The 57,671-nt window shown below is 37.5% G+C and carries 54 protein-coding genes (1 of these 54 running past the window's edge); 38 read left to right on the forward strand and 16 right to left on the reverse strand.

Annotated elements, in window-relative coordinates:
* Positions 1-147 precede the first annotated feature (147 nt).
* The 7 genes from K5G00_RS15505 to K5G00_RS15535 all read left to right on the forward strand — a co-directional run bounded on the left by K5G00_RS15505 (position 148) and on the right by K5G00_RS15535 (position 6,370).
* Positions 148-1,743, forward strand: a complete 1,596-nt coding sequence (locus tag K5G00_RS15505) for an O-antigen ligase family protein (RefSeq protein WP_238767094.1) — start codon at positions 148-150, stop codon at positions 1,741-1,743.
* Complete coding sequence (locus K5G00_RS15510) at positions 1,725-2,504, forward strand: glycosyltransferase family 2 protein (protein ID WP_238767095.1); 780 nt, start codon at positions 1,725-1,727, stop codon at positions 2,502-2,504. The genes K5G00_RS15505 and K5G00_RS15510 overlap by 19 nt, the downstream gene beginning before the upstream one ends.
* Positions 2,505-2,587: 83 nt before the next feature.
* Entirely contained in the window at positions 2,588-3,295 is a 708-nt protein-coding gene (locus tag K5G00_RS15515) for a superoxide dismutase (protein ID WP_238767096.1), read from the forward strand.
* A 55-nt stretch (positions 3,296-3,350) separates the two neighbouring features.
* Positions 3,351-4,130, forward strand: a complete 780-nt coding sequence (locus tag K5G00_RS15520; RefSeq protein ID WP_238767097.1) for a Rossmann-like and DUF2520 domain-containing protein — start codon at positions 3,351-3,353, stop codon at positions 4,128-4,130.
* A complete protein-coding gene (locus K5G00_RS15525; RefSeq protein ID WP_238767098.1) occupies positions 4,130-4,660 on the forward strand; it encodes a KdsC family phosphatase in 531 nt (176 codons plus the stop codon). The genes K5G00_RS15520 and K5G00_RS15525 overlap by 1 nt, the downstream gene beginning before the upstream one ends.
* 1 nt (position 4,661) lies before the next feature.
* Positions 4,662-5,237 carry a Maf family nucleotide pyrophosphatase gene (locus K5G00_RS15530; protein ID WP_238767099.1) on the forward strand — a complete coding sequence of 192 codons (576 nt, stop codon included), beginning with the start codon at positions 4,662-4,664 and terminating at the stop codon, positions 5,235-5,237.
* A 125-nt stretch (positions 5,238-5,362) separates the two neighbouring features.
* On the forward strand, positions 5,363-6,370 hold the full coding sequence (locus tag K5G00_RS15535) for a sugar ABC transporter substrate-binding protein (RefSeq protein WP_238767100.1): 1,008 nt from the start codon (positions 5,363-5,365) through the stop codon (positions 6,368-6,370).
* Between the two features lie 41 nt (positions 6,371-6,411).
* Here the strand turns inward: K5G00_RS15535 and K5G00_RS15540 are convergent, their stop codons facing one another.
* Positions 6,412-8,472 (reverse strand): alpha/beta hydrolase family protein, encoded by a 2,061-nt coding sequence (locus K5G00_RS15540; RefSeq protein WP_238767101.1) that lies wholly within the window; start codon positions 8,470-8,472, stop codon positions 6,412-6,414.
* A 141-nt stretch (positions 8,473-8,613) separates the two neighbouring features.
* Between K5G00_RS15540 and K5G00_RS15545 the strand changes: the two genes are divergently transcribed.
* On the forward strand, positions 8,614-9,258 hold the full coding sequence (locus K5G00_RS15545; protein ID WP_238767102.1) for an FAD-binding oxidoreductase: 645 nt from the start codon (positions 8,614-8,616) through the stop codon (positions 9,256-9,258).
* A 242-nt stretch (positions 9,259-9,500) separates the two neighbouring features.
* Positions 9,501-10,847, forward strand: a complete 1,347-nt coding sequence (gene miaB, locus K5G00_RS15550) for a tRNA (N6-isopentenyl adenosine(37)-C2)-methylthiotransferase MiaB (RefSeq protein ID WP_238767103.1) — start codon at positions 9,501-9,503, stop codon at positions 10,845-10,847.
* Positions 10,848-10,859: 12 nt separating this feature from the next.
* On the opposite strand, the gene K5G00_RS15555 is transcribed toward miaB, so the two are convergent.
* The gene (locus K5G00_RS15555; protein ID WP_238767104.1) at positions 10,860-13,352 is read right to left on the reverse strand and encodes a T9SS type A sorting domain-containing protein; all 2,493 of its coding nucleotides are present in this window, start codon (positions 13,350-13,352) and stop codon (positions 10,860-10,862) included.
* Positions 13,353-13,771: 419 nt separating this feature from the next.
* On the opposite strand from K5G00_RS15555, the gene K5G00_RS15560 reads away from it, so the two are divergent.
* The 4 genes from K5G00_RS15560 to K5G00_RS15575 all read left to right on the forward strand — a co-directional run bounded on the left by K5G00_RS15560 (position 13,772) and on the right by K5G00_RS15575 (position 19,407).
* The gene (locus tag K5G00_RS15560; protein ID WP_238767105.1) at positions 13,772-14,560 is read left to right on the forward strand and encodes a 2-oxo acid dehydrogenase subunit E2; all 789 of its coding nucleotides are present in this window, start codon (positions 13,772-13,774) and stop codon (positions 14,558-14,560) included.
* 469 nt (positions 14,561-15,029) lie between these two features.
* The gene (locus K5G00_RS15565; protein WP_238767106.1) at positions 15,030-16,403 is read left to right on the forward strand and encodes an outer membrane protein assembly factor BamB family protein; all 1,374 of its coding nucleotides are present in this window, start codon (positions 15,030-15,032) and stop codon (positions 16,401-16,403) included.
* 275 nt (positions 16,404-16,678) lie between these two features.
* Positions 16,679-17,134 (forward strand): (2Fe-2S)-binding protein, encoded by a 456-nt coding sequence (locus tag K5G00_RS15570; RefSeq protein WP_262921376.1) that lies wholly within the window; start codon positions 16,679-16,681, stop codon positions 17,132-17,134.
* 53 nt (positions 17,135-17,187) lie between these two features.
* Complete coding sequence (locus K5G00_RS15575; protein ID WP_238767108.1) at positions 17,188-19,407, forward strand: xanthine dehydrogenase family protein molybdopterin-binding subunit; 2,220 nt, start codon at positions 17,188-17,190, stop codon at positions 19,405-19,407.
* Positions 19,408-19,465: 58 nt separating this feature from the next.
* Here the strand turns inward: K5G00_RS15575 and K5G00_RS15580 are convergent, their stop codons facing one another.
* From K5G00_RS15580 to K5G00_RS15595, 4 genes are read right to left on the reverse strand one after another with little or no spacing between them, the layout of a single operon-like run.
* Positions 19,466-20,182 (reverse strand): HesA/MoeB/ThiF family protein, encoded by a 717-nt coding sequence (locus K5G00_RS15580; protein ID WP_238767109.1) that lies wholly within the window; start codon positions 20,180-20,182, stop codon positions 19,466-19,468.
* Positions 20,166-20,636 (reverse strand): molybdenum cofactor biosynthesis protein MoaE, encoded by a 471-nt coding sequence (locus tag K5G00_RS15585; RefSeq protein ID WP_238767110.1) that lies wholly within the window; start codon positions 20,634-20,636, stop codon positions 20,166-20,168. The genes K5G00_RS15580 and K5G00_RS15585 overlap by 17 nt, the downstream gene beginning before the upstream one ends.
* A gap of 11 nt (positions 20,637-20,647) precedes the next feature.
* Complete coding sequence (locus K5G00_RS15590) at positions 20,648-20,899, reverse strand: MoaD/ThiS family protein (protein ID WP_238767111.1); 252 nt, start codon at positions 20,897-20,899, stop codon at positions 20,648-20,650.
* A gap of 1 nt (position 20,900) precedes the next feature.
* Complete coding sequence (locus K5G00_RS15595) at positions 20,901-21,878, reverse strand: GTP 3',8-cyclase MoaA (protein WP_238767112.1); 978 nt, start codon at positions 21,876-21,878, stop codon at positions 20,901-20,903.
* A gap of 154 nt (positions 21,879-22,032) precedes the next feature.
* Between K5G00_RS15595 and K5G00_RS15600 the strand changes: the two genes are divergently transcribed.
* Positions 22,033-23,049, forward strand: a complete 1,017-nt coding sequence (locus K5G00_RS15600) for an XdhC family protein (protein ID WP_238767113.1) — start codon at positions 22,033-22,035, stop codon at positions 23,047-23,049.
* A complete protein-coding gene (locus tag K5G00_RS15605) occupies positions 23,021-23,644 on the forward strand; it encodes a nucleotidyltransferase family protein (protein WP_238767114.1) in 624 nt (207 codons plus the stop codon). The genes K5G00_RS15600 and K5G00_RS15605 overlap by 29 nt, the downstream gene beginning before the upstream one ends.
* Here K5G00_RS15605 and K5G00_RS15610 read toward each other — a convergent pair.
* The gene (locus K5G00_RS15610; protein WP_238767115.1) at positions 23,641-24,771 is read right to left on the reverse strand and encodes an FG-GAP repeat domain-containing protein; all 1,131 of its coding nucleotides are present in this window, start codon (positions 24,769-24,771) and stop codon (positions 23,641-23,643) included. The genes K5G00_RS15605 and K5G00_RS15610 overlap by 4 nt on opposite strands.
* A gap of 158 nt (positions 24,772-24,929) precedes the next feature.
* Here K5G00_RS15610 and surE point away from each other — a divergent pair, with 158 nt between their 5' ends.
* The 9 genes from surE (at position 24,930) to K5G00_RS15655 (ending at position 33,467) form a co-directional block, all read left to right on the forward strand.
* Positions 24,930-25,691, forward strand: coding sequence for a 5'/3'-nucleotidase SurE (gene surE, locus K5G00_RS15615; protein ID WP_158869107.1), 762 nt, complete (start codon positions 24,930-24,932; stop codon positions 25,689-25,691).
* A complete protein-coding gene (locus tag K5G00_RS15620; RefSeq protein ID WP_238767116.1) occupies positions 25,691-25,996 on the forward strand; it encodes a hypothetical protein in 306 nt (101 codons plus the stop codon). The genes surE and K5G00_RS15620 overlap by 1 nt, the downstream gene beginning before the upstream one ends.
* A gap of 4 nt (positions 25,997-26,000) precedes the next feature.
* Positions 26,001-27,128, forward strand: a complete 1,128-nt coding sequence (gene lpxB / locus K5G00_RS15625) for a lipid-A-disaccharide synthase (protein WP_238767117.1) — start codon at positions 26,001-26,003, stop codon at positions 27,126-27,128.
* A gap of 34 nt (positions 27,129-27,162) precedes the next feature.
* The gene (gldG, locus tag K5G00_RS15630; RefSeq protein WP_238767118.1) at positions 27,163-29,580 is read left to right on the forward strand and encodes a gliding motility-associated ABC transporter substrate-binding protein GldG; all 2,418 of its coding nucleotides are present in this window, start codon (positions 27,163-27,165) and stop codon (positions 29,578-29,580) included.
* Positions 29,581-29,741: 161 nt separating this feature from the next.
* Entirely contained in the window at positions 29,742-30,872 is a 1,131-nt protein-coding gene (gene dnaN / locus K5G00_RS15635; RefSeq protein ID WP_158869111.1) for a DNA polymerase III subunit beta, read from the forward strand.
* Positions 30,873-30,963: 91 nt separating this feature from the next.
* On the forward strand, positions 30,964-31,770 hold the full coding sequence (locus K5G00_RS15640; protein WP_238767119.1) for a 3'-5' exonuclease: 807 nt from the start codon (positions 30,964-30,966) through the stop codon (positions 31,768-31,770).
* A 72-nt stretch (positions 31,771-31,842) separates the two neighbouring features.
* Positions 31,843-32,457 carry a fumarylacetoacetate hydrolase family protein gene (locus K5G00_RS15645; RefSeq protein WP_238767120.1) on the forward strand — a complete coding sequence of 205 codons (615 nt, stop codon included), beginning with the start codon at positions 31,843-31,845 and terminating at the stop codon, positions 32,455-32,457.
* Positions 32,458-32,474: 17 nt separating this feature from the next.
* Positions 32,475-32,945, forward strand: a complete 471-nt coding sequence (locus K5G00_RS15650) for a CoA-binding protein (protein WP_238767121.1) — start codon at positions 32,475-32,477, stop codon at positions 32,943-32,945.
* A gap of 99 nt (positions 32,946-33,044) precedes the next feature.
* On the forward strand, positions 33,045-33,467 hold the full coding sequence (locus K5G00_RS15655) for an acyl-CoA thioesterase (RefSeq protein WP_238767122.1): 423 nt from the start codon (positions 33,045-33,047) through the stop codon (positions 33,465-33,467).
* Here K5G00_RS15655 and K5G00_RS15660 read toward each other — a convergent pair.
* Both K5G00_RS15660 and K5G00_RS15665 read right to left on the reverse strand, forming a co-directional pair.
* The gene (locus K5G00_RS15660; protein WP_238767123.1) at positions 33,464-34,102 is read right to left on the reverse strand and encodes a YkgJ family cysteine cluster protein; all 639 of its coding nucleotides are present in this window, start codon (positions 34,100-34,102) and stop codon (positions 33,464-33,466) included. The genes K5G00_RS15655 and K5G00_RS15660 overlap by 4 nt on opposite strands.
* Positions 34,103-34,159: 57 nt before the next feature.
* Positions 34,160-35,527 carry an alanine/glycine:cation symporter family protein gene (locus K5G00_RS15665; protein ID WP_238767124.1) on the reverse strand — a complete coding sequence of 456 codons (1,368 nt, stop codon included), beginning with the start codon at positions 35,525-35,527 and terminating at the stop codon, positions 34,160-34,162.
* 115 nt (positions 35,528-35,642) lie between these two features.
* On the opposite strand from K5G00_RS15665, the gene K5G00_RS15670 reads away from it, so the two are divergent.
* The 5 genes from K5G00_RS15670 (at position 35,643) to K5G00_RS15690 (ending at position 39,441) form a co-directional block, all read left to right on the forward strand.
* A complete protein-coding gene (locus K5G00_RS15670) occupies positions 35,643-36,134 on the forward strand; it encodes a hypothetical protein (RefSeq protein ID WP_238767125.1) in 492 nt (163 codons plus the stop codon).
* A 144-nt stretch (positions 36,135-36,278) separates the two neighbouring features.
* Positions 36,279-36,479: a helix-turn-helix transcriptional regulator gene (locus K5G00_RS15675; RefSeq protein WP_238767126.1), complete on the forward strand. Its 201-nt coding sequence runs from the start codon at positions 36,279-36,281 to the stop codon at positions 36,477-36,479.
* A 49-nt stretch (positions 36,480-36,528) separates the two neighbouring features.
* A complete protein-coding gene (locus tag K5G00_RS15680; RefSeq protein ID WP_238767127.1) occupies positions 36,529-37,476 on the forward strand; it encodes a response regulator transcription factor in 948 nt (315 codons plus the stop codon).
* 314 nt (positions 37,477-37,790) lie between these two features.
* Positions 37,791-38,378 carry a bactofilin family protein gene (locus K5G00_RS15685; RefSeq protein WP_238767128.1) on the forward strand — a complete coding sequence of 196 codons (588 nt, stop codon included), beginning with the start codon at positions 37,791-37,793 and terminating at the stop codon, positions 38,376-38,378.
* 10 nt (positions 38,379-38,388) lie between these two features.
* Complete coding sequence (locus K5G00_RS15690) at positions 38,389-39,441, forward strand: ParM/StbA family protein (protein ID WP_238767129.1); 1,053 nt, start codon at positions 38,389-38,391, stop codon at positions 39,439-39,441.
* Here the strand turns inward: K5G00_RS15690 and K5G00_RS15695 are convergent.
* The 4 genes from K5G00_RS15695 to K5G00_RS15710 form a co-directional block, all read right to left on the reverse strand.
* Positions 39,397-41,295, reverse strand: a complete 1,899-nt coding sequence (locus K5G00_RS15695; protein WP_238767130.1) for a TonB-dependent receptor plug domain-containing protein — start codon at positions 41,293-41,295, stop codon at positions 39,397-39,399. The genes K5G00_RS15690 and K5G00_RS15695 overlap by 45 nt on opposite strands.
* A gap of 3 nt (positions 41,296-41,298) precedes the next feature.
* Positions 41,299-42,162 (reverse strand): FecR family protein, encoded by an 864-nt coding sequence (locus K5G00_RS15700; RefSeq protein WP_238767131.1) that lies wholly within the window; start codon positions 42,160-42,162, stop codon positions 41,299-41,301.
* Positions 42,159-42,683, reverse strand: coding sequence for an RNA polymerase sigma factor (locus K5G00_RS15705; protein WP_317235554.1), 525 nt, complete (start codon positions 42,681-42,683; stop codon positions 42,159-42,161). Before K5G00_RS15705 ends, K5G00_RS15700 begins: the two co-directional genes overlap by 4 nt.
* Before the next feature lie 70 nt (positions 42,684-42,753).
* Positions 42,754-43,644 carry a hypothetical protein gene (locus K5G00_RS15710; RefSeq protein WP_238767133.1) on the reverse strand — a complete coding sequence of 297 codons (891 nt, stop codon included), beginning with the start codon at positions 43,642-43,644 and terminating at the stop codon, positions 42,754-42,756.
* Between the two features lie 208 nt (positions 43,645-43,852).
* On the opposite strand from K5G00_RS15710, the gene K5G00_RS15715 reads away from it, so the two are divergent.
* Positions 43,853-45,493: an alkaline phosphatase family protein gene (locus K5G00_RS15715; RefSeq protein ID WP_238767134.1), complete on the forward strand. Its 1,641-nt coding sequence runs from the start codon at positions 43,853-43,855 to the stop codon at positions 45,491-45,493.
* Positions 45,494-45,500: 7 nt separating this feature from the next.
* Here the strand turns inward: K5G00_RS15715 and K5G00_RS15720 are convergent, their stop codons facing one another.
* Positions 45,501-45,905: a carboxypeptidase-like regulatory domain-containing protein gene (locus K5G00_RS15720; protein ID WP_238767135.1), complete on the reverse strand. Its 405-nt coding sequence runs from the start codon at positions 45,903-45,905 to the stop codon at positions 45,501-45,503.
* A gap of 416 nt (positions 45,906-46,321) precedes the next feature.
* Between K5G00_RS15720 and nuoE the strand changes: the two genes are divergently transcribed.
* From nuoE to K5G00_RS15750, 6 genes are all read left to right on the forward strand, one after another.
* A complete protein-coding gene (gene nuoE, locus K5G00_RS15725) occupies positions 46,322-46,798 on the forward strand; it encodes an NADH-quinone oxidoreductase subunit NuoE (protein ID WP_238767136.1) in 477 nt (158 codons plus the stop codon).
* A 10-nt stretch (positions 46,799-46,808) separates the two neighbouring features.
* Positions 46,809-47,993 carry an NADH-ubiquinone oxidoreductase-F iron-sulfur binding region domain-containing protein gene (locus tag K5G00_RS15730; protein ID WP_238767137.1) on the forward strand — a complete coding sequence of 395 codons (1,185 nt, stop codon included), beginning with the start codon at positions 46,809-46,811 and terminating at the stop codon, positions 47,991-47,993.
* A gap of 18 nt (positions 47,994-48,011) precedes the next feature.
* Positions 48,012-49,802 carry an NADH-dependent [FeFe] hydrogenase, group A6 gene (locus K5G00_RS15735; RefSeq protein ID WP_238767138.1) on the forward strand — a complete coding sequence of 597 codons (1,791 nt, stop codon included), beginning with the start codon at positions 48,012-48,014 and terminating at the stop codon, positions 49,800-49,802.
* 52 nt (positions 49,803-49,854) lie between these two features.
* Positions 49,855-50,346, forward strand: coding sequence for a methylated-DNA--[protein]-cysteine S-methyltransferase (locus K5G00_RS15740; RefSeq protein ID WP_238767139.1), 492 nt, complete (start codon positions 49,855-49,857; stop codon positions 50,344-50,346).
* Positions 50,347-50,644: 298 nt separating this feature from the next.
* Positions 50,645-51,601 carry an alpha/beta hydrolase gene (locus K5G00_RS15745; protein ID WP_238767140.1) on the forward strand — a complete coding sequence of 319 codons (957 nt, stop codon included), beginning with the start codon at positions 50,645-50,647 and terminating at the stop codon, positions 51,599-51,601.
* On the forward strand, positions 51,598-52,431 hold the full coding sequence (locus tag K5G00_RS15750; RefSeq protein ID WP_238767141.1) for an endonuclease/exonuclease/phosphatase family protein: 834 nt from the start codon (positions 51,598-51,600) through the stop codon (positions 52,429-52,431). Before K5G00_RS15745 ends, K5G00_RS15750 begins: the two co-directional genes overlap by 4 nt.
* Positions 52,432-52,437: 6 nt before the next feature.
* On the opposite strand, the gene K5G00_RS15755 is transcribed toward K5G00_RS15750, so the two are convergent.
* Positions 52,438-53,082 (reverse strand): DUF5714 domain-containing protein, encoded by a 645-nt coding sequence (locus K5G00_RS15755; RefSeq protein ID WP_238767142.1) that lies wholly within the window; start codon positions 53,080-53,082, stop codon positions 52,438-52,440.
* A 363-nt stretch (positions 53,083-53,445) separates the two neighbouring features.
* Between K5G00_RS15755 and K5G00_RS15760 the strand changes: the two genes are divergently transcribed.
* Complete coding sequence (locus K5G00_RS15760; protein WP_238767143.1) at positions 53,446-55,245, forward strand: PAS domain-containing sensor histidine kinase; 1,800 nt, start codon at positions 53,446-53,448, stop codon at positions 55,243-55,245.
* A 97-nt stretch (positions 55,246-55,342) separates the two neighbouring features.
* Positions 55,343-56,005 (forward strand): TonB-dependent receptor domain-containing protein, encoded by a 663-nt coding sequence (locus K5G00_RS15765; protein WP_238767144.1) that lies wholly within the window; start codon positions 55,343-55,345, stop codon positions 56,003-56,005.
* 57 nt (positions 56,006-56,062) lie between these two features.
* On the opposite strand, the gene treY is transcribed toward K5G00_RS15765, so the two are convergent.
* Positions 56,063-57,671: the 3' portion of a malto-oligosyltrehalose synthase gene (gene treY / locus K5G00_RS15770; RefSeq protein WP_238767145.1), read on the reverse strand. The gene runs 1,085 nt beyond the window's last position; only the last 1,609 of its 2,694 coding nucleotides appear in the window; its start codon lies beyond the right edge, outside the window — the gene reads right to left on this strand; the stop codon is at positions 56,063-56,065.

A 57,671-nucleotide genomic window follows, 5' to 3' on the forward strand; every position in this document is an offset into this window, starting at 1 on the left:
GCCAGCGCCGATGGTACTGCGTAAAAGTGGGAGAGTAGGTCGCTGCCAAATTTATTGAAGCCCGTGTTCTTACTTGAGCACGGGCTTTATTGTGTTGTTACAATAACTTTTTTGTAAATACGTTTCACTCTAAAGAAAAATCATTCTATGAGAAAACATGTGAGCAAATTAATCGATGACAATTGGTTTTTTGTATCACTACTGATATTTATTGTTGTATTACCTCTTTCACAAGCACTAGTTTCTATATGTGCTGGGGGAATACTTGCGACTGCATTAATCGAAGACAATTGGAAAAATAAATTAATACGCATAAAACAGAATAAAGTCCTTTTTAGTTTGCCTGCTATTTATGGAATTTATATACTGAGTTCTGTTGTTTCCAATAAATTTTCAGCCTCCCTGTACGATTTACAAAAAAGTCTTTTTTTTCTTGTAATACCCTTTGCGTTTATAATGGGTAAGAAAATTAATGATCAGCAGAAACGTTTTATTTTCTATTCATTTTTAGTTTCAATTATAGTTTCAACTGTAATAGCAATACTTAAATGGAAAATATTTAATACATCAGAAGTTTTTAGCGTTCACAAAGCAAGTTTAGTGTCGCATATTCGATTTAGTTTTCAGTTAATTCTTGCATTTTGGTTTGTTGTTTTACTTATCCAGAAGAATTTCAGGAAAATTACATTTTCTTTCTTCCTGTTTCTTATCGCAGGTGCATGTTATTTTGTTTTCTTTCTTTTGTTTCAACAGTCATTAACCGGTTTGATAGCGTTTGCAGGGAGTATTATATTTTATTTAATACTTTTGGGGGTAAAGTTACCGGGGAAGAGCAAAATTTTCTTTTTTATTCTTGCAATTGTAGTAGTAGCTGCTCCCTTTGTTTACATTTTAAAAACCATACAAAAATTTTATGATTTTGAGAAAGTAGATATAACTACTATCGACAAAAAAACAATTCAGGGAAATTTGTACAGCCATGATTTTAATAGCCCGATGGTTGAAAATGGCAGATATGTGTATTTATATGTTTGTCAGGAGGAAATGAAGGAGTCTTGGAACAAAGTGGCAGAAATTAAATACGATTCGTTGGGGGCAAACGGATATCCTGTTTATTCTACTTTAATTCGTTATTTGACTTCAAAAGGCCTGAGAAAAGATGCAGCAGGAGTTAAAGCGCTTACAAGGGAAGATATTCTAAATATTGAAAATGGAATAGCAAATGTGGTTTATGTCGGAAATAAGTTTTCGCTTTATCCAAGAATTTATCAGACGATTTGGGAATATTATACCTATACAAAAACCGGAAATGCCAATCAAAAATCATTCTCGCAGCGCATTGAATATGCAAAAGCAGCGATTTCGATTATAAGGAAGCATCTCTGGTTTGGGGTGGGTACCGGAAATTGGAAAGAGGAATTTAAAAAGGCTTATGCCAGAAATAATCCTCATCTAAACAAAGAATACTATGCATCTTCACACAATCAGTATTTAAACTACACGGTTAAGTTCGGAGTTATAGGATTTGGTGTTGTGCTGTTTTTTATACTTTATCCTGTGTTCAAAACGAAACGTTATAAAGATCATTTATTTCTGTTGTTTTTGGTATTTATGTTTTTTGCCAATTTTGCTGACTCAAATCTGGAATCGCATATGGGGAGTTCTTTTTTCGTGTTTTTCTATTGTATATTTATCTGTGGAGAGATAAGTTATTTTGAGTTGCCATGGCAAAAACAGCCCTAATTATTTCAACATATAATTGGCCGCAGGCATTAAATTTGTGTTTGAAAAGTGTATCAGAGCAAAGTATTTCGCCCAATGAAATAATAATTGCTGATGATGGTTCAGGCGATTCAACGAAACAAATAATCGACTGCTTCTCCAAATCTGAAAAAATTCCGGTAAAACATATCTGGCAGGAAGACCAGGGATTCAGACTAGCCCGAATAAGAAATAAAGCAATTCGGAATACAGATTGTGATTATCTGATTTTTGTAGACGGAGACGTAATTCTTCACCGTGATTTTGTAAAAGACCATATTAAAGAACGAAAAGAAGGTCGTTTTATAACAGGCAGTCGCGTTTTGCTTTCTGAAGATGAAACAAAAAGAAGGCTAGTTGCAGAAGATTGGATATTTAGAGGACTGAATTATCCGGCTAAGAATAAATTGAACGGAATTCGGAGCTGTTTTCTTTCCGGGGTTTTTTCAAAAAACAACTCAGGGATTTACAATGTAAGAGGGTGTAATATGTCATTTTGGAAAAGCGATTTGCAGGAAGTAAATGGTTTTGATGAACAATTTACAGGGTGGGGGAGGGAAGATTCAGATATTACAATAAGAATGCTAAACTGTTCCAAAACAAAATTAAGGTTGAAGTTTAAAGCCATACAATATCACCTGTTTCATAATAAAAGAGAAAGAGATGCAGTGAATAAAAACGACAGTATTTTAAATGAAACAATTTCACAAAACAGAAAAAAGGCTGTAATCGGATTAATCTAACTGAGATAAATAGAAGTAATAAAAAAATATCAAACCTTTTTATCTTCCTTTTGTTTATTTTTTTAAAATTAAGAATTAAACAAATGGAAAGAAGAAAGTTTATAACAGTTGTTGGAACAGCGGCAATTGCAGCTCCCGTGATAGGAACGTTGTCATCTTGCGCATCAGAATCAAAAGTTTTTGAAGGACATAAATTTCCGGAACTGGGTTATGATTTTAATGCCCTTGAACCCTATATTGATGCGCAAACCATGGAACTTCACTACACTAAACACCACCAGGGGTATTTTAATAAGTTTATGAGCGCGGCAGAAGGAACAGAAATGCTCAATACTCCGATGGAACAAATATTTGGAGAAATAAGTAAACATCCGGCAGGAGTGAGAAACAATGGAGGTGGCTTCTATAATCATGCACTTTTTTGGGAAAATATGACTCCTTCACAGGGTGAACTTCCAGTCGGGTTGAAAGAAGCAATCGAAAAAGATTTTGGATCGGTTGAGTCGTTTAAGGAACAGTTTGGAACAGCTGCCAAAACTCAGTTTGGTAGTGGCTGGGCATGGTTAATTTATGGTGAAGACGGGAAGTTGAAAGTAACAGCAACGCCTAATCAGGACAATCCTTTAATGGATGTGGCAGAAACAAAAGGTTCGCCACTTTTGGGAATTGATGTTTGGGAACATGCATATTATCTGAATTATCAGAATAAAAGAGCTGACTACGTTGATAATTTTTGGAACGTAGTTAATTGGGATATTGTTAACACCAGACTCACTGAAGCACTTGCTTAATTAAAATTGGAACATTGGGAAAGGCTCGTTATTTTTGAATTTTAATTCAAAAGAAATGAGCCTTAATTTTTGTTTTCTTGGAGCTGGAAATTTAGCTACACACTTGTCGAAAAGCCTGAAAGAAAAAGGATTTAATATTATTCAGGTATACAGCAAAACCAACAAATCGGCAAAAGCACTTGCTGACGTTTTAAATTCTGATTATACAACTTCGCCCGCTAAAATTACGACAAATGCCGATGTCTATTTTGTTGCGTTAAAAGATGCTGTATTTGACGAAGTTTTATCAAAAATAAATTTGGAAAATAAACTTGTTGTTCACTGTTCCGGCAGTCTTCCTATTTCTGTTCTTTCTGCGTATTCTGATAAGACAGGTGTTTTTTATCCGCTGCAAACTTTTTCTAAACAACGAGACGTTGACTTTTATAAAATTCCGGTTTTTGTTGAAGCTAATTCCGAGGAGATTCAAAATAAACTTATTCAAATAGCTGAGAAAATATCAGATTCAGTTACTGCCCTGGAATCAGCAAAAAGAAAGTACTTGCATATTGCTGCTGTTTTTGCATGCAATTTTGTGAATCATTTTTACACTGTTGCTGGCGACATTTTAAATGGGAGGGATATTTCGTTTGAAGTTTTAAAACCGCTCATTTTGGAGACTGCTTTAAAGGTTCAGGAAATAGAACCGGAAAAAGCTCAAACCGGGCCGGCTGTTCGTTTCGATGAAAATATTATTTCTGACCACTTGAATGAAATTAAAGATTTAAAAAACTACGCGGAATTGTACAATTCAATCTCAAAAAGTATTTTTGAGCATCACCAAAATTTGAAATAATGTCGTTTTTTAAAGAAGAACTCAAAAATGTAAAAGCCTTTGTTTTTGACGTGGATGGTGTTTTGTCAAAAGATGTTTTGTCGATCGGAAGAACAGGAATTTTGATGCGGACAGCAAATGTTAAAGATGGTTTTGCTATACGAAATGCAGTAAAAACAGGATTTCCGATTGCAATTATTACAGGCGGATATTCAAACAGGGTACGATTAAGATATAAACAATTGGGAGTAAAATTTTATTACCAAAGTGTTCGCGACAAAGTAAAATGTTTGGAAGATTTTATGGAAAAGAACAAGGTTGAGTCGAAGAATATTCTATATATGGGAGACGATTTGGTCGATTTTAATGTAATGAAAGCGGTTGGTATACCCACCTGTCCGAAAGACGCTGTTGCAGATATCAAAGAAATTTCAAAATACATATCAGATAAAACCGGTGGAGAAGGATGTGTCCGCGACGTTATTGAACAGGTGATGCGTGCTCAGAACAAATGGTTTACGAATGAAATGTTAAAGTCGAGAGCTTTTTAATATGGAGTGGTTTCCAAAATACAATTATATACTTGCTTCTAAATCACCCAGAAGACAGCAGCTTTTAAATTCGTTGGGGATTGATTTCAAAGTACAACTTAAAGAAGTTGAAGAGAAATTTCCTGATGATCTCACGATGGAAGAAATTCCGGTTTATCTGGCAAAATTGAAAGCAACACCTTTTTTAGCCGAACTAAAAGAAAAAGACTTGCTGATCACAGCCGATACTATCGTTTGTTTTAATAAAAAAGTGTTGGGGAAGCCTTCTGATTATGAAGATGCCAAACAAATGTTGGCCGGTTTAAGCGGAAATGAGCATCAGGTAATTTCCGGGGTCTGTCTGACTTCGGAAAAGAAGCAGACAAGTTTCTATTCAACTTCTAATGTTCAGTTTAAAGTACTTTCTGATAAAGAAATTGAATACTACATTTCAAAATTCAAACCATTCGACAAAGCAGGTGCTTATGGTATTCAAGAATGGATTGGAGCCGTTGGAATAACACATATTGAAGGTTCTTTTTATAATGTTATGGGGCTTCCGATTCAAAGATTGTACGAAGAAGTTCAAAAATTCTGAACACCTGTTTAAAAAGGTTTCAATATTTATTGTGTTATAAAACAATAGATTAAAGAAATTTATTGTTAAACTCTTCTTGCGGATATTTCGTAACTTGAATATAAACATTAATTATTCCAAAAGATATGAAACATCCGTTACGACTTATTACAATCATTTTTCTTGTCGTTTTTGTTCTGAATGGATGTGAGAAAAAACAAAATGATGAAGTAAAAGTAGGTTTTTTGATTCATGCATTGGACAAGGAAAGATGGGAAAACGATCGGGACTTTTTTGTTGAAAAGGTTCAGGAACTCGGAGGAACTGTAGAAGTTCGGATTGCCGAAAATGATGCCGGGAAACAACTGGAACAGGCAAAAGAACTGCTCGCCAACGGTGTTGATGTATTGGTCATTGTACCGGTTGACCAATTTGCTGCGGCTGATATTGTTAACGAAGCCCACACAAAAGATGTAAAGGTTATCTCTTACGACCGTTTGATAAAGAACTGTAAACTCGATTTTTATGTTTCAACCGACAACGTTGAGATCGGGGCACTTCAAGCTGATTATTTGACCAAGATCAGGCCAACAGGAAATTATGCTTTAATTGGTGGAGCGAGAAGCGACAATAATAGCCAGTTTTTGTATCTCGGTCAAATGAATGTATTGCAACCGTTGGTAGAGAAGGGGGATATTAAAATTGTTTATAATGAATTCACAAATGCATGGGAAGAGGAAGAAGGTTATGAACAAACAAAAAATTTGTTATCGGAAACTGATAAAGTGGATGCAATAATTGCCGGTAACGATGCGATCGCGCTGGGGTCAATAAAAGCTTTGACGGAAGCCGGAAAAGAAGAACAGGTATTGGTAGCAGGAATGGATGCAGATTTAAAAAATTTGCAGGAGATTGTAGCCGGACATCAAACCTGTACAATTTACAAGCCCTATGAAAAGCTTGCTGCAACGGCAGCAGAATTGGCAACAAAACTGGGCCGTTCTGAGGAATGCGAACGAACATTTCAGACCATTAGTAATGGCGAAATGCTGGTCCCTACTGTATTTCATGAGGCAATGATTGTAAACAAAGAGAATCTGAAACTAACAGTAATATCAGAAGGTTACCAAACGGAAGAAGCGGTTTACAGATAGACATGCATCACAGTAATGTCTCAAACAGTACAAGTTGGTGTTTAAAGCTGGAACAGGGAAATAATTTGCGAATCAGTTTTTTGGTTTGTAATTATTTCTCCTTCAGCATTTAAAATGTTTGTTCGTTTTATCCCCGGTGATAATACCGATACTAATTTATCAATATCATAATATGTTGAACAACCTGGAGCGACAGAAAAAGCCTGCTTCGGATTGTAATATTTTGTTTGAATTAAATCCCGGTATGATTGTATTGATTTGTTTAAAATTATTTTATCAAACGGATTTTTTAAAACTGAATAGTGTAAAACAGCCTCAGATATAGATCCATCAGCAAATACGTCAAAAGTAGTTCCCGGATAATCAGATACCAGGTATTGAGTAATCAGGTCAATAGCTTCTGCCTGAATACCTGTTACACTGATCCCAACGAGATTGGCTACAAAGGTATAGTTAAAAGGAATATTTTGAACAAAACCGTCACCTCTGAATCCCGAATCTTTTAATTCGCCTGTTCCGGGAAGATCCGCAGAAACAATAGTATATCCCAAATCGAGAAACTTTGTTAAAAGAGTAGAGTTCATTATTTTTTCTTTTCCGTCGGAATTTATCCAAACTAATAATTTGTTTGAATCGGTATTATTGCCTTTAATTTTAAAAAATGGTAAGACAAAGTCTTTATGGTCATTTTCAAGAAAATACTTCTGAATTTTATAGTTCTCGGTATCAATCTCCCCTGTAAACACTGCAGATGTATGTTTCCTCGAAAATTCTATTCCTGATATTTCTTTAACTTTTTGTTTTAATTCTGCCTGACTAAGTTCTTTTTCTGAAAAATATTCCTGATTAAGATCGTACACAGTTTTCCCTTTTAACGATGAGCCCAGCTGCCCCGTTGGAGTTACCCAAAGCTCTTCTACTTTAAATGTTTTAACATCATTATCAGTATTGTTTCCCGGATTTTTTAAATGTTCCTGAAAGAAAGCGTAAACAGTTTCTCTATTCTTTTTGGTCGATTCGTGACCACCAAAGTCTTCTGTAAAACGGATATTGTTGGCTTCCCCAACAGCTGTATATGATTTTTGAGTTTCGGCAAAAGTTTCCCGCGCGCCCTGCTGACTAAAAAAATCGTGAGTGGTAGTTACAATTAACGTTGGTTTTGGGGCTCGCATATGAATTAAATCCGGATGATCTAAACCGTTTTTTATAAAATGATATGGATTTTGCTCTGCATCCTGCGGGCCAATCGACTGAAGCAACCTTGTAAAGTTGGTAATGTAACATTCCGGCGCCGCTGCATAAATACGTTTATCAAAAGCCGCAATAAGTGCCGATTGTGTTCCGCCTCCTGAACGCCCTGTTATCCCTATTCTGTTGGCATCCACTTCTGCCCGGGTTTCAAGATAATCGATTGCCCTGACACCGTCCCATATAAAGTAATCCGAGAGTGAGGTGCCTGTAAGCAGTGTTTGTGCTCCTGCATAAGAATGCTCTGTGGTTGAACCTCCAATTTTTGATTTTCCGGTTTCCTGGTTTAAATATTGTAACCGTTCACCCTGGCCAATCGGATCAATAGCAAAAACAATAAATCCTTTTTGGACCAGATTTAGAATTACACGCTGATAGGTTTCACTTCGGAATCCCAATTCGGTATGCCCGGAAACATAAATAACTGCCGGCGCAGGATTTTGGCGGTTTTTGGGCAGAAACATACACCCGGTAACATAAAATTCAGGATGCGATTCGAAAATGACTTTTTCAACCGTAAAATTGTCTTTTTCAATTGTGCCTGTAATTTTCGCATTTAAAGGTGTTTTCCGAAATTTTTTCAAAGAAGCACCAAATACCTGGCGTGTTTTTTTCTGGTAGCTTAACCAGTCATCTTTTGTCTGCAACTGCTGAATTCTTTCTTGTCTTTTTTCCAGCATGCCCAAAGCTTTGTTAGTAATGATTTTATACAATGCTTCATCATTGTTTTTGTATAAGATCCACTGGCTATCTTGTCCTTTGTTGTTATTTAAAACCGATAACGATATTTCCTGTGAAAAGCCTGAAAAATTTAAAAAGAGAATTGAAAGAAATAGAAAAATTAGTCGGTTCATATCTTAAAAATTATTTTGTCAATAAAGTTAACCAAATTCATTTATAAAAATTGGCGATCTCAATCCTTAGGTTGTTTTTTTGCCCGGGAAAATATATTTTATACTTTTGCAGAAATTTTAATTTAGATTAAATTTTAATAATTGAGAGAGTTTAAGGTTGAGATTATCAGGTATTTAACCGATTCAACGTATGTTGTCAGGATAAAACGAAACGGTTTCAAATTTCAAACCGGACAGTTTGTTATGTTGAGCCCGGAAAAGCTTGCTCAGCAGCGTGAGTATTCGGTATACAGCGGTGAGAATGATCCGTACATTGAAGTTTTGATTCGCGAAGTGAAAGATGGAGACACGTCAAAACGGCTAAAGTTGTTACATCCCGGCGATAAATTAAAACTTGATGGACCTTTTGGTTTTTTTAATTTTCATCCTGACAAGTTTACTGGAGATCTGTTTTTATTTGTGGCTACAGGAACCGGAATCAGTCCTTTTCATAGTTTTATTCGAACGTTTCCCAAACTCAACTATCATTTGATTCATGGGGTGCGTTATGGTCACGAGGCTTATGAACACGATGATTTTGCTAAAGACAGAATTACATTGTGTACTTCCGGTGATTCATCAGGTGATTTTGAGGGACGGGTAACAGATTATGTGACTTTACAAAAACTAAATCCGGATACCAATTGTTTTTTATGCGGAAACAGTGAAATGATTACAGAAATGTTTGATATTCTGACGGCAAAAGGAGTGCCGGTATCAAATATTTATTCAGAGGTTTATTTTTAGAAGCCTTTTGGTTTTCCTCTAAGGCAAAAATTAGAAAAATGACAATTAAAATTAAATAAAAGAAAGTGCTAAAAAGAAGTCATCTGTTTTCCAACTTTTAAAAATGAAACGGGCAACCAAAAAAAAATAATCGTGGAATTGAGTGGATGTTTATGCGAGTTACACGAGGCTGGAAATGCCTGAATTTGTTCTGTCTTAGGTAGAATTTGTAGAGTAAAAATGTTTAAAGAAAAAAGAAATAAGTGAAATATCACGTTATTACATTGGGGTGTCAGATGAATTTGTCGGACAGCGAAAGGGTAATTTCGGTTTTGGATGAAGCCGGATATGAGTGGACCGATAATGAAGAAGAGGCAGGGTTGATTGGGATTTTAGCGTGTTCGGTGCGGCAAAAAGCTATAGATAAGGTGTACTCCCGTATTCATAAATGGAACAAGTGGAAAGATCATAAAAACCTGGTTACCTTTATTTCAGGATGTATTCTTCCCAACGACCATGAGAAATTTCTAAAACTTTTTGACATTACTTTTCAAATGAAAGATTTGCCAAAATTGCCTGAAATGATCAGTCGTTATGGTGTAACTACACCGGCACAGTTAAAAATCGGTATTGATCCACACAATGAAAATATTGAACGTTTTTGGAATGTAAAACCTTCCTATCAGTCGAATTACGAGGCTTTTATTCCTATTCAGAACGGATGCGACAAATTTTGTTCGTTTTGTGCGGTGCCATACACCCGTGGCCGGGAAGTTTCGCGGCCGTCGAAAGATATTCTGGCAGAGCTCGCATTACTGGTGGCACAAGGTTTTAAGTCAATTACCCTGCTGGGGCAAAATGTAAATTCTTATGGTCTTGATAAAAAAGGAGAGGAGGTTACTTTTCCTGAGTTGCTTCGTCAGATTGGCGAAATGGGCAAACGGTTGAAAAAAGAATTCTGGGTCTATTTTACATCTCCTCACCCACGTGATATGACGGATGAAGTAATTGAGGTGATTGCGCAGTATCCGGTACTGGCCAAACAGATTCACCTTCCCATGCAAAGTGGAGACGACAAAGTATTGATTCGGATGAACCGCAAACACAATATGGGAAAGTATCGGGATATCGTACATTCCATCAGGCGGCTTATTCCTGAAGCAACACTGTTTACTGATATCATTGTGGGATTCACAGGTGAAACAGAAGAGCAGTTTGAAAATACGCGTCGTGCTATGGAAGAGTTTAAATTTAATATGTCATACACAGCTATGTATTCTCCGCGTCCGGGAGCTACCAGTCACCGGTGGGATGATGATGTGTCGCAGGATGAAAAAAAAAGGCGGTTGCATGTTCTCACCGAAGAGTTACGTAAATACAATGTGCCGTATAACAAGAGTTTAGTTGATAAAACTCTGCGTGTTCTGGTTCGCGGCGCCGACCGAAAAGAAGGATATCTTTCCTCGCTTACTGAAGGGAAACTGATAGTACGCTTTGCATCTAACAATAAAGATTTGATCGGACAGTTTGCTGATGTCAAAGTCGTTTCTGCGTCCGATTTTTCGTTGGAAGGAGAATTGGTAAAAGTGAAAGAAGCCGTAACTCAGTAAAATTTGAAAGAGCTAGCGATTACTTTTATTTAAAATTAAACATTTGGAAGTGAGTAACTCTTTTGGGGTTTGAATTTTAATAAAATACATTCCTGTATTCCATCTTTGAGTAGAAATTGATGCTGTAAACAGGAGACCACCAATATTTTTTGCGTTTTGATAAACCAGAATTCCGTTGGAATTAAAAACTTCGATATTAATTGTGCCACTTCCTTGTGTTTTCAAATCGATTGTAATCTTATCGCTAGCTGGATTGGGATATACTTTTAGTTTTGTCGGGGCTTCCTTTTTATTTATTGTATTATTTGGCGTAGCTGTTTTTTCAAGGTTTTCGTATAGAAGTACTTTTTTATGGCCCCAGCCAATTGACAAAATATCCAGATCACCGTCGTTATCTATATCAACGGTTACGGCGCCGTCGTGGTGTTCGTCTCCTTTACACACAAGATGACGTTTCCAAGCCTTCCCATTGCCCGTCACGTTTTCATAAATATACATTCCTGCGCTGTCAGGTTCTGCGAGATTATGCTCTCCCACAATAATATCAATATCTCCGTCTTCATCCATGTCAGTTGCATCTAAACTCATAGGTCCAACAATATAATCGATAATATTTTCTTTCCATTCCGCTGAAGTTGAACCAGGCTGTTCATACCATGCTAGTTTTCCCAATGTACTTATAGCTTGAAATCCAATAACTGCATCAGGGAAACCGTCGTTATCGATATCGGCCAGTTTATTTCTATCTGGTTCTTCATCAAGGAAATGTATTGTATCCAACTGCCAGCTATTCAAATTATTTTTTAACCAAGTTGTTCCCAGTAATAAATCCGGTTCTCCATCCAAATCGATATCACCGGAAGAGAGACATTCATCCTGAGAGAACTCAGAGATTTTTTCCCATGTCCATATTTCTTCCGAAGGATTAGATGGTACAGTAAGTGTTTGTACTCCTTGTCCGCTGCTATGCCATGACAAAGCGACAAGATATGGCGATTCTTCTCCCTTTTTTACTACCGATGCCCCTTGCAAAAAATCACCCTGAGCAGGCTCAATATTATCGAAAATTGTAAAGTTACCTTTACCATCATTTTGCGCCCAAACAAAATTGGAATTTGAAATTGATACTCCCCCTTCTGTTCCCAAAATATCATAATCCCCATCATCGTCAAAATCGTACACAAGAGCCATATTGTTCAAAGGTGATCCTATATCGTGTCGAACCCATTCTCCCTCTGAAACTCCTGGGTTTGCGTACCAGCGTCCTCCGGTTATTATTTCAGGCAAACTGTCTCCATTTAAATCTTTTCCGTCTATAAATAGCGTAGTCCAGCCTTTGTCGCTGTCAATCTCATACCGTCGCCATTTATCAAGCGAATTTGTATACGTTAAGACCGTGTCATTAGTCTTGTTTTCCCACAACTCAATTTTTGTGTTACTGCTCCAGTTTGCCCCATAAAGGTCATAATCGCCATCCATATCAACATCAACAATTTTCATACTATGAGAGCCAGTAGTAGCCAGCACCTGTTTTTGCCATGTTGAGCCATTGTCCTGATTTATCAAAATAAACACCTCATCAGGGTCTTCACTTTGGTGCATTTCAGCCGCTGCCACATCTATTTTTTTATCGTTGTTAAAGTCCGCTACACCCAAAAAATGACAGACAGTCTCAACTTCGTCTACGATTATATGTTCTGTCCAGCCTTCATTGTAAACATCCTCAGGATGTTCGTACCAGGCTATTTTATATTTTCCACCGCCAGGCTCAGAAGGAGCCAATATGATATCGTTGAGACCATCGTTATTCATATCTCCAACAGCCACATAATTATGGGGATAGTCCCAAGAGGAGGTATAAGTGTGGTTTACCCAGTTGTCTATATTTCCGGTGTTTTCGTACCAAAATCCCCCAATCAGCAAATCAGGGTACCCATCTGTATTCAAATCGAATACTTCTAATCCTTCTCCTAAAGGGCATTTTTTTGAAAAGTAATCCCAATCATCTGCCGTTTCACCTTGTATGAAAAAATAAATAGTATCACCGTTATCGTCCATGCTTTTTTGGTTACGAGCTGCAATATCTGGTTTTGAGTCATTGTTAAAATCGGCAATTACAATATCATGAACGACAAGTTGCGGATGAACCAAATGCTTTTCCCAATCAGGGCCTTTATACCAATATAAACCAGGAGCATTAATTGCAAGAACATCAGGAATACTGTCTCCATCTAAATCTGAAACTTCAATATCCGTTTTAATTTCATCCTCCGATATAATTTCTTTTTTCCATTGGGGGTACTGGTACCAGACTAAATTTCCATATCGGCCTCCAGCTATAAGGTCCGGATAACCATCTTTGTTGAGGTCTCCGACCGCTTTACCCCAAGGATTAGTGGGGCCATTTTCATCAATTATTACATGTTCAAATGGTACTTGTCCGATAACTATACTGTTAATAACTACAAGAAAAGCAGAGAGTATATTTTTTATATTGAGGATCATATTTTCAAATTTTCAGTTAACAGAATAAGTATTAAGAGAAGATATGAATTGTTCGCAGATTAATTTAGTTAATTTTAGTTCGGTTTTGTTCAAGCATCATTCAAATTATTCAAAATAGTAAACGGATATAAAGGCAGGTTTGTTTACCGTATTTAAAAGATTTTAATCTGATTAATTGACTGTATACAACATAACTTTGTTGGTTCATAGCTATAGAAAAGAGTTGCCCGTTTTTATTGGAAAAAGGAATTGTCTGATTATTTCTCCGTTTTAAGCATCAGATAAATAAGGACGAATATTAAGGAATTATTTTACGAACCAGAAATAAGACTTAGAGAACGTAAGTATATTTGTTTATTATATTTTGTGTGGTTGTAAGTGTTTGGTAGCGAGATTAAAAACAGTATTTTTAATTTAAAATGAAGAGCCAGTTTCAAGTCCGCGCTATTCCATCCTCAAGAATAGCAACTTTTGATGTATTTTCTATCGGATTAAAAAAGCATCATGTAAGCGCTTTAATAGAATTTGATGTAACCGACATCCGCAGAAGAATAAAAGAACTTAAAAAACAAGGAGAAAGAATATCACTAAATGCATGGATGTTAAAAGCTATATCAAAAGCATTAGAGCAACATCCGGCTGCAGCTTCATTTTTATCAGGAAGGAAAAAGCTGATGGTATTTAATGACGTTCGTATTTCATTATTGGTTGAAAAAGAAACAGAAGGACAAAAAGTACCGCTACCTGTTGTGATTGAAAAAACGAACCGGAAAACAGCATTTGAGATAACAAAAGAGATTAATGCAGCCAAAAATAAGCCGCTTTCTCCTGACGATATTATATTAAACAAGTCTTTAAAAAAATACGAGTATTTGTATTATCATTTACCTCGGTTTTTACGTCTGGCGATTTGGAAATATATTTTACAAAATCCAAAATTAGCTTATCGTAAAATGGGAAATGTTGCAGTAAGCTCTGTGGGCATGATCGGGAAACTAAATGGCTGGTTTATTCACAAATCCATTCATCCGATTTCGTTTGGATTAGGTGCCATTGTAAAAAAGCCAGTTGTAATAAATGATGAAATCAAAATCAGAGAAATTTTGAATGTTACTGTTTTAATTGATCATGATGTAACAGATGGAGCGCCCATGGTGCGTTTTTTGAAAAAACTGACAGAAATTGTCGAATCAGGGGAAATCGAATAGAATCAATTATTTTCAAATTTATCTTTACACTCCCGAAAAACACTTAATGGGGAGCTACTATGTTTTTTTTTAGCTGTTTGATTTCAATAGGCATTCGTTTGAATTTTGTAAGGATGAAAGTCCTGTAGGTAATAATTTAGTCAGCTAAGGTTGAATAAATGGATAGTTAGTTTTTAATTTTCGTTAGTTTTCTTTCCGAACTAATTGGAAATTAGCAATAGTAGCGACTGTAAGGTGTTGGCCTTACCCTTTTTCTCAAGAGGTCAACCAATATTTTAAATCACTACCTGTTGTTCGCAAGTATGTTTTTTTTGAAAACGGTTTGTTTTATGTAATTTGTTGGTTTATATTTATTTATAAGATGAAAGTTTTTCTTATGCTAAAATTTATATCTGTAAAAAAATATTACATTTCAGGTAGATTTTTGAAAAAAATGATTTTATTGAAGTAACCAAATAAAACAACAACCATGAAAAAACTATTCTTTCTCATTTTAATTCTTTTTTTTAGTTCTAACATATTTGCACAGGACTGGCCTCAGTTTATGGGACCAAACCGGAACAGCATTTCTCCGGAAACCGGCATTTTAAAAACTTGGCCTGAAAGTGGGCCTGAAGTTTTATGGACCGTTGATATAGGTATAGGCTATGGAGGCCCCGTTGTTAAAGACGAGAAAGTATATTTGCTCGACAGGGACGATGAAGTAGGAGATATTATGCGTTGTTTTGATATTACAAACGGAAATGAACTGTGGAGTTATAGTTATGATGCTGAGGGATCTGTGATGTTTCCGGGCTCACGCAGCGTTCCGGCTGTTGATGATAAGAATGTTTATTCCTGCGGACCTTACGGAGATCTCTTTTGTATAGATGTGAACATGCATCAGCCTGTATGGAGAGTAAATGTGTGGACCGACTTTGGAGGAGATCCAGGCAATGTTCCTTCTGATGATACAGGTGGCAGACCAGGTGAGTTCGGACGAAACGGAAATTTTCCAACATGGGCGATTTCACAATGTCCCCTCCTTTATGATGACCTGCTTATTATTGCATCACAGGCTCCTGAGGCCGGTGTGGTTGCATACAATAAAAATACCGGCGAAGTAAAATGGAAAACACCAAATCTTGGTCTGACAGGATACGTGAGCCCGATTTTGGTAAAGATAGATGGCAACGATCATGTTGTTATGGTTACTGCTTCAGGAGGAGGACGTGGGGGACAACCCCTGGACCCTGGCAATGTAGTTGGAATTGACCCGCTTTCAGGAAAAGTTTTATGGGAGTTCAGCAATTGGATTTGCCGCATACCTGTTCCAAGTGCAATTGACGCCGGCGACAATAAGCTGTTAATTACTGGTGGTTATGAGTTGGGAGCTTTGATGATTCAGGTAGAGAAAAAAGCGGATGGAAGTTATGTTACAAATGAATTGTTCAGGACCGAAGAATTTGGAGACCAAACCAAAACACCAATTTTGTACAACGGATATTTTTATGGCGAATACGGAACCAATAACAAACGAGACGGACTAAGTTGTATGAATATGGATGGCGAAATTATGTGGAAAACCAAACGTGACCCTGACTTTAACAAAGGAAGTATAATTATTGCCGATGGTTTGATGCTTGCTACCGATGGTTCAAAAACATTGTATTTAATTGAGCCTAATCCAAATGAATTTAAGCCACTGGCATCAGCTGAATTGCTTGGAGAAGGCCCCGAAGGAGACTCAATGTCTTCAAGGTTTGGCGGTAGAACTCAAAACTGGGCTCCACTGGCACTTGCTAACGGAAAATTACTTATTCGAGATCAGAGCCAAATGAAATGTATTAAAGTAGTTGAGTAAAATATCTGTTTAAAGAAAGATAACTTAATCTGCATTCTGGTTGAAAGTCCGTGTGTTAAAGCATGGACTTTTTGTTTACTATCTCGTAGCAACACCAAAAATGAGAGCAGAAGCATTGTGTAGTTCTTCAAAAACAGAATAGACCTCAATACAAAAACTACCTTATCAATAATCTGAACATCAGAGGTGATCCTAATGAACCTTTACTCATAAACATCTGTTACATACATAAATCTCGAAAATTTTAGAAGTTAAAATCTTTTATTTTTTTACTTATGGCAGTTTTTAATCTTAACATCAACGGAAAACAACAGCAGGTAGATGTAGACCCATCAACGCCGATGCTATGGGTACTCAGAGATCATCTCAATCTGGTTGGAACAAAGTTTGGCTGTGGTGTTGCACAGTGCGGAGCATGTACTATTCTTTTAGATGGTATGGCTGTGCGTTCATGTATCACTTTTGTAGATTCAGTTGGTGACAAAAAAATAACCACTATTGAAGGGCTTTCGGAAAATGGAGATCACCCATTGCAACAGGCATGGCTGGAACATGATGTTCCGCAGTGTGGTTATTGTCAGGCAGGCCAGATAATGAATGCTGCAGGTTTGTTGATTGCAAATCCTCATCCCAGTGATGAAGATATTGAAACAGCAATGCATGGAAATTTATGCCGCTGCGGTACCTATACCCGCATTAAAGCAGCTATCAAAACAGCCTCCAGTTCATAGTAGCGAGAATAATTTTGTTGAACCAAGGTTAATAAAACTAATATCACTGTAATATGACAATAGTAAAAACAAAATTAGATAGGCGTTCCTTTATTAGAAGTTCTGTTTTAGCTGGTGGTGGTATGCTGCTTGGCTTTAGCTGGCTGGCTTCTTCGTGTAGCACAAACACACCTAAAGAACTGTCGATGCCGGATGAATGGTTTGAAATCAACGGATTTCTGAAAATAGGAGAAAACGGTTTGGTCACCATCATGTCTCCCAATCCTGAAATTGGTCAAAATGTTAAAACATCGATGCCAATGATTGTAGCTGAGGAACTGGATGTGGACTGGAAAAATGTAATTGTAGAACAGGCTCCGCTGAATACCGATATTTTTACGCGGCAACTGGCTGGAGGAAGTCAATCCATCAGGCAAAGCTGGCCTGCCCTTCGAATGGCAGGTGCCACCGCCCGCGAAATGTTGCGTCAGGCAGCGGCGCAAAAATGGAATGTTCCCATTGAAGAAGTGAGTACAGGAGCAGGTGTTTTAGTTCATAGAAATAGTAATAAGAAAATTGGATATGGTGAAGTTGCATCAGCGGCAGCCGGCTTACCTGTTCCCGAAGAGGTGGAGTTAAAAGAAATAAATGATTTTTCCATTATCGGAACGTCCCGGAAAAATGTCGACGGTTTTAAAATCGTGACCGGGCAGCCATTATTTGGTCTCGATTACAAAAAAGAGGGAATGCTCATTGCGATGGTTGCACATCCACCTGCTTTTGGCATGAAATTGAAATCCTTTGATGCCACCGATGCGAAAGCAATGCCTGGAATTAAAGATGTTTTTGTAGTTAAAACGTATAACGATGATTACGAACTTCAGTGGTCGGATACAACATCATTTAACGAACTGGTAGCTGTTGTTGGTAACACAACATGGGAAGTAATGACCGCCAAATTAATGCTAAATGTGGAGTGGGAACCCATTTCGGATTCTAACAGAATGAATGTTCCGTCGGGATTAGAAAGTACGGCAGATCACATAAAAAAAATGACAGAAGCCGGAGCCAAAACTGGTAGTGAAGTACGCAGAGACGGAGATCCGGAAGTCGCTTTTAAAAATGCAGCTAAAATAGTTGAACAAATTTACACTGCACCTTTTCAGGCGCACAATACCATGGAGCCAATGAATTTCTTCGCTGATGTAAAAGAAGATGAAGCTGTATTGGCAGGGCCTATTCAAACTCCGGAATTTATGGAAAAGACATTGGCAGCACGCCTAGGTCTGCCTTTGGAGAAAATTGATGTACAAATGACCCGAATGGGCGGAGGCTTTGGAAGACGTCTTTATGGTCATTTTATGGTTGAAGCTGCTGTTATTTCACAAAAAGTAAAAGCTCCGGTAAAGCTGGTTTATTCACGTGAAGATGATATGACCTATGGAGTTTACCGACCCGCATATCACGCCTTGTATCGCGCAGCTTTGGATGCCGATAATAATCTTATCGGTTTTCATGTGCGGATGGGGGGTATTCCCAGTAGTCCTTTACATGCCAACCGTTTTCCGGCGGGCGCAGTGGACAACTATTTGGCGGAAAGCTGGTCAATTGATACTAACATAAGTACAGGTGCATTCAGGGCGCCGGGTTCTAACTTTAATGCTGTGGCAGAACAATCATTTCTTGATGAAGTGGCAGAAGCCGCCGGAAAAGATCCCATTCAGTTTCGTCTCGATCTGCTAAAAAGCGCTCAGGAAAATCCTGTGGGAGAACGAAATGATTACGACGCAGCCCGGTACGCTGGAGTGCTGGAACAAGTACGTGAAAAATCAGGTTGGGAAAGCGGCGCTTCCGATAAGAATCGTGGCGTGGCAGCCTATTTTTGTCATAATTCTTATGTGGCCAATGTAGTTGATATTGAAATGAAAGACGGCAGACCCGTAATTCAAAAGGTATATGCCTCAACAGATTGCGGTATTGTTGTAAATCCCGATGCTGCGGTGAACATGATCGAAGGAAGTATTGTTGATGGAATCGGACATGCGATGTACAGTGGTTTGACTTTTAACGAGGGCCAGCCTGAACAGGAAAATTTTGATTCATATCGGCTTATCAGACATGCAGAATCGCCAAAAGAGATTGAAGTACATTTTGTAAAAAATGAGATTGACCCGACAGGTTTAGGTGAGCCACCTTATCCTCCGGTTATGGGAGCGCTTGCTAATGCTTTATACAAAGCAACCGGCGAACGATACTATCATCAGCCATTTGTAAAAAACACGTTCGAAGCATAGATCGTCGCGATTTAGATTTTGACGATGCTGCGGTAATTAAATTAAAAACAGAGAGTTATTAAAATTTAAAAAGATTAAACCGGTTTTCCTGAATATTGAAGACCAGTAGTTTGCCTGTAATTATTTCTCCGTAACCAGTTATAATTTTGATGATTTCGTTGGCTTGAAGTGTGCCGGCAATTCCGGGTAAAACACCGAGTAATCCAATTTCATTTGGTTTATAGGTTCCGTCTTTGGGGACATTTGGAAATAAATCAGAATAAACCGGGCCGCCGTTGTAGTTAAAAACAGTTATTTGACCTTCGTAATTTAGCACCGACGCAAAAGCCAGCGGTTTGTTCAGTTTTGCAGAAACCTGCCCGATAAGCGCCCGGGTTTTGTAATTGTCGGAACAATCTGCAACTACATCGTAATCTTTAAATAGTTTTTCTGCATTTTTCTCATCCAACCTAACATCAAAAGTTTGAATGTCGATTTCGGGATACAATGCTGTCAATTTTTGCGAAGCCAGTTCCGCCTTCTTTTGTCCCACTTCTGCAGTTGTGTATAAAACTTGTCTTTGAAGATTTGAAGTATCCACCACATCGTCGTCTACAATTCCTATGTTACCAACTCCCGCTGCAGCAAGGTATATCAAGAGCGGGCTTCCCAAACCTCCCGCCCCGATAACCAAAACGCGCGCATTCTTCAACTTTTCCTGTCCTTTTTTTCCAATTTCCGAAAGCGAATAGTGCCGGGGAAATCGCAGCAGATCGTCGTTATTGAGCTTCTTCATGATGATGATGTTTGTGGCCCGTTTCATTAGCGTCGGTCACGCAATCGCAATTTTGTCCCCATTCACTGGTACCATCAGCAAAAAATTCATGTTTCCATATGGGAACATCATTCTTTACATGGTCGATTATATATCTGTTGGCATCGTATGCTTCTTTCCGGTGGCCGGCTCCGGTTATCACTACTACTGCACAACCACTTATTTCAACTTTCCCCAACCGATGCACACATGCTGCCTGGTTTAGCTTAAAACGCGATTTGGCTTCTTCAAGAATCCCTGCAATCATTTTATTAGCCATGGGCTCATAGGCTTCATATTCCAGATGCGTAACTTCCCTGCCTTCGTTGTTATCACGCACTTCGCCGCTAAACAGCACAACTGCTCCATTGTTGGGATGGCGAAACTCATCAAAAAGTTTGCTGTAATCTATATCTGTGTATTGCAAGTGTTTCATAATCTTTTCATTTATCCCCCACTTGATGGTGGAATTAAAAACAACGTGTCAACGGATTTTAATTTCTCATTTAGCGGAACAAATTCTTCTTTCACCGCAATCCGGCAACTTTTTAAAACTTCTTTTGCTTCCGGATTTGCTGTAGCCAACTTAGTAACAACATCTGAGTAAGTTGCTTCCGGCGCAACTGCAACTGTGGTTTCGGCTCCAAAATACTTTCGCAGGCCGGCAAAACACACAATTTTAATTGTTCTTTTATCCATTTTATCCTCCTATGTTTCTCATTGACAGTTCACTCCCATGAAATTTTGCAGGTTGTTTTAACAACAACAATCCTTTTAGTTTTTCAGTCAGAAGGAAATCATTGTTGATATAGGGTGCAAGTTTTTCACCATGCGCATTGCTCAGGCAACCGTAGAAAATTCCATTGCTATCCATACGTAACCGGTTGCAGTCGTGACAAAAAGGTGTTGATTCATTGGCAATAATCCCAAAAATACCTCCGCCGGATGTTTTCCAGTAGTGGGCAGTTTCAGCATGTTTTCTGGGAAGTGGTTCGATATCATATTTTTCTTTAATTGTTGAAAGTATATCTTTTTCTGAAAAGAAAAGACCGTTTTCAGAATGGTACAAATGCCCCATTTTCATCAGTTCCAGAAACCGTATTTTAACTCCCAGTTTTGTAGCATATTCCAGTAGCGGGACAATCTGAGATTCGTTTTTATCCCGCACAATCACCGAATTTAATTTCACGTTCATTCCCGCCTGAACCGCTGCTTCGATGCCGCCAAAAACCCTCGAAGTATCCGGGTGACGGGCAATCTTGTTAAACACATCTTTATCGATTGCATCCACAGAAATATTCACGGATTTTACCCCCGCATCAAAGAGTTTTGTAGCTCTTTCTTTCAGGTAATATGCGTTTGTAGTCAACCGGATATCGGTAATCCCAATTTGCCGGATATTCTGAACCAGAGAGTAGAGGTTTCGGTAAAGTAAAGGCTCTCCTCCTGTTAATCGTACACTTTTTAACCCGGTCAACTGATGCACTGCCTCGATAAGTTTTGCAAACTCATCCGGTGTAAGTTGTTGTTCAGAAGAAGATAATTTATCAGTGGATGCCAGAGGAATGTCCCCCGTATCATCACTAACACAATATACACATGAAAAATTACAGGTATTTAGTAAACTAATCCTCAGTTTTTCAAATCTTCTCCCCAGCTTATCTTCAATCTGTGCCATGCCCTATTTAACCATTTATGTAAAACAATTGTTCAGTTTTTAAAAACCTTTACGACTTCCGTCAGTTGTTTCTTACAGAGAACGGAACACAGAAATTCCCAACAATTTTAATTAACTTAGTGGAGATGAGATTTAGCGAATTAAATTGTACGAAATGACAAACGAAATTAGCCACCTGTTTCAAGCTTTAAAAATCTGGGAAAAATCCAGGAAAAAGGCTGTATTGGTATCGGTAGTTGCACTCGAGGGGACTTCGTACCGGAAGCCGGGGGTGAGAATGCTGATCAGCGAAGATGGAGAATATGCCGGTGCTGTTAGCGGAGGTTGTGTGGAGAAGGAAATTGAGCGGCAAGCCAAAACTGTATTTCAAACCGGCACAGCCAAAATAATGACTTATGACGGTCGTTTACGGATTGGTTGCGAAGGTGTTATCCATATTTTAATCGAACCGGTTTTTCTTTCTGATGAACTTTGGTTAGATTTTGGATCGGTACTGGAAGCACGGGAAGATTTCAAAATGGATACCTGGTTTTATCAAAAGGTGGGTGAATATGAGAACATTGGCACATTGATGACGTTAAAAGGGAAAACTTATGTTTTAAATCCGTCTTTTACACCTGACCAGATTACTGATCAAGAGTGTTTTTCACAAACCTTTGAACCACTTTTTCAGCTTTACATTTTTGGAGCTGAACATGATGCTCTCCAATTGTCTCAAGTTGCAAAATTGTTGGGGTGGAATGTAACCATCGTTGCTTCTGCCGAAGAATCCAAGTCGTGTGATTATTTTCCCGGAGCATCTGCTTTGATTACACCAGCATATGACGAAATCAGCAGATTACGTATAGATGAACAAACAGCTGTAATGTTGATGACACACAGCTTTAATAAAGACGTTCAGTATTTGCTGGCATTAAAAAACATTCAAGCAGCTTATATTGGAATGTTGGGAGCAAAGAAGCGAAGAGAACGTGTTTTTAATATGTTGCTTGAAATAGATTCTGAAATTCCATTTGATTTTCTGGACCAAATTCACGGGCCGGCGGGAATTAGCATAGGGGCAGAAAGTGCTTCAGAAATTGCTGTTTCCATTTTGGCTGAAATTTTAGGTGTGATTCGGAAGCAAAATCCGGTTTCATTGCGTGAAAAAACAGGTTCAATCCATGGATAAAATCCCTATTCTTTTATTGGCAGCAGGCAGCTCTTCCCGAATGGGGAGGCCCAAACAGTTGCTTCCCTGGGGGAAACAGACGCTTATTGAGCATCAAATAGAAACACTTTTAAAAAGTGATCAGCCAGTAAATGTTGTGCTGGGAGCAAATTCAAAAGCTGTCATTCCTTTGATTAAAAAATTTGAAATAAATGTTTTTATCAATAAAAATTGGGAAAAGGGAATGGGAAGTTCCATCGCGTCCGGAATATGTCAGCTATCCGAAAAGTCTCCTTCTGCCACGGGAGTTCTTATAACGCTTCTGGATCAACCTTTGATAACCGCTACACATATCAAAAAAATGGTAACCGGTTTTACACAGGGAAATCAACAAATTATTGTTTCTCAATCCGCTTCGGGCTGGAGAGGTGTTCCGGTTATTTTTGACAAAATTTATTTTGAAGAGCTCCGGAGATTGGATGGTGAAAAAGGTGCAAAAATTTTGATTCAACAACATAAACAGTCAGTTTCAGGAATTGCATGCGGCGAAATTCTGGAGGATATGGATACTCTTGAAAATTATCAGGAAATGATAAAGAAGGATGGAATTATTTAATCAATCAATTTATTTTCCATGTAAACGTGAATATTTCCGTTCCACGGTTTGGAACAGATGTCTATATCGCCGTCACCATCCACATCGGCAGCTTTTGCTTCGTGACAACGGTAGCCCTCCAAAATAACATGTTTTGTCCAACTCCCTGCTTTCCCATCCGTATTTTCCCAAATGATCCACTGATGTGTTCCCTGTGTCATCGGGCCACCACCACTAAACACATCTTCATCACCATCATTGTCAAAATCAAAAACTGCAAGCGAGTGAAAATCCTGTCCGGTTGAGTTTTCCGAAATCAGGTGAAATTTCCATTTTTCTCCATCGCGCCGGTTTTCCCACCAAAATACACGCGTGTCGGCTGTGTCACATTCAGCTTCGACAATATCGTTGTCGCCGTCTTTGTCGATGTCGGTTACCCAGGTTTTTAATGCGAGCCCGTATTGTCCTGCACGTGAACCGCCATCGGGGATTAAAAACGGATGTATTGTCCATGAAAATCCTGTGCCCGAATTATTTTCAAACCAACTGCTTCCCTGCACAATGTCAATGTCTCCATCGTTATCTAAATCGCCATACCCTTTCGGGTCAATACCTCCGTGAATTCCTTCACCAATAATGATATGTTCCCAGCGTTGGTCTATTTCCTTGTTTATATTGTACCAAACTAAATACGGATTATTGCTGTCGTTACTGTTGGCGATGATGTCTATATTGCCGTCGCCATTAACATCTGCTGCTACATTATCGTGGCAGGAAATAGTGAAACTGTTCCGAAAAGGAAATAAAAAATTTTTTGCATCGCCCGTATTCTCGTACCATCCGGTTCCTACCATAAAATCTGTTTTTCCATCGTTATTTATATCAATAGGACAACCACCCACATCGGTTTGTGCTCCTTCTCCCAATGGATGTAAAATCCAGTCATCTGCCGATTTTTGTTCAAACCACGATAATTTTCCCCGTTCGCCAAAAATCCAGTCAAGGTCACCGTCTTCATCCAGATCTATAAGCGCGGTTTGTCCCATTTTACTGCCGTGTTCGCCAATTTTATGAAATTGAAATTCAGGAAACTGTGCATTTGTTGAAAAGGCTAAAATACAGATTATTAGAGTGAATGATGCTTTCATTTCTTCCGGGTTTAGTACCTGAACTAATTTACTATAATTCTATTGATTTTAAAAATAGCGAAGAGTGATTATTAATTTTTGAATTGCTGCAAACTATGTTTTGTTTCCATTTTACGCCTCTATTTTTATCACTATCTTTGTTTCCAATTTGAAAAAATATGTCAGATAAACCATTTATATTAGTTACCAACGACGATGGGATTCATGCCCGCGGGCTTCAGGAGTTGGTTGAAGTTATGAAGTTTTTTGGAGATGTGGTGGTTATTTCTTCCGAAACATCAATGTCTGGAAAATCCTGCGCCATCACCGTTGATCAGCCGCTGCGGGCTGTTGAAATTGAAAAGATTCTGGGTGTACCTACTTATAAAAGTAATGGAACTCCGGTTGATAGTGTAAAACTTAGTTTTAACAGTTTGTTTGACCGCACGCCCGATTTTGTGGTTTCAGGGATCAATCATGGTGCCAATTCATCAATAAGTGTGATATACAGCGGAACGATGGGAGCAGCTATCGAGGGTAGTTTACATGGTGTTCCGTCTGTGGGCTTTTCACTCGACGACTACAGTTCGGGCGCTGATTTTTCAAAAGCGAAAATTATCGTTGCCAAAATTTTTCAGAATGTGCTTGAAAACGGTTTACCTCCTTTTACTTGTTTGAATGTAAATATTCCAAAAGGAAAACCGAAAGGAATAAAAGTGTGCCGGCAAACACATGGGAAATGGATGGAAGAATTTGAAAAAAGAACAGATCCACATGGTAGAGAGTATCATTGGTTATCGGGTTATTTTAAAAATTTTGAGGAAGGGTCGGCAGAAACAGACATTTATGCGTTGGAAAACAATTTTGTATCAGTTGTTCCCGTTGCTGTTGATATGACTTGCTACAAAACACTTGAGGAACTCCAAAACTGGAAATTTTAATGCAACAGCGAAAAAGGAGAAATCGTTGGGATCAAACAGGAATTGGTTTTTTGGCTGGTTTTTTTGTTCCCTTAATTATATTTTTTAGCGTATATTTTTTTGGCGACAGTGAAACTTCGTTTTCAAATTATATAAAAAGTCTTTGGCATATACATTTACTGGTAAAACTGGGGAGTTTGTGTGTATTTGCCAACCTGGCAATTTTTATGGGTTTTATCCAAAAAAAGTACGATAAAGCAGCAAAGGGAGTTTTGGCAGCTACATTAATTTATGCCTTTGCTGTATTGGTTTCACGGGCATTTTAAAAATATGAAGTATTATCTCATAGCAGGAGAAGCATCGGGCGATTTGCATGGTTCAAATCTTATGAAAGCATTGAATGAGGAAGATACAAACGCTCAGTTTCGTTTTTTTGGCGGCGATTTGATGCACTCAGTTGGCGGTTCGCTGGTAAAACATTATCGGGAAATGGCTTTTATGGGAATCGTAAATGTTATCCTGAATTTGAAAACCATCGGGCGTAACCTCGAATTTTGCCGGAAAGATATTCTTCAGTTTCAGCCCGACGTAATTATTTTGATTGATTACCCGGGATTTAACCTTCGTGTTGCCGAATTTGCAAAAAAGAATAATATTAGGGTTTTTTATTACATTTCACCCAAAATATGGGCTTGGAAGGAGTACCGTGTAAAAAAGATTAAAGCTTTTGTGGATGAAATGTTTACCATTTTTCCTTTTGAAACAGCCTTCTACAAAAAACACGGAATGGATGTGCATTATGTGGGAAATCCTTTGATGGACTCGCTTGAAGAATTTAAAAATGAGGCCTTGACAAAAGCGGAATTTTTGCAAAAGAATAATATGGATACCCGGCCGGTTGTTGCTTTGCTCGCCGGAAGCCGTGTGCAGGAAATAAAACGAACTTTACCTCTGATGGTAAGAATTGCCGGAGAATATCCTGATTTTCAGTTTGTAGTTGCCGGAGTAAAAAGTGTAGTTCCTGAATTATATCAAAAATACTTGCAGAACAGCAACATACAAATTATTTATAACCAAACCTATGATTTGCTGAACAATGCCCACACAGCGCTTGTCGCATCTGGTACAGCAGCATTGGAAACTGCGCTTTTTGATGTTCCGCAAACGGTTGTCTACAGGGTAGAAGGCGGATGGGTAACTGATTTTGTCTTTCGCAATATAATTTTTACCATGGCTGGAGTTTCACTGCCAAATATTATTATGGACAGAGAAATTGTTCGGGAATATATTCAGGTAAAAATGACCTTCAAAAATGTAAAAGAGGAAATGCATAAATTGCTTTTTGATGAACAATATCGAAAAAAAATAAAAGCTGACTACCTCCGTTTAAAAAAAATTATGGGTGAACCTGGCTGTTCGCAACGGGCAGCAAAAAAAATGTTTAGTTTATTAAAATAGATAAATTTGAGCGAACTCGAAATTTGCAACAAAAATGTACAGTTTATTCCGAAAAGAAATAAAAACATTTCTCGGCTCGCTGATTGGCTATCTTGCAGTGCTGGTTTTTTTATTGGTTACCGGACTGTTTTTGTGGGTTTTTCCGGGAGCGTATAATATTCCGGATAATGGTTATGCCACACTGGAACCATTGTTTTCGCTGGCTCCCTGGTTGTATCTCTTTCTGGTGCCCGCCATTACCATGCGTTTTTTTGCCGATGAAAAACGCAGTGGAACAATCGAAATTTTACTTACTCATCCAATTTCCGATTTTAAGCTTGTTTTAGCAAAATTCTTTGCGGGAATGGTTCTGGTCATTTTTTCATTATTACCCACATTGTTGTATTTCCTGTCGGTTTATTTGTTGGGCGAACCTGTTGGAAGTATCGATGTCGGCGCAACCTGGGGATCGTTTATAGGGCTGTTCCTGCTGGCGGCTGTTTATGTTGCTATTGGGGTTTTTGCTTCATCATTTACCGATAACCAGATTGTTTCTTTTATTCTGGCAATGGCGATGTCGTTTATTTTTTATCTCGGATTCGATTTTGTTGGAAGTGCTGGTGTGTCTTATCTTTTTGAAGAACTTTTGTCGTGGATGAGTATCAACAATCATTACCTTTCTATTTCCCGGGGTGTAGTTGATATGCGCGATATTATTTACTACTTCGGAATTACACTTCTGTTTCTTTATTTAACCAGTGTTTTTCTGAGAATTTCAAACTGGAAAAAAGGCAGAATAAAAAGGAATGTCGCTGTTTTTGTTGTTTTATTGATTGTTGTATTTGTTGTTTCTTCAAATTTTCTTTTCCGGCTCGATTTAACCGCCGATAAACGCTATTCGCTTTCTGATGTAAGTAAGGAAATTGTTTCGGGAATTGAACAGCCGGTTGAAGTAGAGTTTTTTCTTATTGGGGAGCTTGAGCCGGGTTTGCGAAAACTGCAACAGGAAGTTTTGGAGAAAATTGCCGTTTTAAATGTTTTTTCACCCAAACCTATTCGTATAAAATTTACTGATCCATATTCCATAGGAGATGTGGAGAAACGACAGAATTTAATTGATGAAATTGCAGGAAAGGGAGTTACACCAACCAGTTTCAGAAAACAAACCAATGAAGGAGTAAGCACAAGAACGATTTTTCCAGGAGCGTTGGTTTCGATGGGAGGCAAAGAAATGGCTGTAAATTTCTTAAAGTCGAATCCGGACTTTTCTGCCGAAGCCAATTTTAATCATTCAGTAGAAAGTGTGGAATTTGAATTGATTAACGTTTTTCGGAAGCTGATGCGGACAAAAAAGTCAACGCTTGCTTTTTTGGATGGAAACCAGGAATTAAATCAGTATCAAACGGCCGATTTTGCCAATGCGCTTTCAGGAGACTTTCAGCTTACACGAATTTTGCCCGGAGAATTACCTGCGCACGTAAAAAATGTAGATATACTGATTGTTGCAGATCCTCAGCAGCCCTTTGAAGAAAAAGATAAGTTTTATATCGACCAGTTCGTTATGCAGGGAGGAAAAGTAATGTGGCTGATTGATCCCGTGAAAGTTAGTTTGGATAGCTTGTCAAACGGGTATCAAACATATGCATTTCCCCGCGATCTGAATTTGAGTGATCTGTTTTTCCGGTATGGTGTTCGTTTAAATTATGAGTTGCTGCAGGATGTGTATTGCGCGCGCATACAAGTGAACACCGCGCTGCCCGGAAATACACCAAAATTTACGATTCATCCGTGGTATTATTCACCGTTGTTGGTTCCTTCCGATGCTCATCCGGCGACCCGAAACCTAAATAACGTTTTTTCTGAATTTGCTTCGTCTATCGATACAATCTCCGGAAATCCGGGAGCTAAAAAGAATTTTATTCTCACTACGTCGCCTAGTGCACGGAGAGTAAAATCCCCCTCTTCGGTCAGCCTTCAAAATATAAACAATCCGCCGGCGCGCGAGTTATTTAATGAAGCTTTTATTCCGGTTGGAGTAATGTTGGAAGGTACTTTTATTTCCGTTTTCCAAAATCGTATGCTCGAAGCTTTTGGTATCCCGGCATCTGAAAATATTATCAACAAAAGTAAGCCGACAAAAATGGTGGTAATTGCCGACGGCGATTTAATGGCCAATCGTGTCAACTATTCAACCAATCCGCCGCGTTTTACCGAACTTGGTTTCGACAGGGTTTCCGGCCGGACCTTTGGAAATAAGGAGTTTTTGCTTAACCTGATTTATTACCTTAATGACGACCAGGGAATTATGCAGCTTCGAAACCGGACGGTTAAAATGAGAATGTTGGATAAAGTGCAGTTGCGGGAAGAAAAAACAAAGTGGCAATGGTTAAATATTGTTTTACCTTTGGTGCTTGTAACCATTTTCGGACTGGCATATAATTATCTTCGCCGACGTCGGTTTAATCGTTTATAAAACCGTTAAAAAATCAAACTTTTCACGATAGGTTAATAACATTAAAGTTTGTATATTCGTGTACTTGGTTTATCCTTTTTAGTAATAAAAACTATGATGCTCTGAAACAGAAGCATAGAACAAATTTTCAACAGAAAAAATTAAAAATAAAATAATTACTTATGAAGTTTGTAGTTTCAAGTACTGAATTATTACATCACCTGGCCGCAATCAGCAAGGTAATCAGCAGTAAAAGTACGATGCCCATTCTGGATAATTTTCTTTTTCATCTTTCAGAAACAGAACTAACCATTACAGCCTCGGATTTGGAATCGACTTTGATTACAAGCATGGAGCTTGATAATATTGATGGAGAAGGAACAATTGCTGTTCCGGCAAAAATACTTACCGATACGCTCAAAGAATTTCCTGAGCAACCACTCACGTTTCAAATTGACAGCGAAACTTTTGCAGTGGATATTTTTTCTGATAATGGAAAATTTAGTATAGTAGGGCAGGATGGGGAAGATTTTCCTGAACTTCCTGAATTGGTTGAAGATTCTGCTTCATCGGTAAATGTTAGTCACGCTGTTCTTCAAAAAGGGATTGAAAAAACATTATTTGCAACTGCCGATGACGAACTTCGTCCGGTAATGAATGGTATTTATGTTGAAATTTCACCCGACTTTATGAGTTTTGTTGCTTCAGACGCACACAAACTGGTTCGTTACCGTCGTTCAGATGCAACGGCTGAATTTGAGTCATCGTTTATTTTGCCAAAAAAGCCGGCCAGTCTGCTGAAAAATCTGCTTCCCAAAGAAGAGTTTGACGTAAAGCTGGAATTTGACGATAAAAACGCTTTTTTTACATTGAGCAAATACAAATTAATTTGTCGTCTGGTTGAAGGAAATTACCCAAGTTATAATTCGGTAATTCCAAGTAATAACCCGAATAAAATGATTATCGACAGGTTGGCATTTTTTAATACTGTAAAACGTGTCTCTGTTTTTTCAAACCAGGCCAGCAATTTAATTAAATTGAATATCAATGATAACCAGCTGGTTGTTTCTGCTCAGGATATCGATTTTTCCATTTCAGCGGTTGAGCGCCTGAGTTGTGAATATGAAGGAGATGAAATTGAGATAGGATTCAAATCTACATTCCTGCAGGAAATTTTAACCAATATCTCAGCCAGTGATGTAAAGGTTGAATTGAGTGATCCTACAAGAGCAGGTCTTTTACTTCCTGCCGAAACTGACGATGAAGACGAAGATGTTTTAATGCTTCTGATGCCGATGATGATAAACGCATAAAATCGAATAATTATAAATGTGGAGGGTATCCCAAAAATCAGAATGGAAATCAAGATGGTTTTTCGGATACCTTCTTTTTTAATTTAAGCGAATGAATCTTACATTAAAAAATCCGGTAGTCTTTCTCGATTTGGAAACAACGGGAATCAACATAGTTACTGATCGAATTGTAGAAATTGCTTTGTTAAAAATTCATCTTGATGGAAGTGAGGAAGAAAAGCTTATGCGCATTAATCCGGAAATGCCAATTCCTGAAGAAGCGTCAAAAATTCATGGAATAGTCAACGAGGATGTAAAAGACGAACCAACCTTTAAGGAGGTGGCTAAAACACTGGCCAAATTTTTGGAAGGTTGTGATTTAGGGGGGTTTAACTCCAACCGTTTTGATATACCTTTGCTTGCAGAAGAATTTCTGAGAGCAGATATTGATATCGATTTCAAAAAAAGAAAATTTATCGATGTTCAGGCGATCTTTCATAAAATGGAAAAACGTACTTTGGCAGCAGCATATAAATTTTATTGTAATCAGCAACTGGTTGATGCACATAGCGCTATGGCCGATACGAAAGCTACATACGAGGTTTTGAAGGCACAACTTGACATGTATAAGGATGTGGTTTATGAAGATAATCACGGAAAAAAATCGGTGCCGATTGTTAACGATGTGCAGAAGTTGAGTGAATTTTCGTCGTACGACAGAAATGTTGATTTTGTGGGTAGAATCGTTTACGATGAAAATGGAGTGGAAGTGTTTAATTTTGGTAAAAACAAAGGAATTCCCGTTGAACAGGTTTTGGAAGAGCAACCCGGTTATTTTGGCTGGATTATGAATAGTGAATTTCCACTTTACACGAAACGGGTACTTACTCAGATTAAATTACGGATGATGACCCGGTAACGGTCACTTTTTTATTTTTAAGTTTAAATCAAAAATTTATTACTTAAAGTTGACAGCTATATACTTGATAATATGAAAATTATTTGTATTGGACGAAATTATATGGCGCACGCAAAGGAATTAAAAAATGAAATTCCTGACGAGCCGGTGTTTTTTTTAAAACCCGATTCGGCGTTGCTTAGAAATAACGATCCGTTTTATATCCCCGACTGGACAAAAGAAGTCCATCATGAAATTGAGCTGGTGATTAAAATTAACCGGATTGGGAAAAATATAGAAAAACGTTTTGCCCATCGTTATTTTGATGAAATTGGACTTGGGATTGATTTCACGGCGCGTGATGTTCAGCAGAAATTAAAAGAAAAAGGTCTGCCCTGGGAAAAAGCAAAGGCTTTTGACCAGTCGGCGGTAATAAGCAGTACGTTTCTGGATAAGAGTATTTTTCCCGATGCGGAAGCCATTGGTTTTAAACTGGATATAAACGGAAAAACTGCACAGGAAGGAAATTCAAAGTTAATGATGTTTGGGTTTGAAGAGATTATTTCACATGTGTCGAAATACATGACACTGAAAATTGGTGACTTAATATACACAGGTACACCTGCAGGTGTTAGCCCTGTAAAAATTGGCGACCATCTGGAAGGCTACCTCGAAGGCAAAAAGTTTTTTGACTTTTTGATAAAATAACCTTAAAAATAACCAGAATGACAACCTTGAATGAAATTAACAAGTTTCTCGGGCCAAAGAAAATGGCCATGGCAGGAGTGTCCCGTAATCCAAAGAAGTTTGGTGGGGCGATTTTTAAAGAGTTGAAAGAAAAGGGTTTTGATTTGTATCCCGTTAATCCCAATGCCGATGAGATTCAGGGAGTAAAGTGTTTTAAGTCGGTGGAGGAGCTGCCCGACCACGTTACTCACCTTTTTGTTGTAACCCCCAAACAAGAAACTCTAAGCGTTGTAAATGCAGCTGCCAGCAAGGGGATAAAAATGATTTGGATTCAACAGAAATCAGACACTCCCGAAGCTGTAAAAGCAGCAGCAGATGCCGGAATTCCGCTGATTTATAAAAAGTGTATCATGATGTTTGCAGATCCGGTTCAAAGCTTTCATAAGTTCCATCGTTTCTGGGTAAAAGCTTTTGGTGGGTATCCCAAAATGGTTCGTTCAGCAAACTGAATTGTTTGGGGCTTTTCGACTGAAGTGAGAAATCTTTGGATTGTTGCAGAGATAAGATCTTTTATTTCATCCGATACGACGATTGTAAAATTTTAGAGAATGGAAAACTACGATTTTGAACTGGAAATGCAGGTGCGCGATTATGAATGCGACATTCAGGGCATCGTCAATAATTCAGTTTATCAGAATTATTTGGAACATTGCCGGCATAAATTTCTTCACAAAGCAGGCCTCGATTTTGCACAACTGCACAACGAGGGAATTGATGCGGTAGTTATTCGTGCCGAACTCGATTATAAATTCCCGCTTCGCCCGGCCGATGATTTTTTTGTTCGTTTAAAAATGGGGAAACAAGGCCGTTTGAGGGTTGTTTTTAAGCAACAGGTGATTCGAAAATCGGATGAAAAGTTAATGGTTGATGCTAAAATTACAACGGTTCTGACAAGAAATAATCGCCCAATTTCACCCGATATTCTGGAAGAGAAGTTTAAAGTAATTGGCGTGAAATTGGAAGAGTCCTAATCTAAAAGTTTTTCCTCTATTCTAAATTCTTCGGGTTTAAAACCTGTAGCTTTTAAAGCTGATTTAAATCCTTCATTCATCATTCTTCCGGCCTGCATTGGAAATTCGAGCAGGGCGGGAAAGTTCTTTTTGTCGTTTGGAGTATTGTAAAATTTCAGACAGGTTTTAAGGTGTGTCGACAAATAAATTCGACACGCCATCGGCCTCGCTTTATATGCAATACACATCCCATTTTCCAACAGAGGACAAGGGTGTTTGGAGTTAAGCAGCGCGTCGTTTGTCAGGCCTTTTAATTTTTTGGCCTTACCACGAGCTCTTGCCTGGATATCTTTTTGTTTTCCGGTTTTTAAATTGGTTTTAATAAAAAAGTTTAAATAGTCCAATTCATAATTCATTGCAAAAACAGGTTGGTGGCAACACCATTGACATCCTTTTTTGCAGTCAATAGTGGTATTTTGCCGCTGAGAAAGTTCAGAAATTGATACAGTCAACTCGTCAATTTGCTGATACATTTCTTCAATTGCCGAAAATAAAATTTCTTTTGAGTCAATACTTTCAGCTGCATTTATTGCAATTCGGTATCCATCGGAATAAAAAGCTCTTAGATATTCGTTAAAGGGTTGATTCTTTTTCATTCTTGAAAAATTTGTGCTCCAATTTACACAATCTTTTTTCTAAAAAAAATATTAGTATTAAAATTCGTTCCTCTTCAGTCGGTCAAAGTAATCCTTGGCAGCCCGGCGTACATGGGGCGAAAGCAACAACGCTGAAATAACGGTTGGGAAAGCCATCAGCGCAAAGGAAATATCGATGAGGCCAATAATTACCCGCAGATTTGAAATGGCTCCAATAATAACAACGATAACAAAAATGTAGTTATAGATATAACCGTATTTAGCACCGGCAACAAAGCCAAGGCATTTTGTTCCATAATAAGGAAAGGCAAACAGAGTCGACATTGCAAAAAAGGTAACACTGGCAGTTAAAATGTATTTTCCGAATACAGGAATTGCCAGGTCAAAGGCATGAGCTGTTAACGAAATTCCGTCGGCAGAACTTTCAATCCATGAGTCGGTTATTATAATTGCCAGTGCTGTCATTGTGCAAATCAGAATGGTATCGATAATGGGCCCAAGCATGGCCACGAGTCCTTCGCGGATGGGCTCACTTGTTTTTGCAGCTCCGTGTGCCATTGGGGCAGTTCCCAAACCAGCTTCGTTTGAGAAAGCGGCGCGCCGTACACCGGTAATTATTATCGCGCCAAGCGAACCTCCCAGAACAGCATCACCTGTAAAAGCATCGTGAAAAATGGTTTTAAACGCCGGAATAATTTGCGATGGACTTGAAAAAATAATAAATAAAACAGTGGCTACATATACAGCAACCATAATTGGAACAACACGTCCGGTTACATTACCTATACGTTTTATTCCTCCTATAATTACTATGCCAACAATAACAGCAATGATGATTCCGGTAATTAAATCCGATTGAAAATTACCGCCGAGATTATTGGGAACCAACACAACGTCACGGATCATTTGGGTAAGCTGGTTGGCCTGGAAGAGAGGGGACACGCCAATCATTCCCATCAGGGAAAAGAAAATTGCCAGCGGTTTCCAGTTTTTTCCCAACCCTTCAGTAATAAAATACATGGGACCACCCTGAATTTCCCCATTTGAGTCTTTTCCACGAAACATAACTGCCAGCGAACAAGTAAAAAATTTGGTGCTAACGCCGAGCAGCGCCGAAACCCACATCCAAAAGATAGCGCCGGGGCCACCCATTGTAATGGCTACAGCAACACCGCTTACATTTCCCATTCCAACGGTTCCGGCCAGTGCAGTTGAAAGTGCCTGGTAATGCCTTAATTGTCCCGGTTCGTTCGGGTCATCATATTTTCCGGTTAAAATTTTTAAAGCATGTGTGAAATAGCGTAAAGGAGCTAATCTGGAATAAATCAAAAAATAGAAACCACCCCCTAAAAGCAAAATTAAAATGGGAGTTCCCCAAATAATGTTGGCGGTGTTTATAATGTATTCACCAATCTTTTCAAACATCGGGCTAAGAAAATGCAAATCATGTTAAAAAACAAATTAAAAAAATGTAAAGGAAACTTGTCTTTTTAAGAAATGTAAAGTATGTTTGTCATATTGAAAAGTAAATTTTACAAAGATGAATATTTTACTACCTGTTTTAATCGGATATGTTATTCTGTATATTTCTTTTGGTCTTTATGTTTTACGGCCAATTCCTAACAGTTACGATCTACTAAAAATAAAAATAAGGTTTCTTCCTTCTTATATAAAATGGATTGGTCTGATTTTTATTGTCGGGGGATTTATTGCAGCTTTTGGTTTTAATGAATTAGAAGGGTTTGTCAGAAAAAGAGAAGTCTTTTTTTATAATTTGAATACAGGATTGCTTTTTTTTGTTTTTTCGAAAGAACGTGATGAAGATGAGCTGTTTCTTCATTTACGAATGAAGTCGTTGGTTGTAAGTTTTATAAACACAATTATTACAATAGGTATATTATATCCCTTAGCCTTTTTAAATAATGAAATAACAGATAGCTGGATCTTTGATTTTGACTTTTTCCTGTTGATGCTTCTGGTTTTTTACTTGTCATATTTTTATTACACAAAATACAGATCAAAAAATAATTAAATGGATTTCTTTGATATCTATTCACTACTTCTTGCCGTAATTTTTATGTTTTTGTTAGGTTGGCTGCTGCCAGAATCTGGTAAAATTTATGATGTTTTCATCTTTAATATTTTTACACAATAAAATACGGACTAAAAAGATTAAGTGAAAAATAACTTGAAAATAGAACGTAGAATTAAAAATCTCACACAAGAAGATTTGGCAAAAATGATTGGAGTTTCACGTCAAACAATTAATTCTATTGAAACCGGAAGGTATGTTCCTTCAACTATTTTGGCGTTAAAAATTTCCGCTGTTTTTGAGAAGTCAGTTAATGAAATTTTTAGTTTGGAGGTTTCAGATTGATACTTTTTTCTATTTTTGTATTGTAATCTCGATCTATTTATACCTAAGCATGCGCAAAATTTTAATAATCGAAGACGAAATAGAATTGCTGGATGAGGTAGCTTATATTTTAAAACAGGAAGGATTTGATGTTTTAAAAGCCTCAGACGGTATTGTCGGATTCGATTTAGCCAAAGATAAAATCCCCGACTTGGTTTTGTGCGATGTGCTTTTGCCACAAATGGATGGTTTTCAAGTTATTCGGGAGTTTAAGAGACACGAGGTGCTTGCATCAAAACCTTTTATATTTATTTCTGCTTTGAGTGAGAGGGAAGAGCGACGTAAAGGGATGGAAGAGGGTGCTGATGACTATTTAACAAAACCTTTTACGAGAGAAGAACTTCTTAAAGCAATTGACGTCCGCATAAATAAGTATGAACAGATGTATTCTAAATTTCGGTTTTTATTTCAAAATGAGAACAATGAATTAGAAGAACTAAAAAGTGAGGTTAGGAACAAAGAGCAAAGTGTACGGAAAATGTCAACCCAATTTAAAACTTTGCAACTGCTATTGAAGGAGAAGGAAAATGAATTGATGGCAGAAACCCTGAAAGGCGAGGAAAGTAAAAATGTACTTAAAAAGTTGAATGTCATTATTGAAAATGAATTGTACAAGTCAACCGATGCCGTGTATAAAGGTAATGTGTTATTAAAAATGAAGAAGTACTTGAATGAAAAATCATTGCTTTTAAATAATTGGGCGGCATTTCAGTTAAGGTTTAACCATGTATATCCTGGTTTTACAGAAAAACTGACAGAAAGGTTTGATACGTTGACACAGTATGATATTGTATTCATTTGTGCTACTAAGATGGGTATGAATACAAGTCAGATTGCTCACCTTTTTAATATTTCAGATGATAGTGTGAGAAAGAGTCGTTATCGGATTAAAAAGAAGTTGGGATTGAAAAGAGAAGACAATTTTGTTCAGTTTACTCATTCTTTTTCGTCGAATTAATAACAAACTATCTTTTGAGGAAAAAATTTTACTCTGCTCTTTCGGAAAAATAGTAGCTTAAAATTCAATATTCACAGAGAGTTGTACAACCTGTATTTAATTTTTCGAAATTTACTAAACATTGGTGCATTTTGTTGGTTGTACTCATGACAGGATATCGAAAGTGGGAAATTTGTGTATATTGTACAAGGTTATTTTATTATGTGTCCATAAAATGTCCATGTTTTTAAAAGATTCGTTCAACATAATCTTACCAACTTTGTAAAGTTAGGCTTATGATTGTATGAAGTTGGAGATAAAAATCAAAGAAAGTTATGTTAAAGTCAAACAAAAGGAGAGATAGTGGCAGGAGTAGTTTAACAGTCATAGGAGCAGGTACCAGACTAAAGTGTCGGGTATCATCGGAAGATGATATAAGAGTAGATGGAGAGATAGAAGGAGAATTGGTTACCACAGGAAGGATAGTTATAGGGAAAACAGGTTATGTGCACGGTTACATAAAAGCAGCGTTTGTTGTAATCGAGGGAAAAGCAAAAGGAGACTTTATTGCTGATAATGAATTTACTATAATCCCCGGCGGAGAAATGAGGGGCACAATAAAGACCAAGCATGTAAATATTAAAGAAAAAGCTTTTTTTGATGGAATGTGCTACATATTGGATGAGGCTGACCCTAAGAACGATCAAAAGTTCGAAACCTCTGGCGAGTGGACAAGTCAACAGATTAAATCAGTTGAAGATAATGTGGTTAAATTAAATGGTAAAGATGTTTCCTCGGACTTTTTAGAAAGTGTCTATGATTTGAGTGAAGATTCCTCAGATGACAAAGAAAAGTCTGTGATGAATAAAAAGAGTAAACTTTCATTACTGAATATGAAAATGAAACAGATAAGATCTATATAAAAATTAATTTATGGAAAAATCGTTTGTATTCCCAAGTGTATTAGAAGAAAATTACAGAGACTTCGAGAAAGTAGCTGATGAGTTTTTAGATGGTATTAGAATAACCGGTTTAAACGGAAAAGATTATATCGTAGGTAACCTCGCACTAAAAGAGGGGCTATCTCCTCATAAATTTTTAAATAGTTCTCCAGATGACGCTGACTATCAATTGTTAGGTCTCACCGGCTTATTAACTGCAACGCAGGGTACCTACTCGAATTTAATCGTTACTACTGGTTTTCCTTTTACTACTTATCAACCATTTAAAAGTGCTGCTGCCGATTTTTTTAAAGGAAACCATCAGATTAACTTTGATTCGCGGACTCTGGGGAGTCGCGGTGTAGAAAAGGTTGATTTTTCAATACCCGAAGTCGATGTCATGACTGAAATTGAAGGGTCGGTGAAATATATCAGAAACGGGGAGATAAAAGATAATGGTAACTTTATAATCGCAAGTATCGGTTATGGAACATTCGAAATAGCTTTGTCTCAGCCTGGTGGTTTGGTTTACAGAACAGCTCACAGTTCCAGCGGGATTATTTATGCGATAAAGCTGCTGGAAAATGAACTTCAAAAAAAATATTACATAAATATTTTGACCGATCAACAGCTGGAGAGGGCGTTCCAAAGGGGGAGTATTCTTATAAAAAGAAAAAGAGTAGATCTTACCGAAATCAGAGATAAAGTATTGGAAAGTTATTATAATGAAGTAATATCTCCATCTATCAGACGTAATATTTTGGATGAAGATTTCTACGATGTTGATAAAATTTACCTTGTTGGAGGAGGTTCGCTTTATCAAAAAATAGTAGAGCTTTTTAACAAAGAATTTGAAGATGTTTTAAAAGTAGAAGTAGTTCCTTCTCCAAATCTTTCTGCTAGCAAAGGATATTGTATCCACTCGTTGGAATTGGCTAAAGCAAAAATGGGGGATCTTGGACTTGAAAACAAAAGCAGTTTTACATGTGTGGGATTGGATTTAGGCAATAACAATACTGTAGTTACGGTAAACAACGATTTTTAAGGAATTAGCCCAGAAATAATAGTAATTCAAGCTGCTGTCGAGAAGTGTGCTTTTGGCTAAAAACTGGTGATACATTCCCCACGATGCATTTAATTTTAAATCAGGGGTAAGTTTTACTGAAGCCGCAACCCGTGGAGCAGGATAAGACTTGTTAATTTTCAAGGCATAATTAATTCGAATGCCGGCTTTTAGATCAAAATATTCACCTAAAGGCCAATAACTCTGTACGTATGAGAATATCCGATTAAGTCGGGTATCACTATCAATCAAATTATTATTATTTAAACCTCGCAGAATTTGCGCATTATTTGATTCAAATCCTAAACCAGATTCAATATAATACCCGTTCATAAAATTCCATCGGTTTTGGGCCGTAAATGTTATCTGGTTCACAACATTTTCTCCATTTCCTGTTCTTGTCATAAACTCTCTTCCGTTCCGTTTATGGGTAACTCTATTCATCTCGCTGGTAAGATTCGAAAGTTTTGAAGCAGCTAATTTTATTCTTCCTGTATTTCCTTTTTGGTCCTTTCCTGAAAGTGTAAAAGCCCCACCCCACTGTTGATTTTTTTCTTCTTCTTCACGCAAAACAAAGGAATTTGCAAAATCCCTCTCCAAATTATACGCATACTTGTCGCCACCGCCATATAAACTTAACTCAACAGCTATCATTTCATCCTGATAGTTATATTTCAAATTGGCATCGCGAAAGTGATAATCGGGATAAACAGTGGCATCAAAAGCACTATTTCCACGCCGGTTAAAAAACTGAATTTTGGAAGGATCATACAATTCATAAAATGTTTGCCGGTAGGCAGCCAGAAACGATGATTTTTTGGAAACGGGCAGTTCAACCAGCGAATTTAAAGTTGTATTATTTATATTGAATGTAAAAGAAGGCTTTTGCAAACTCCCGTTTTTACCGGTTATATTTACGATTCCGCCAACCTGGTCGCCGTATTTTGCTTCGTAACCTCCTTTAAAAACTTCCATATCTTTTAACACCAGCGGATTTACAACGCCAATATCATCGTTAAAGTTTTTTAGTCCGAAAATCGTAAATCCGTCAAATTGAATTTTACTATGGCTTTCATAAGCCCCCCAAATCAGCAAATCGGAAGATTGTTCTCCGGCAGCCAAAACTCCGGGCATGAGACGTAACATATTAAAAACAGAATTATCCCCATATCCCGGAAGAAGCGGCGCAATCCTGTGGTTAATTTTTATTTTTCCGGGTTGGTCTCCGATCAATGTTGAACGTTCAATCGGATTGCCTTCCACTTGAACTTCTTTGAGCTCGGTAAAACGCGGAGTAAGCGGAAATTGCTGTATCAGATTACCTGAAACAAGTGTATCGTATAAAAAATAGCCCAGGTGCGAAATTTGTACATTAAACGAAGTATCAGCTGAAGCCAGATAAGTGAAATTCCCCTTTTGGTCGGATTGAATTGACCGGTTATTTATGAGGATGTATGAAAATGGCAACGGTTCGTAAGAACGAGCTTCAACTACCTGACCTGAAATTTGGGTTGTCTTTTGCCGACGAACTTCCTGAAAACTATTTTGGGGGATAATCAAAAAAACTTCTCCCGATTTGTCAAAAGTAAGAGGCAAACCTTTTAATAAACCTGCAAGTGTTTCTTCTTTTGAGGAAAAATTGTCGCGAACAGAGACAACAAATTGCGACAACAAATCTTTATCAAATGCAAACTGAAAACCATAATTCTCCTTTAAGCGAATAAGAACTTCATTCAAAGGAGTTTTGTTTACATCAATTTCAACAGATTCAGATTGTTGGCCAAAGACCTGAAAATAAAAACACAAGACAAAAACTAAAAGTATTCCACTTTTCACCTATTAACTGTTTTCCATCACCAGAAATACATTTTCTGATTGTTTTACGAAATTAATCTGCATCGCCATACAAACAAAATCCAATACCTCTTCCACATTATATTTTTTGGGAAAGTTACCGGCAAAATTCCGTTTATCTAGTTCTTTCTGAATTCTAATGGTAACACCGTATTGTCTTTCAATCTCGTCAATCACTTCCCTGAGAGGGGTTCCGGCAAAAAAGAATTGATTGTTTGTCCAGCTGATTATATTTTCAACGTTATGATTTTTTTGCAAAATAAGCTCACCTTTTTTTAGCTCTGTTTTTGAACCCGGTTCAAGTACTACCGATTTTTTTTCGTATGTAATCACTTTTACGCGACCAGTTAAACAGGCTACCCTGTATTTTTCGTCCCTGGAGTAAATATTAAAACTGGTTCCCAATACTTCAGTTGTTCCTTCCGGAGAAATAACACTAAATTTCTTTCCTGTTTCTACTTTAAAAAAAGCTTCGCCTCTCAGAAATACCTTTCGTTCAAATCTCCATTTTAAGGGGTTGTATTTTATTCCTGACTCTGCATTTAACTGCACAACGGACTCATCGGGCAGCTGAACAGTAAGATGCTCTCCGGGATTACAAACAACTGTCTTCTGATAAAAAAAAGCGATAGCCCCCAAAACAACAGCAAAAAAAAGTACAGCCGCCGCCACATACTTTAAAACCCCGGGAATTAAAACTATTTCCCTCACTGACGGTTTTTCAACAATTTTGTCTGAAAGTTCGGCCCACACTTCTGCCTCTGTTTTTTCCCATTTAATTTTCCCTTTTGAAAAAAAAGTAGAATGCTTTTCTTCTAAATAGGTGCTATGTATATTTTTGTCATTCATTCGTGATTTAAAAAAGTGCGTAAATATTTTAAGGCGTACCTCATTCGCTTTTCAACTGCTTTTACACTTATCCCCAATACTTCAGCTATTTCTTTATATTTCAGGTTCTCGGCCCTGCTCATCAAAAAAACAGTTCGTTGTTTCTCCGGCAATTTTTCTAGTGCTCTTTTATAATTTCCTTTTAATTGCTCAAAAGCGAAAAGATCTTCCGGAGTCTGTCCATTTTCATCAAAAACAAAATGATTAAAAAAATGAAATGAACGTTTCTCTTTTCGGTAATACGAAATAAACAGGTCGCCGGCAATTTTATAAAGAAGGCCTTTTGCTGACTCAGGTTGCACAGTTTCTTGTTTTTCCCATACTTTCAGGAAAGCTTCCTGGGCAATATCAGTAGCTACCTCAGTATTTCCTGAACGGTAAAATACATAATTGCGAATTGCTACAAAATGCATTTCAAACAGATGCTTAAATTCTTCCTGGGTCAATGTAACTAAGTAACTAATTTTCAAACAACGAATCAAAGATAGGTTACGAATCAGAAAAAGAAAAGCCCCGGCTCTTTTATAAGCTGAGACTTTTTATTACTCCAATCTATTTGAACCTGCATTTCCTCACTGACAAATCCACTTCAGCAGTTTCTCCGTCTTGGGTTAAAATTGCAACATCATTGCATTCTCCGTCGCCGTAATCAAGCGATGAGAGCAGTTCTCCATTTAAAGTTATTTCAACAACTCCCTGCACAATAAAACGGCAATTGCGTGTCCTGATAAGCGGTTCTATTATCTCTTTCATGTATTCGTCTCCTTCGGAAGTAGTCGCATTTGTATACCCTGTAATTTGCACCATATCGTCGGTTTGATCCATTTCGGAATCTATTCCTTCAATCCACTCCCACTCACGAACCGATGTACGATTAATGGAAGTTCCGTCAGCAAGTAGAAATACAAGATCGCTGGTAAATGTTCTGAAAACACTGTTTTCACGGTCGACAGTTACTTGTGCAGTTCCATTAACTACCAATGAATCGACTCCAAAATCTTCGTAAGTTATAAACCGGGTATAATCCCCATCCGACCGGGGTCCCGATATTTCAATTATCACCACACCGCTTAACACTTTCCCACTCCGTAAAACCGTACTATCGCCATAATCAAGTGTAATGGTTTTGGGATAACCTCCATCTTCATTTTCAATAGTTAAATCAGGGCAGTGATTGTACTTGTAACGCAGTCCATTCATCCAGCCCCAACGTTTGCCCATTCCCATCCACTGAGACAATACAAATTCAGCATTGGCATAAAAATCAACTTCATAGTCGAGTTCTGTCGTAGCACTCTCCATTGCAATTTCGTCCATCGCAATCTGAGTAGATTTCTCCGATAATTCCTCACTGGTTAATTGCCCGCCCTGCTTGTCATTATTCTGACATGAAAATAAAACAACACCAAGTAATAAAAATCCAAATCCAAAAACTTTTTTCATGACAATAAATTTTAAGTTATTTTTTATGTACTCCGCATAAAAGACACTCTACCCTACTTCAAAAAAGTATTTTTTAGGATAAAAAAACAACAATTTATTAAAAGACTAATATATAGGGTATTACAAAGAAGAATATTTTTTATGATTCTTCGTTTTCTTTGTTTAGAGTTTGAACTTTTACTACTTTAGGCAGCCAAATTTTAACATTATGAAACAAGGAGCGGTTGTAATTTTTATTTTATTAATTACCAGTTGGTTTGCAAATCCGTTAATGGCTCAATCCACAACAGGGGTTCAGAGCCAACCCAAAGTGGCTGTCGGGATTGTGGTTGAAAATATGCGCCCCGATTATATTCAGCGTTACTGGAATAAATTCCAGAGTAACGGTTTTAAAAAACTATACACACAAGGAGCAGTTTGTTCAAACATAAATATCACTCAACACATCCAAAGTTATGCAAGCGGAACGGCCACCCTCTATACAGGTGTAAATCCTTCCATACATGGCATTATTGACAAAACATGGTACGACAGGCTAAAGGAAAAGGAATTGGACTGCACTGAAGACAACTACTATTTTACTGTTGGCGCTGACACCGATGCTGGAAATGCATCGCCAGTGAAATTGCTTTCAAACACGATAACCGATAATCTAAAAATCCTTACTCTTGGTAAATCAAAGGTATTCAGCGTGGCTATGAACAGGGAATCTGCTATTTTTTCGGCAGGTCATTCAGCAGATGCTGCTTACTGGTTTGATGTGGAATCGGGACGTATGATCTCAAGTTCTTTTTATGTTAGTACTTTTCCCGACTGGGTCCGTATTTACAACAGCGAAAATCAACCGGAAATGTACAGTTATCGGAACTGGACGACTTTACTTCCGGAAACCTCCTACAACGAAAGCGTTGCAGACGATTATATTCTTGAAAAAGGCTACTATGATAAATGGAATACTTTTCCGCATACCATTAGTAAATATATAAAACGTTCAGAAGATTTCCGCCCTTTAAAAACGACACCGTATGCCAACCTTATTGTGAAGGATTTTACGCTGAGGCTGATGGAAAATGAGGATATTGGAAGCGATAACGCGACAGATTTTATATCAGTTGTCTTTTCATCGATGGACTATGAAAATGTTTCGTTTGGGCCTGCTTCTATGGAAATGGAAGACACTTATCTTTATCTTGACCAATACATAGGAGAACTGATAAGTGCCGTTGAAAAAAAATACGGGAAAAATAATGTTTTATTTTTCCTGACAGCCAACACTTCAACTTCGTACCCGGTAAATTATTTAAAAGAAGAATTTAACCTTCCCGTTGATAATTTTATGCCTGAAAGTGCCATCGCCCTACTCACATCCTATTTAAATATCGCATACGGTGAAGCAAAGTGGATTGAGCATTATACTGATCTACAGGTATATCTAGATCACGATTTAATTGAGAAAAATAAACTTGACCTCAATAATATGCGGGATGTAACCTCCAATTTTATTAACCAGTTTGAAGGAGTTCAGGTTGCTTTACCGGCCTATCAACTGGAACAGGGGAGTTCAGCAAATGGTTTACTTGCCCCACTTTACAAATCCTATTCTAAAGGCCGCTCAGGCGACTTTTTATATGTTTTGAAAGAAGGATGGCAACCGAGTTACAAATACAAAAAAGTAAATTATACAGACCAATCCCACATACCGCTTGTATTTTACGGTGCAAAGATTCAGCCGATGAATATCAACGAAAAATATTTTGCGGTGGATTTGGTTCCGACATTAGCAACGCTCTTAAATATTCCACTGCCAGACAAATGCCAGGGAAAAGCGATAAAAGAACTAGTTAAATAAAAACTTTTTAGAAAAACCAAAACTTTTTTCGTTCTTCAGGAATCTTTTTATCTCCGATACCAGTTTGAAGATCAGCCTCTGCTTTTTCATGCTCCTTTACCCATTTTTCCGATTTTAACTGAATCATTAAAGTCGTGTCATTGGTTACTGTCAATTTCTGAACAAAGGCTTCAAAACCATTATCTGAAAAAGTTATATTCATCTTCCCGGGTCTCAAAACTAATTTATAAAACCCGTCCTTATCGGTAATCGTTCCAATACCCGAACTTTTTTCAAATACAGTGGCATTTTCGATAGCCCCTCCTGTTAAAAAATCGGTAATATAACCTGAAATGGTGATGTACTGAGCGTTCCCTATAACAGGGAAAAGCCCGAATAAAAATACAAATGGAAGTTTTAAAATTGCTTTCATGGATAATACATTGTTTACTGTTTTTATGGCTCTATGAATATAGACAAAAAAGACACCAAAATGGTTGCCTTAAACATGAATTTAATGTTAAAAAAACATTATATTAATTAAGTCTAAATAATAAGATTCTCTTTTTCAAGGTTTAATCAGAATACGCGTCAAATTTGACAAATATCATATAAAATAAGTTATTTAAATTTTTCTTGTTTTATAAAAACAGAATCATGCTGAACAACAGCAATGTTAAGCAACATTATTCTCGTTTATTAATAAACATCTGTTTACTTTTGTTATTACAAATAGAGAAAAATTTCTTTATTTAAACAATAAAAAAGAACAATTGACCAAGCCTTAACTGGCGCTCTACTTAACAATAAAAACAACTAATAAACTGATTAATAACTTAAATTATTTTTATGGATCCCATAAAGTCTTTAATTCAAAATCTAGCCGACCAATATGGAAGACAACGGGAAAATCTTCTCCCGATAATGCAGGGGGTAATTGAGCGCGAAAATTTTCTGTCAGAATACTCCATGGTAGAAATTGCCCGCGAAATGGATATTCCTGCTTCTGAGGTCTACGGAACGGCTACATTCTATTCTTTTCTTGAAACCAAGCCAACAGGAAAGTACACCATTCGGGTGTGTAAAACCATTACATGTGCTATGAAAGGGAAAGGTCAGGTACTTTTTGCCATTCAGGACATGTTAAAGATTAAGCTGGGAGAAACTACTCCCGACAATCGTTTTACTCTTTTGGAAACGAACTGCCTCGGCTGGTGCCACAAAGCTCCGGCTATGATGATCAACAACGAAGTTTATACTGACCTCACACCTGAAAAGGTTAGAGAAATTCTTTCGGATTATATGAAACAAAACGGTTCAATTTAAAAAAGGGAAAATGGCAAATTCGTATCAATTAAAAAGGGTAGATTTTATTTTCAGAAATGAAAATGACTGGGAAAAAGTTCTCTCAACTACCATCAAAAAGAAACCTCAGGAGCTAATAAATGAGCTTATCAGTTCAGAGTTAAAAGGACGCGGCGGCGCAGGATTCCCAACCGGACTAAAATGGAAACTTACATCTGAAGCAAAAGCTGAAAAGAAGTATGTAATATGTAACGCTGACGAAGGAGAACCGGGAACATTTAAAGACAGAGAGATTCTGTCAAAAGTTCCTTATAAAGTTCTCACGGCAATGGCCGTTTGTGGTTATGTTACAGGAGCAAAAGAAGGTTTTATTTACCTCAGAGGTGAATATAAATTTCTGGAAGAAGAGCTAAACAAAGAAATTGCAGAATTTGAATATTACTGCAAAGAAATAAACCTTGATTTTAAGATAAAAGTGTTTATGGGTAGCGGAGCCTATATTTGCGGCGAAGAAACGGCTTTAATGGAGTCGCTCGAAGGGAAACGAGGTGAACCACGAAATAAGCCACCATTTCCAACACAAGCGGGTTTTAAAGGCTCACCGACTGTAATAAACAATGTTGAAACGTTAGTCCATACATTTACGATTTTTAAATACGGAGCAAAAAAATTCTATGATTTAGGCGTTCAATATTCCCGTGGAACAAAACTGTTTTCTGTTTCGGGAGATACTCCCAAACCCGGTATTTATGAACTTGAATTGGGAATGAGCCTTCAGGACTTTGTTTACGAATTTGGCGATGGAGATACTAAAGCCGTTCAGGTGGGAGGAGCTTCCGGTTTCCTTGTTCCACGTAAAAAGTTCAAAGACGCAGCCATTGGCTTCAAAGGAAAACTCACAGGTATATCACTTCCTACCGGTGGTTCAATGATGCTTTTTAACAGTTCGCGTTCAATGTTTAATGTTCTTGATAATTATCTTGAGTTCTTCCGTGAAGAGTGTTGCGGACAATGCACTCCTTGCAGAGTGGGATGTCAGCAGTTGCTGCTTGGCATCAAAGCAGTAAAAAGAGGTGACAAACCCGCATCGTATCTTGACAAACTATTACGCCTAACGGAAACGATGCAATTAACCGCTAAATGTGGTTTGGGGCAGTCTGTAGCAAATTCCTTCTCCTCTATTGTTGAGAACTTCCGCGAAGAAATGATTTACTAACCCATCGAAAATAAAAAAATGGCAAACAAATTAAATATATCCATTAACGGTTTTCCGGTTGAAATAGCAAAAGGGAAAACCATACTTGAGGCTGCGGATGAACAAGGGATTAAAATACCAACATTGTGCTACCACAAAGATTTATGCGTAGCGGGAAACTGCAGAGTTTGTGTTGTTGAAGTGGTTGGGCAAAACCGACTTTCGGCAGCTTGCGCTACACCAGTTGAAGAGGGGATGGAAATTCTCACCAACAGCTTAAAAGTACGAAACTCAAGAAAACACATTATTGAACTTTTATTGGCAGAGCACAATGCCGATTGCACCAAATGCTACAGAAATGGCAACTGCGAGTTGCAGGAACTCGCTTCTGAATATAAAATAATGACACAGGATTTTCTGGAGTTGGTGCCTTTAAAGAATTATACTATTGATATGTTTTCTCCGTCTATCATAAAAGACGACAGTAAATGTATTCGTTGTCAGCGGTGTGTTCGCACATGTGCTGAATTACAGGGAGTAAACGCTCTGACCGTAGCTCACAAAGGAGACAAAATGAAAATAACCACCTTCTTTGAAAAAGCTATGCGTGACGTTGTTTGTACCAACTGCGGACAGTGTGTAAACCACTGCCCGACCGGTGCTTTGGTTGAAAAAAATTATATTGAAGAAGTTTGGGAAGCAATTGCAAATCCGAATAAACACGTTGTCGTTCAAACAGCTCCGGCCGTCCGAGTGGGTTTAGGTGAAGAACTGGGTCTGGAGCCAGGTTCGCGTGTTACCGGACAAATGGTCGCAGCGCTTAAAAGATTAGGTTTTGATTCCGTTCTTGATACTGACTTCACAGCTGACCTTACAATTATGGAGGAAGGAACAGAATTATTAACCCGGTTAAAAAAAGCTTTGGTTGATAAAGACGAAAGTGTAAGCCTTCCTATGGCAACGTCGTGTTCACCAGGCTGGATAAAATATATCGAACACATGTATCCCGAACACCTGGAGCACCTTTCTACATGTAAATCTCCCCAACAAATGTTTGGCGCCCTGGTTAAAACATATTATGCCAAGGCAAGAAATCTGGAACCGGAAAATATTATTTCGGTTTCAATTATGCCTTGTACTGCTAAAAAATTTGAAGCATACCGTCCGGAAATGCACGACAGCGGGTACCGGGATGTAGATTACGTTTTAACCACCCGCGAATTAGCAATCTTAATTAAACAGGCGGGGTTGGATTTTAACAAACTGAAACCCGTAAAATATGACAGATTAATGGGTGAATCAACTGGTGCGGCTGTAATTTTCGGAGCAACAGGTGGCGTTATGGAAGCTGCGTTGAGAACAGCATATGAGATTGTAACCGGGCGTGAGGTTCCGTTTAAAAACCTGGACATTACTCCTGTTCGGGGAATGGAAGGAGTCAGAGAAGCCTCAGTAAAAATTGAAAATCCGTTAAAAGAATGGGCTTTTCTTGATGGTATTGAATTAAAATGTGCCATTGCTCACGGGCTTGTAAATGCGAAAACAGTTATGGATTCTGTAAAATCGGGGAAAGCTGACTATCATTTTATTGAATTTATGGCTTGTCCCGGTGGTTGTTTGGGAGGCGGAGGACAACCTATTCCTACAAACCCTGAAATTCGCAGAAAACGGGCAGAAGCAATTTACACAGAGGACAGTGAATTAGCTCTCAGAAAATCGCATGAAAATCCGGAAGTACAAAAGCTTTACCGCGATTTCTTAAAGGAACCGCTGGGAGAAGTTTCCCATCATTTGCTTCATACCAAATATACAAAACGAGAACGTTATTAAAAATCGATAACGACAAGTCAAAAAATCCGGTATCTTTGATATCGGATTTTTTATGGAAGAAAAATTATATATTACATTTTTGGAGTCGCCCGTTGGCTGGCTAAAACTAACATCGGACTCTGTTTTTCTGCTGAGTGTTGAGTTTAAAGACACTCAAAAACCATCAGACAATGATTTACCCGAAATACTCATTAAAACAAAAAAACAACTTACTGAATATTTTGAAGGTAAACGTAAAAAATTTCGCCTAAAACTTAAACCCAAAGGTACTGATTTCCAGCAAAAGGTATGGAACCTTGTACAAGAAGTTTCGTTTGGAGAAACAGCATCATATCTCGACATTGCAAAAATTTCAGGTTCTGAAAAAAACACAAGAGCAGTTGGCCTGGCTAACGGAAAAAATCCAATTCCAATTATTATTCCCTGCCACCGGATTATTGGCTCCAATGGAAAATTAACAGGCTATGCCGGTGGCATTGAACGAAAAAAATGGTTGCTTCGACATGAGCTGATTTTATCAAAAAATACCCAACTATTGTTTTAAAATTTCTCTAAATCCTACCCATATTTTAGAATTGTTGTCCCATTTTGAACATCCACTAATTACAAAAAAACAACACAAATAACTAATATACAGAAATATAAATCATTTGGTTTGTTTTTTGATTTTTTTAAAATGTAATTTAGGAACATAAATATTTTGGAAGATAGATTATACGGCGGGTTCAATTTGTTTTACCGCATCATTTAAACGGGGTATTTTGATGGAATCTGAAAATTCAGGTTCCATCTTTTTTTATTTACTTTGCAACTTTAACTTTATATTCGCAAAAAAAAGAAAAATGAAACGTGTAATCCCGTTATTTCTCATTCTGCTTTATACAATCACGATTACAGCCCAGGAAAGGTATCAGGAATTAATTACTGATGAGGTTTCTGTACAAACGCTGACTTATGCATCAAAAGACGGTGAAAATCTGGATCTGGATATTTATCTGCCGGAATATGATGCTGAAACGCAACGTGCAACAATAATTTACGTCCATGGCGGAGGTTTCCGTGTGGGTCAGAGAGACAGCGAAGATATTCAAAAGTTTTGTTCAGAGCTGGCAAAATATGGTTACGTTACCGCATCCATTTCTTACCGGCTGACACGAAAAGACAAAGAAGGAGGATTTGGATGTGAGTGCCCGGCAGAGGAAAAAATAAATACTTTTTATGCAGCGGTAGAAGATTTACAGGATGCCACTTTTTTTCTGATTCAAAACCGGCTTGAGTTCGGCATCGATCCCCAAAAAATCATAATTGCAGGCAGTAGTGCCGGGGCGGAAACCGTTTTAAATACAGCTTATCAACCACCCTACTGTTACGGACTTGATTCAGGCCCTGTTTCTTATGCGGGGGTGATTGGAATGGCCGGAGCAATTCCCGATACTACCGTAATTTACGATGAATCTGCTATCCCGTCTCTTTTATTTCACGGGACTGATGATAACCTGGTTCCTTACGCAACCGCGCCTCACCATTACTGCAAGAAAGGAAGCCCGGGATACCTGGTTCTTCATGGTTCATATACTATTGCCCAAAAACTCGACCAACTGGAGGTTCCATATTGGTTACACACATCGTGTGGTGCCGGTCATGAAATGGCCAATAAACCAATGAAAGAATATTTAGATGTAATTACTGACTTTTGCTACAATTATGTCATAAAAGGCGAAACAGAAAGCCGAAAAACAATCGTTGAAGGAAAACAAGATATCGCTAAATATCAACCTTATAATTTTTGTGAAAAATGAAAAAACAAATCCTGTTCATATTATTGGTATTGCCAGCTACAATTTTTGCTCAACAAATGAATATTATAAGTTTTAATATCAGGTACAATACATCCAATGACGGAGTAAATGCCTGGCCAAACCGAGTTGAAATGGTAAGTGGACTAATCCGTTTCCATGAAGCAGATATTTTTGGAATGCAGGAAGCTCTTGTTGGACAGATAGAAGATTTAAAAACACAACTTCCGGAATATGAATGGTTTGGCGTTGGACGTGACGATGGTATGAAAGGAGGAGAGTTTTCTCCTATTTTTTATAATCCCAAGAAATTTATTTTGTTGGAAAAGGGTACATTCTGGCTCTCGGAAACACCAGAAAAACCGAGTAAGGGCTGGGATGCGGCGCTAAACAGAATTGTAACCTGGGGTAAATTTCAGTCAAAAGTAACCGGAAAACAATTTCTGGTTTTTAACACACATTTTGATCATAGAGGAAATGAAGCACGCAAAAATTCAGCTTCACTTATTTATAAAAAGATCCGGGAAATGGTTCAGAACAAAAATTTACCTGTAATTTTAACCGGAGATTTTAATCTCACACCGGATACCGAACCAATTCAACTGCTAAAAAAATATTTAAACGATAGCCGCGAAGTGTCAGAAGAACCTCCTTACGGTCCGGAGGGAACATTTCAGGGATTCAAACTTGATGCACCGCTTGAAAACAGGATTGACTATATCTTTACATATGGTGAAATTGATGTAAAAAAATATGCGGCATTAAGTGAATTTACGAATCACAGGTTCCCGTCCGACCACTTACCGGTATTTGCAAAGGTGGTGTTAAAATAAACATATTTATTTGTTGGGATAAAAAGGACATTCTTCTTTCAGGCACTGTTCTTCATTTTGCAGAAAAAAACTACATTCGATATTTTCCGGAATATCAAGTTTTACAGCCATTCTGTCCTTCAGAAACTTTGCGGTTTCTTGTAAGGCAATATAGGTTACGCGTTTACAGCATCGGGGTCCACCGTAGCGAGACATTGCCAGAAGAGACCGACCTACAATGGAATTGCATAAACTCCATTCTTCCGAACTCAAAGGTGTTGCTCCTGTAATCGAACTCACAAAAATGCCGGTTCCTACGGCTGCTCCACAACTGCCGTGTGTTCCACAAAAGGCTCCCGGAACTTTTTCTGCCCGGTTTCTGGCTATTTTCAACCAGGATTCCAACTTTTCCTCTTTCCCAACAGCCTTGCTATACGACGCCAAAAGCACTGCTGGTACAAGATAATGGTGTTCCGGACAATGCATTTTAAAGTCGGGAAACTTCATTAGAATTTCCGCCATTTCAAGCGAATTATCAATAAATGAAGACAAACAAAAAGACTCAATTATGTCCAACGTATTTTTCTTTCTGCAATCTTCGCACACCAAAACTTTCTCATTAAAAAAGAGTTCTTCTGGTTTATTCTGATTGCAGTAAATACATCTAGTCATAAAAAAGTTTAACAGGGAGTATATTAGAACACAAAACAATCAAATATTCAAAACAAATTTCATAAAATAACAATTTTTAACCAAATAAAAGAAGCCCGTTCTCTAAATATAAGTAATATACACTAAAGCATCAGTTCGTTCTTTAACGAAGAAATATGTTTTATATATTAGTTCAATCCATAAAAAATGGGGATATCGCCAGAACTCAATCCAACACTTTCTCCTTGAAACACAATATTCTATCAGAAACAATTGTTGTATTGGACTGAGTTTTTTGTATTTAACGGATCGTTTTACAAAAAAAAATCTAATTTTAGTAACAATTTGTTATCGTGAAAACCTTTTGAAATATTGCTTTCAAAAATGGATACAGAATGCAGCCATTATACCAACCTGATTATTAAACTAGCAAATTCATCTACCGAGGCGGAAGTCTTTAGCCACACAATCAGTTATTTCGATAATATCAACTATATTCTAGGAACAGGAATCTATCTGTCAGACAGTTTAAAGAGCTCACTTTTTTTGGCAAAAAGTAATCTAAGTGATAAAATACTGCCTCTCTTCAAAACATTAAAAAAAAACGATGATGAATATAAATTAGCAACTGAAGGAGGAACTGATGAATTTTATTATGAAGGGGAAAAGAAACAAGAGACAAAAACTTTATACAAACATTTTTATCCTATAAAATTCAACAACAAACTATTTGGCTCATTGTTGGTTATAACAAAAAGAGAGTACTTCAACTCCAAACAAAAAAAATCTCTGTTTAACTGTATATCAGCCCAGATCGGTTCAACCCTGTATCTCTGTCATTTACAAAAAAAACTGGAAGTACAACATAAGGATAACACACATAGTAAAGTTGCTGTTTCAAATCATCCGTTCAAAACGATACAAACAACCAACAACAATAAAAGAGCTATTACCGTTACCAATGAAAAAAATGACACTTGTCTTCTATCCCAATTCCCAATAGTCTCCAAATATAAAATAAAGAGAAAACTAGATATTAATAACTACAACACAAATTCAAAAACGCTAAAGAGTATAACCAACAATCAAGCATGTTTTTTATTCCAACTCTTAAGTGATAAAGATGGAATATGGGATTGGGATTTAATCACAAATACAACTCATTTTTCATCTCATCTTGAAAAACTATTAGGCTATGAACGTGGTGAAATCATAAGCAATTTTTATAGTTGGAGTGCATTTGTCCACCCTGAAGATTTGTCAAAATTAAATAAAAGCCTCTCACTACACATCAAGGGTAAAAAAGATATTCATAAAATAGAATATCGGGTTCTTTGTAAAAATGGTTTATATAAATGGATACACGAACAGGGAAAGATTGTAGAAAAAGATAAACAAGGCAAACCTTTGAGGATGCTTGCTTTTTTTACAGATATTTCAAACTATAAATTTCACGAGTCTACTCTGTTGTCAAACTTAAAGAGAGAAAAAGAACTAAACCAAACAAAAAGTCAACTTATGTCACTTACTTCACATGAATTTAAATCTCCTTTAGCGATAATTCATTCTACTGCTGAATCGCTGGAAGTGTACTTCGATAAAATGTCTCCCAACGAACGTTCATTAAAAGTAAAAAAAATAAAGAAAAGTGTAAAGTCACTTTTGGATGCATTGAACTGGGCCGGAAAATCGCCAATTAACGAGAGGGGAAAGCTAAACTACAATCCAAATATTGTTGACCTGGCCAATTATCTGAAAGAAATTGTCGATGTATTTAAAGAACGAAATAAATCGGGACACAGAATAGAATTTTTCACTTTCGAAAGCAAAATTCTCGTCAATATCGACAAGATATTAATAAAACACGTTATCCTTAATATCCTCTCCAATGCAATAAAATATTCTCCTGAAGAACTACCCGTAAAAATCAAAACAAGAAAACAAAAAAATAAAGTCAGTATACAAATTTTGGATCAGGGAATTGGCATTCCTTCTAAAGACAAAGATTTGATATTTCAACCTTATTTGCGAGGGTCGAATGTCGAAAATACCAGCGGAACAGGACTTGGGTTATCTCTTTGTCAAAGAATTTTAGAAATCCATGGAGGCCGGATTACATTTACCAGTGATTTAAACAAAGGCACCACTTTTACAATAAGTTTGCCTTTTATATCAAATGGTTGATATAAAGAGAATTTCCTTATTCGAAATAAATAATCAAGACACAAAAAAGATTGTCTTTAATACACAAAAGACAATCTTTAAACGCTAAAGGGGATAATTGCCGTATATTAAAAATGGGACTATCCCAGTGCTCTCAGGTGAAAACTGGGTTTCAGGTATTTCTTATAATAAAAAAGGGTTAACAGCCAATGTTGAAGCATTTTATAAAACAACAAGCGGATTATCACGGTACATCGATGACTCACAAGTCTTGCAAAGCGGATTCTATGCAGGAAAGGCCAGAAGTTACGGTGTTGATTTTTTTCTGAAAAAGGAATACAAAAAGCACTTGGCCTGGATAAGTTATACACTTGGTAAAACTGAAGAACATTTCCCTTTTTATATTCGCGATTATTATCGTCCGGCCCCACAGGATCAACGACACGAGTTAAAATTTGCAGGAGTGGCTAACTATAAATCGTTCTATTTATCAGTTAATTATGTGTACGGTTCAGGGTTTGAGCGTTTTGTATTTGAAAACACCGATGGGGTGGAATATATCCCTGCATATAACCGTCTTGATATCGCAGTAATTTATAATTTTAAACCTGGAAAAGTTATAAAAAGTCAAATCGGACTTTCAGTTTTAAATGTTTTAAACTCAGAAAATATTAAACTGGCAAACATCCGGAGAATTGCTACAGATACGGAAAACCCTCTGGATGTAAATACCGAAGCTGTTCCGTTTACACCTACGCTGTTTCTGAAAGTTATCTTCTGAACTTAAATGTATGGTGGCGTCGAAGTAATTTTTTGATTTTTAAGATTTACTTCTATCTCATAAATTTCGGGTGACAAAAATACCAAACGGTATCGGATCGAATATTGTATCTGTTTTTACCATACGGTCTATTATTACTGTTTTTTTTGTAATAATGTTTAACCATTTTCTTGGTAAGGAAGGCGGAAGTTCGATCTGAGTACTTTCCCATGTAAATTTTTCAGGAAGGCTTGCTGTATTTAAAGGGAGTACAACAAACAGATGAACGTTTTTATAACTCCTTAAGAAGCATATAGTATTTTTGCTGAGTTCGCCTACTGCCTTTAGCGGAATATAGTTGCCTTTTAGGAAAAGATCTTTGTTTTGAATGCGTTCATTTAATGTCAGCCAGGAAAAAAATAGTTTTATTTTGCCATTTGAATTTTTTCTCCATAATTCAGCAGCCAAATTAGCAGGTTCAGAATTGTATTTTTCAATAATTTGATTGAGTTGTTTTTTTAGTCCTGCATAATCAACCGGGCGTCGGTTGTCTGGATCTACAAAATTCAGGTTCCAGGTTTCAGTCCCCTGAAAAGTGTCTGGCATTCCCGGAACCGTATTTTTTAAGATAAGCTGGGTAATTGAATTTATGATCCCGTGAGGGATGAGTTCTTTCATAAATGGCACGAAAAATTCAGGAAAATTCGAGTCGGATGATAAAATTTCTTTTGCAAAAGCCAGTGTTTTATTTTCATAATATTCATCTGGATCACTCCATGATGAATTAACTTTTGCTTCTCTGATGGCTTTTACCAGATAGGCTTTAAGCCGATTTCTAAAATGCCTGTCAATTTTGGCATCCATCGGTAAATGCGCACACAAAACCTGGTAAATCAAATATTCGTCGTTAGGTGTGGGTATTTCTCTTTTTCCATCAAACTGTTTGTATTTTTTGTTTAGTTTACGCCACTTTTGTGTTGCTTTTATCCATTTTTCGGGCACGTCGCTTAATACATTTAAACGCGCTCGCGCGTCTTCACCTCTTTTGGTATCATGTGTTGAAATGGCATTCATTGTCAATGGTCGTTTATCCAAACGCTTTTTCATATAAAAATGAAATGTTTCAGTTCGGATACCAAAATACCCCGGTGAATCACCCACTTCGTTATGGCCGATAAACGGATTGTACGAATAGAAAGCCGTGTCCTCAATTCCTTTTGCCATTAAAGGACCGGTAAATTGCATACAGTGTCTAAAAAATGTATCGACTGCCTGAATTTCATTCTCACATCCCGCCAGCCTCAGAAAGAATAAATCTTCCAATGCTTCTATAATGGTTTTCTGCGCATTATTTTTCTTTTTTACTTCTCTAAAAACAGAAGAAATAAGTGTTTTGTCCGTTTCAGAAAAAGACGAAGGAGCTTGATAGATTTTATAAATGGGGCAAAAGATAAGGAATTCAGCAATAGCTGTCTGTAATTCTTTTTTACCAAATCTTCGTTCTGCCAGCGCCTTAATTTTAATACTTTCTCTTGTTAAATTATCCAATTCTCCCTTTAAACGATTATACAGAATGAAGCGGTTTTTTCTGTAAAACACATCACTAAAATCATCGGATTTATCAATCCATTGATTGTAATATAAATAAAACTGGTGTCCTTTTTCCGGGTTGGTAAGAAGATTATTT

Origin of the sequence: Maribellus maritimus, from assembly GCF_022267315.1 — a bacterium.
Lineage (GTDB): Bacteria > Bacteroidota > Bacteroidia > Bacteroidales > Prolixibacteraceae > Draconibacterium > Draconibacterium maritimum.

Excerpts from the sequence above, each read along its gene's own strand:
- K5G00_RS15505 (WP_238767094.1), top strand. The coding sequence starts at position 148 with ATGAGAAAACATGTGAGCAAATTAATCGATGACAATTGGTTTTTTGTA.
- K5G00_RS15510 (WP_238767095.1), top strand. The coding sequence starts at position 1,725 with ATGGCAAAAACAGCCCTAATTATTTCAACATATAATTGGCCGCAGGCA.
- K5G00_RS15515 (WP_238767096.1), top strand. The coding sequence starts at position 2,588 with ATGGAAAGAAGAAAGTTTATAACAGTTGTTGGAACAGCGGCAATTGCA.
- K5G00_RS15520 (WP_238767097.1), top strand. The coding sequence starts at position 3,351 with ATGAGCCTTAATTTTTGTTTTCTTGGAGCTGGAAATTTAGCTACACAC.
- K5G00_RS15525 (WP_238767098.1), top strand. The coding sequence starts at position 4,130 with ATGTCGTTTTTTAAAGAAGAACTCAAAAATGTAAAAGCCTTTGTTTTT.
- K5G00_RS15530 (WP_238767099.1), top strand. The coding sequence starts at position 4,662 with ATGGAGTGGTTTCCAAAATACAATTATATACTTGCTTCTAAATCACCC.
- K5G00_RS15535 (WP_238767100.1), top strand. The coding sequence starts at position 5,363 with ATGAAACATCCGTTACGACTTATTACAATCATTTTTCTTGTCGTTTTT.
- K5G00_RS15540 (WP_238767101.1), bottom strand. The coding sequence starts at position 8,472 with ATGAACCGACTAATTTTTCTATTTCTTTCAATTCTCTTTTTAAATTTT.
- K5G00_RS15555 (WP_238767104.1), bottom strand. The coding sequence starts at position 13,352 with ATGATCCTCAATATAAAAAATATACTCTCTGCTTTTCTTGTAGTTATT.
- K5G00_RS15560 (WP_238767105.1), top strand. The coding sequence starts at position 13,772 with ATGAAGAGCCAGTTTCAAGTCCGCGCTATTCCATCCTCAAGAATAGCA.
- K5G00_RS15565 (WP_238767106.1), top strand. The coding sequence starts at position 15,030 with ATGAAAAAACTATTCTTTCTCATTTTAATTCTTTTTTTTAGTTCTAAC.
- K5G00_RS15570 (WP_262921376.1), top strand. The coding sequence starts at position 16,679 with ATGGCAGTTTTTAATCTTAACATCAACGGAAAACAACAGCAGGTAGAT.
- K5G00_RS15575 (WP_238767108.1), top strand. The coding sequence starts at position 17,188 with ATGACAATAGTAAAAACAAAATTAGATAGGCGTTCCTTTATTAGAAGT.
- K5G00_RS15580 (WP_238767109.1), bottom strand. The coding sequence starts at position 20,182 with ATGAAGAAGCTCAATAACGACGATCTGCTGCGATTTCCCCGGCACTAT.
- K5G00_RS15585 (WP_238767110.1), bottom strand. The coding sequence starts at position 20,636 with ATGAAACACTTGCAATACACAGATATAGATTACAGCAAACTTTTTGAT.
- K5G00_RS15590 (WP_238767111.1), bottom strand. The coding sequence starts at position 20,899 with ATGGATAAAAGAACAATTAAAATTGTGTGTTTTGCCGGCCTGCGAAAG.
- K5G00_RS15595 (WP_238767112.1), bottom strand. The coding sequence starts at position 21,878 with ATGGCACAGATTGAAGATAAGCTGGGGAGAAGATTTGAAAAACTGAGG.
- K5G00_RS15600 (WP_238767113.1), top strand. The coding sequence starts at position 22,033 with ATGACAAACGAAATTAGCCACCTGTTTCAAGCTTTAAAAATCTGGGAA.
- K5G00_RS15610 (WP_238767115.1), bottom strand. The coding sequence starts at position 24,771 with ATGAAAGCATCATTCACTCTAATAATCTGTATTTTAGCCTTTTCAACA.
- surE (WP_158869107.1), top strand. The coding sequence starts at position 24,930 with ATGTCAGATAAACCATTTATATTAGTTACCAACGACGATGGGATTCAT.
- K5G00_RS15620 (WP_238767116.1), top strand. The coding sequence starts at position 25,691 with ATGCAACAGCGAAAAAGGAGAAATCGTTGGGATCAAACAGGAATTGGT.
- lpxB (WP_238767117.1), top strand. The coding sequence starts at position 26,001 with ATGAAGTATTATCTCATAGCAGGAGAAGCATCGGGCGATTTGCATGGT.
- gldG (WP_238767118.1), top strand. The coding sequence starts at position 27,163 with ATGTACAGTTTATTCCGAAAAGAAATAAAAACATTTCTCGGCTCGCTG.
- dnaN (WP_158869111.1), top strand. The coding sequence starts at position 29,742 with ATGAAGTTTGTAGTTTCAAGTACTGAATTATTACATCACCTGGCCGCA.
- K5G00_RS15640 (WP_238767119.1), top strand. The coding sequence starts at position 30,964 with ATGAATCTTACATTAAAAAATCCGGTAGTCTTTCTCGATTTGGAAACA.
- K5G00_RS15645 (WP_238767120.1), top strand. The coding sequence starts at position 31,843 with ATGAAAATTATTTGTATTGGACGAAATTATATGGCGCACGCAAAGGAA.
- K5G00_RS15650 (WP_238767121.1), top strand. The coding sequence starts at position 32,475 with ATGACAACCTTGAATGAAATTAACAAGTTTCTCGGGCCAAAGAAAATG.
- K5G00_RS15655 (WP_238767122.1), top strand. The coding sequence starts at position 33,045 with ATGGAAAACTACGATTTTGAACTGGAAATGCAGGTGCGCGATTATGAA.
- K5G00_RS15660 (WP_238767123.1), bottom strand. The coding sequence starts at position 34,102 with ATGAAAAAGAATCAACCCTTTAACGAATATCTAAGAGCTTTTTATTCC.
- K5G00_RS15665 (WP_238767124.1), bottom strand. The coding sequence starts at position 35,527 with ATGTTTGAAAAGATTGGTGAATACATTATAAACACCGCCAACATTATT.
- K5G00_RS15670 (WP_238767125.1), top strand. The coding sequence starts at position 35,643 with ATGAATATTTTACTACCTGTTTTAATCGGATATGTTATTCTGTATATT.
- K5G00_RS15680 (WP_238767127.1), top strand. The coding sequence starts at position 36,529 with ATGCGCAAAATTTTAATAATCGAAGACGAAATAGAATTGCTGGATGAG.
- K5G00_RS15685 (WP_238767128.1), top strand. The coding sequence starts at position 37,791 with ATGTTAAAGTCAAACAAAAGGAGAGATAGTGGCAGGAGTAGTTTAACA.
- K5G00_RS15690 (WP_238767129.1), top strand. The coding sequence starts at position 38,389 with ATGGAAAAATCGTTTGTATTCCCAAGTGTATTAGAAGAAAATTACAGA.
- K5G00_RS15700 (WP_238767131.1), bottom strand. The coding sequence starts at position 42,162 with ATGAATGACAAAAATATACATAGCACCTATTTAGAAGAAAAGCATTCT.
- K5G00_RS15710 (WP_238767133.1), bottom strand. The coding sequence starts at position 43,644 with ATGAAAAAAGTTTTTGGATTTGGATTTTTATTACTTGGTGTTGTTTTA.
- K5G00_RS15715 (WP_238767134.1), top strand. The coding sequence starts at position 43,853 with ATGAAACAAGGAGCGGTTGTAATTTTTATTTTATTAATTACCAGTTGG.
- K5G00_RS15720 (WP_238767135.1), bottom strand. The coding sequence starts at position 45,905 with ATGAAAGCAATTTTAAAACTTCCATTTGTATTTTTATTCGGGCTTTTC.
- nuoE (WP_238767136.1), top strand. The coding sequence starts at position 46,322 with ATGGATCCCATAAAGTCTTTAATTCAAAATCTAGCCGACCAATATGGA.
- K5G00_RS15730 (WP_238767137.1), top strand. The coding sequence starts at position 46,809 with ATGGCAAATTCGTATCAATTAAAAAGGGTAGATTTTATTTTCAGAAAT.
- K5G00_RS15735 (WP_238767138.1), top strand. The coding sequence starts at position 48,012 with ATGGCAAACAAATTAAATATATCCATTAACGGTTTTCCGGTTGAAATA.
- K5G00_RS15740 (WP_238767139.1), top strand. The coding sequence starts at position 49,855 with ATGGAAGAAAAATTATATATTACATTTTTGGAGTCGCCCGTTGGCTGG.
- K5G00_RS15745 (WP_238767140.1), top strand. The coding sequence starts at position 50,645 with ATGAAACGTGTAATCCCGTTATTTCTCATTCTGCTTTATACAATCACG.
- K5G00_RS15750 (WP_238767141.1), top strand. The coding sequence starts at position 51,598 with ATGAAAAAACAAATCCTGTTCATATTATTGGTATTGCCAGCTACAATT.
- K5G00_RS15755 (WP_238767142.1), bottom strand. The coding sequence starts at position 53,082 with ATGACTAGATGTATTTACTGCAATCAGAATAAACCAGAAGAACTCTTT.
- K5G00_RS15760 (WP_238767143.1), top strand. The coding sequence starts at position 53,446 with ATGGATACAGAATGCAGCCATTATACCAACCTGATTATTAAACTAGCA.